Consider the following 41702-nt stretch of genomic DNA (forward strand, 5'->3'; position numbering starts at 1 on the left):
GCAGGCCACGGCGGGTTGCCCCTCGCACAGCGAGGGGTCGGCGAGGACTGTTTGAGCGCGCAGCGCGAGTTCCGCAGCCGCCCGCCGTGGCCGAGCACCGAGCGCAGTCCGCCGCAAAGCGGTGGACCGCCACCATAGGAGCCCCGCCCGCCTCCGACTCATCCCCGCACCGCGCTGCCAGGACAAAGCCCCAACCCATGCACGCCCCCAACAACGGCCCACGGACCTCCTGAACACTCCCGCTTGACGCCATCCTTTGCCCCGAATACATTACAAACAAAGTCATAATCATTGTTTGTTTGTAATATTCATGAGCGTCACCGCCAAAAACCTGATCCTCGACCTGCTGCTGGCCGCTGGCAGCGATCACCGGCCTGTTCGGCACCTGCTGGCCGCAGCCACGCTGTTCGGCATCCCCGCCAACAACCTTCGGGTGGCATTGGCCCGCCTGTCCGCCGACGGCATGATCGAATCGGTGGGCCGTGGCATCTACCAACTCAGCGCCAACGCCAACGAACTGGCGGCCGACGTGGCCACCTGGCGCAGCGCCAGCCAGCGCGTCAGGCCGTGGCAAGGTGGGCACATCGCCGTTCACTGCGGGGCCTTGGGCCGCAGCGACCGCGTCGCCCTGCGCCACCGCGACCGCGCCCTCCAGATGGTGGGCCTGCGCGAACTGGAGCGTGGCCTGTTCGTGCGCCCCGACAACCTGCAAGGCGGCATCGACACCGTGCGCAAGCGGCTGCACACCCTGGGCCTGGAGCGCGAAGCCTGCGTGTTCATCGCCACCGGATTTGATCAAGAGCGCGAAGCCCGCATCCCTCAGCTGTGGCACAGCCACGAGTTGAACGAAGCCTACAGCCACATCCAGGCGCAACTGTCGCAATGGACCGCGCGCGCCAAGCAGCTGCCCATTGAAGACGCCGCTCGCGAGTCCTACCTGCTGGGCCGCAAGGCGATCCGGCAAGTGGTGTTCGACCCTCTGCTGCCAACTCCGCTGGTGGACATCCAAAGCCGCCAGCGCTTCATGGACGCGGTGCAGGCCTTCGACCAGCTGGGGCACAGCATCTGGCGCCAATTCCATGCCCAGGTCGATGCCCCGGCGCCCATCGTCGGCAGGGCCGCCTCAGCGTCATTGCCCCACTGATCAAGCCAAACCCCACCACGACCGTGAGCACCACCAAGCCAACACGTCTGCGCCCCTCTGATGTCCTCAGCCGCGAAGAAATCGCGCAGTTCACCGCCCGCTCCGACCTGGCCGGCTGGTCGGCCCTGGCCTTCACCTGGGGCGTGATCGCCTTGTGCTTCGCCGCACTGATCTGCTTCCCGCATCCCCTGACTTACGTGCTGGTCGTGGTCGTGCTGGGTGGGCGCCAACTGGCGCTGGCCATCTTGTTGCACGAAGGCGCGCACGGCACTTTGTTCAAGACCCGCTGGCTCAACAATCACGCGGCGGACTGGCTGGCGGGCCGCTGGATCTGGGTCGATGTGGCCCGCTACCGCGAACACCACCTACAGCACCACGCGCGCACCAACCAGGGCGGCGATCCCGACTTGAGCCTGATCGAGCCATTTCCGACATCACGGTCGTCGGTGCAGCGCAAGTTCCTGCGCGACCTCAGTGGGCTGAGCGGCCTGCGTCGCATCGTGGGCCAGGTGCTGATGGACATCGGCGTGCTCAAGTGGACGGTGGCCGCCGAGATTGTCAAGCTGCCGCGCAACGGCCGGCGCTGGCACCACTACACGCGTGAAGGCGTGCGGCGCATGAGCGGCTTCATTGGACTGCACGCGCTGTTGGCCACTGGGTTGGCCCTGAGCGGGCACTTGTGGGTGTACTCGGCCTGGTGGGTGGCCTACCTGACCACCTTCGGCGCCTTCATGCGCCTGCGCTCCATGGCCGAGCACGCCTGCACCGAACGCAGCGGCAACATGCTGCGCAACACACGCAGCACGCGCGCCGGTTTTCTGGCCCGCATGACGGTGGCGCCCATCCGCGTCAACTTCCACATCGAGCACCACTTCATGGCCTCGGTGCCCCATTTCAAACTGCCGGCATTGCACCTGGTGCTGCGTGAAAGGGGGGTTGTTCCGCCCTCACCGTCCTACTGGGACGTGCTCAAAATGGTGTCCAGCCCCCGCTGAGAAACCGTCTGTCAGGCCCACCGACCGTTCGTCGAACTGGCTCTTTTTACTGCCAATAATTCCCGTACGTCCCAGAAGGCCCCTTCCTAGAATCGCTCACGTGAATGGTCCCATTCGTGTGTTCAAGGGGTTTCAAAATGGTTTCGTGCAGCATTGAGCAAACCAAGCAACGCCAACGCGGCTTCTCGATGGTCGAGGTGGCCGTGACTTTGGCCGTGCTCGGCATCCTGCTGGCTTCGGCCATGCCCAGCATGGGCGCCTGGATGGTCAATGCGCGCATCCGCAACACGGCCGAATCCATTCAGGAAGGCTTGCAAAAAGCCCGCGCGGAAGCGGTGCGCCGCAATCAGAGCGTCACCTTCTGGATGGTGACAACTACCGACCCCAAAGTGCTGAGCGACGACTGCACCACCAGCGCCACCGGCGGCTCATGGGTGGTCAGCCTGACCGACCCCACCAACAAGTGCGCGGTCGCCCCCTCCAACACCACTGCACCACAAACGGTGGCGGCCAGGCCCGTTGGCGAAGGCGGCGATGGCGTGACCGTCTCGGCCAAGCAGCGCGATGCCACCACCGATGCCACCAGCATCACCTTCAATGCCTTTGGCCAAGTGGCCAATGCCGGCCCGATTGGCCGGATCCTGGTCAACGACGGCACCGATGGCGCCGACCACCGGCGCTACCGGGTCATGATTTCAAGCGGTGGCCGCACCCTCGTCTGCGATGAAGCCGTGACCAGCACCACCGACCCCCGCCTCTGCCCAGCGAGCTGAACCATGCACCCCTCCACATTCCCAAGGATCCGCGCTCGCGCTGTCCGAGGCTTCATGCTGATCGAGGTGCTCGTGAGCGTGTTGCTGTTCAGCGTTGGCGTGCTGGCCTTGGTAGGCCTGCAAGCCAACATGAACCAAGCGCAAGGTGCCGCCAAAGTGCGCACCGACGCGTCTTACCTGGCCACCGAGTTGACCGGGCTGATGTGGTCCGACAAAGCCAATCTGAGCAACTACACCACCGGCAATTGCGACGGCTATGCGCGTTGCAAGGCTTGGAAGGCCAAGGTCACACAGGCCCTGCCCAATGGCGTGGCCACCGTGAGCGTGATCGCGGGCGACATCACCATCCTGATCACCTGGTCGCTGCCCGATGGCGCTTCTCACCAGTACCTGTCTGAAACCTCCATCAGTTGAGATGCCCATGCGCGCCGCCCCCCACCCTCATCGCCGCCAGCAGGGCTTCACCCTCATCGAGTTGATGGTGGGCGTGGTGCTGGGCATGCTCACCATCGTGGCCATTGCGCAGGTGCTGGTCGTGTCAGAGGGCCGCAAGCGCACGATCACCAGTGGCGCCGATGCGCAGATCAGCGGCGCACTGGGCCTGTACGCCATCCAGCGCGAAGTGCAGATGGCTGGCTATGGTGTCAGCGCCAACCCGGCTGCGCTGGGTTGCATGGTCAAGTACAAGGTCGATGCCAATCCCATCGCCAACTTCACGCTGACCCCCGTGGTCATTGACAACGGCACCAATGGCTCGAACATCATCACGGTACTCAAAAGCACCAAGAGCTCGTTCTCGGTGCCCATCAAGATCACCGAGAACCATGCCACCGACGGCAGTTACTTCGTGGTGCAATCGGCCGTGGGCGTGGTCGAAAATGACCTGCTGATCGCCGTGCCCCCCACCCCCAGCGCCACTGACTGGTGCAGCGTGGTCCAGGTCAAGCAAGGTGCCACCAACCTGCTGACCACCATCAACATCCCACATGCCGAAGCCAGTGATGCCGACTGGAACCAGCCTGCTTCCGCCAACCTGTTGCCAAGCGCTGGCTACCCCGCCGCCGGCAGCTACCTGCTCGATGTGGGCGCCCTGTCATTGCGCCGTTTCTCCGTCGACACCGCCACCCAGGCATTGCAAACCAGCACCCTCTCACGCGCCGGTGGCATGTGGACCACGGCCGAGGACGCACAGCCGCAAGTGGTCATGCTCAGGGCCATGTATGGCAAAGACACCAACGCCGATAAAGTCGTCGACACGTATGACAACAACTCGCCGTCCACCTCGGCAGGATGGCAACAGGTCTTGTCCATCCGAGTGATCCTGGTGGCCCGCAGCAGCCAGTTCGAGAAAGACAACGAAGGTGGTGGCAACGCGACGAGCAGCACCCTTGAATGGGACCTGGGCACCACCGGCGTGACGGTGACCGGCGCCACAACGTGCCACACCGACCACCAGTGCCTGTCCCTCTCATTGACCCACCTGGGCACCGACTGGAACAAGTACCGCTACAAGGTCTACGACACCGTGATCCCTTTGCGCAACATGCTCTGGAACTCGTGAAGCGACTTGCCATGCACCCGACCACGCACTCATCCACCAAAAACCGCGGCGTCTCCTTGCTGTTCGCCCTGCTGTCCTTGGCCGCCTTGTCGCTGGCCACGGTGGCCCTGGTCCGATCGGTGGACACCAGCTCCGTGGTGATGGGCAACCTGAGCTTCAAGCAGGATGCCACCGCCGTGGCCGACCGTGCCACCAAGCAGGCCATCACGAACCTCAACAATGCCCTCCCCGGCAGCCTCAACGCCAATGCCGATGGCTACTACGCCACGGCCTACGAAAACCTGGACGTCACCGGCCAGCAAATGACCGGCGTGCGCAAGCTGATTGATTGGGACGGCGACCATTGCCAATATGTGCCCGGCACCGCCGAGGCCGACTGCACCGTGCTGCCCGCCAGTGAGTTCACCATCAACCAGAACAAGGTCCGCTACGTGGTCTTTCGGCTGTGCGATGCCGTCGGCGATCCCAACGCCACAACCACCTCCTGCGCCCGGCCCCTGACGTCAAGCAGCAGCCAGGCCGCCAAACGCGGCAAGCTCGATTACTCCGACTACGAACGCTTCACCAATGTGTCGGGCGTCTATTACCGAATCGTGGTGCGGGTGATCGGTCCACGTAACACGACCAGCTTCGTCGAAACGATTGTGCACATCTGATGTGCCCTTGCCTCACGGCGCGGAAGGAAGCAAGCATGCAACACCAACATCGCACCCACTGCATGTTCTTCTCGATGAACCGGGCCATGGTGGCCATGCTGATCGGGCTGATCACACTCAACCCTGGCGTGCGCGCGGCACCCACCGACATCTCGAACACACCGCTGGCCACCACCTCAGACATCAGCGCCAAACCCAATGTGATGTTCATCCTGGATGATTCTGGCAGCATGTCCTCGGACTTCATGCCCGATGACATGAGCGACACCACCGCCTATGGATTCAAGTCCACTCAGTGCAACGGCATCGCCTACAACCCCAACTTTGACTACAGCGCCAACCGGCCACTCAACTCGGATGGCACGGCCTACCCACCGGCCACGTTCAGCGCGGCACCCACCGACGGGTTCCAGGTCTCGGTGAACTACTCCAAAAATCTGAGCACCCCGGTATCCATTGGCACAGGCGCCCGAACCTTCACCGTGATCAGTGGCACCTCGACCAGCTTTACAGCCGGCAACCGTGTCGGCATCGTCAACACCGCCAACGACACGCAGTGGATGGTGGGCACCGTCACCACTTGGAACAACCCCACCCTGGTGGTCAACGTGATCAGCATGGCTGGGGGCGGCAGTCCCACCGCCACCTGGAAGGTCGGCCTGCAAACCAACACCGCCGACCTTGAAGGCAGCACCTACTACCGCTACACCGGCAGCAAGCCCGCCATGGGCTGGAAATACACGACCGCAGGCCTCGACAAGGTCAATGATGGCGGGTTTGCCAACGAATGCCTGCTGCGGCCCAACGCTTCCACCGCCTTCACGAAGGTCACCGTCACCAGCACATCGACCGATGCGCAACGCTACGCCGACTGGTATGCCTACTACCGCAAGCGCGTTCTGATGATGCGCTCGGCCGCTGGTCTCGCCTTCAGCCCCATCGATGGCAAGTACCGCGTGGGCTTCACCACCATCAGCTCCACCAGCGCGGCACCGAGCACCAAGTTTCAGGCGACCTCGCCCTTTGAAGGCGACCAGAAGATCGCCTTCTACTCCAACCTCTACAGAGCCGACCCGGGCAACTCGACTCCCTTGCGCGGCGCCCTGTCCAAAGTGGGCCGTTACTTTGCCAACAAGGCACCGGGCCAAACGACTGACCCGATGGAATACGCCTGCCAGCGCAACTACACCATCCTGTCCACGGACGGCTATTGGAATACGGGCGATGAGACCACAACCTACGGTGCCCTTGGACTGGATGGCGCCACGGTTAATCAGCAAGACGGCACGGAGGTCAAGCCCTACTGGGACGGCACGGACATCGTCCTGACCACCGTCAAGCCTTACACCATCAGCAGGACACAGGACTCGGCCTACGACAAGACCACGGTCACCATCAGTGGAACCACACCGGTGAGCACCTTCGCAACCTGCGGTGGCTCCAAGCGCCAATACACCACCACGGCGACCCAGACCACCCGCACGCTGGTACAGACCCTCACCAGCCATCAGACCCTGACCGGCACCTACAGCACCACCCAGAAGCGGATCAACGGGGTGGACGGAGCGGTGACCACCACCACGACCGCCTGGGGCAGCACCACCACCACGGGCACGGACACCACGACCAAGAGCGATGCCACCGTGGGCCCCACATTGAAATCGGTCACGGGCACCTGCAAAAGCGCCACCTACGACATCCCGAGCTTGCCGGTGTCCTCCGTGAGCAATGGCAGCGCCAGCCTGTCCAACATTGCAGACACGGCTGTGGCCGGCACGCCCACCGAGACCCCCAGCACCTCTGGCGGCTCCATCAACAGCCTGGCCGACGTGGCCGAATATTTCTATAAAACCGACCTGCGCTCCAGTGCCTTGGGCAACTGTGTCGGCGCCCTGGGCACAGACGTCTGCAACAACGAGGTGACCCCCATCGGCCTGGACACCGCCCAGACCCAGCACATGACCACCTTCACGCTCGGCCTGGGCGTGAATGGCATCCTGCCTTACCGCAAGGACTACCTCAATGCCAGCCTGAGGACGGGCAGCTACTACGAGCTCTCCAGGACCGATGGCACGCTCAAATGGCCCGTCTCTGAAAGTAGCTCGAGCGAAGTCACCCACGTGGATGATTTGTGGCATGCCGCCGTCAATGGCCGTGGCCAGTACTGGTCGGCCTCCAACCCCAGCGCCGTGAGCGAAGCGATTGGCGCCGCCCTGTCCAACGTCGAGCGGACTGATGGCGCCTCTTCTTCCGCCGCCACCAGCTCACTCAAGCCGGTCAAGGGCACGGACAATCAAGTGTTTGTCGCCAAGTACACCACCGTGGCCTGGACCGGCGAACTGGTGGCCTATTCCCTGAACGGCGATACCGGCGAGATCAACACCTCGGTTGAAATCTGGAACGCCAAGAAAGAGATCGCCAAGCTCACCCCCGCCAACCGGAACATCTATTACGCGCAACCTGGTGCCGCCACGCCCACCCGCCGTGACTTCAACTACACCAACCTCAGCGCCGATGGATTGGGTGGCCTCTTCAGCAACTACTGTGGCAAAACGCTGACCCCCACCCAGTGCAACAACCTGGAAGCAGCCCCCACGACCCAGGCCAACCTGGGGACCAACCTGGTCAACTTCCTGCGGGGTGACAGCAGCATGGGCAGCTACAGCTACACGGTGGGAACCGAGGCCAAGACCGCCGTGGTCTACCGCCCCCGCGAGTCCATGCTGGGTGACGTGATCAACGCATCGCCCGTGTACATGAGCAAGCCCCCCTTCCACTACGTGGACACCGGCTACTCCGAGTTCGTGACCACGAACGCCAGCCGCCGCCCTGTGGTGTTCTCGGCCGCCAACGACGGCATGCTGCATGCCTTTGCCGCCAGCACCACCACAGGCACCGGAGGTGTTCTGGCCGGCACCGAGCTGTGGAGCTTCATCCCCAGCGCCGTGATGCCTGAGCTGTACCGGTTGGCCGACACCAACTACGCCGAGCGCCACCACTTCTTCGTGGATGGCACCCCCACCGTTGGCGACATCCGCGTCGGCACCACCTGGAAAACCATCCTGGTCGGCGGCCTGAACGCGGGCGGCAAGTCCTACTACGCCCTGGACGTCACCAACCCCCTCGATCCCAAGATCCTGTGGGAATTCACCAATGCCAACATGGGCCTGACCTATGGCACACCGATCATCACCAAGCGGGGCGATGGCACCTGGGTGGTCGTGCTGACCTCGGGCTACAACAACACCACGGGCGATGGCAACGGCCGACTCTACGTCCTCAATGCCAACACCGGCCGACCCGTGACCGACATCCCCAACGGCATCCCCACCCTGACCTCGGGCACCACGCCTGCGGGCACCAGCACCAACCCCAGCGGCCTGGGCAAACTGAACGCCTGGATCGACGCCAGCACCGACAACACCTCCACCCGTTTTTACGGGGGTGACATGCTGGGCAACCTCTGGCGCTTCGACATTGACAACCTGCTCGAACCCCACGGCAAGGCCATGTTGCTGGCCACGTTCCAGATCAACGCCACCACGCCCCAACCCATCACCGTCCGGCCCGAAACCGCGATCGTGACCTACAACACGGTGGATTACCCCGTCATCCTGGTGGCCACCGGCCGTTACCTGGGCCTGGGCGACATCGTCGACAAGACCACCCAGTCCATCTACGCGGTCAAGGACAGCCTGGCTGCCACGGGCCTGGGCGACGTGCGCCAGCGCACCGACATGGTGACCCAAACCCTGACGTCCGAGGCGACCGGAACGCGCACTGCCAGCAAGAACGCCGTCAACTGGGCCACCCAGAAAGGCTGGCGCGTGGACTTGCCCACCGCTGGCGAGCGGGTGTCGGTGGACATGCAGTTGCAGTACACCACCCTGGCCGCCATCTCCGCCATCCCGGGCAGCAGTGTGTGCAGCCCCTCGGGCGGCTCGGGCTGGAACTACACCTTTGACATCAGCAATGGCTCAGCACCGTCCAGCGCCACCGGCAACGTGGCGGGCACCAGCCTGGACAAGTTCCTGGGCGTGGGCCTGACCTGGATCGAGCTGACCAACGGCAAGTCCTTGTTGATCATCCCGGGCAGCAACGCCAAGATCACCACCAGCAGCCCGCCGACGACCAGCACCAGTGCTGCGACGGGCGCCAACCGCACCTCTTGGCGCGAACTGCTGAACTGATGAACTAATGAAGAACAAGACGCGCCAATCAGTGTGTGTCATCGCCGCCCACGTGGTGGTGATGCACGCCGCAGCGCTGGCCTTGATGGTGTCCTCATCACCGGCTCAACCCGTCCACCCAAACCCAAAGAGCGCAGGTGGCATCACGATGCAGGCTCGCCTGAGCCCACGCACGGCAGCACCAGCCGTGGCGCCGCCCACCATCCCCAACGCGGAGCCCCCCGCTCCTGCGGCCCAAGCCATTGTTGAAGCGCCTGAGCCGCCAACGGACACCCTCGAGCCGACGGCCCCTGCTGCCGATGAACCGACCGTCGTCAGCGCTGAAGGCGCGTTGCCAAGCACCGTGGACGACCAAGGCGACGACTACCTGCCCCGCCCCTTGTTGAGCACGCCGCCCCGGTCCAGCACGCCCGTGATCGTGCCCTTTCCCGAGCAGATCAAGGAACCCGGACGCTACACCACCATCCTGGCCTTGTTCATCGATGAAAACGGTGTGGTTCGCCGGGTGCGCATCGACGGCCCATCCCTGCCCAAAGCCCTGGAAGACGCCGCCAGGGACTCCTTCTTGCAAGCGCATTTTCGGCCCGGCGAAGTGCAGGGCCAGCAGGTCAAATCACTGATCCGCGTGGAAGTCGTGTTCGACAACACGCCCATCGAATCTCAGCCAGCGCTGCAGACCCTGTAGCAGCCCTGGCCTGGCATCGACTCACACTGCCTTTGGCTCTGCGGCCAACGCCATCATCAGGCGCTTGCGCAAGGCCCTGGCTGCCGTCACCAGCGCCACCAGGAACAGTGCCAGGCCCACGTAGGTGCCCACACCAGGATTGCGCCAGGCCGCCACCAGCCGGTCCATGAACAAGGACAGCATGATCGTGCCAGGCAGCACGCCCAGCACCGTGCCCAGCACATAGTCGCGAAAGCGCACCCGCAGCGCGCCCGCCGTCACGTTGATGACCAGGAAAGGCGCCACCGGAAAAGCGCGCAAAAAAATGATGGCCAGCAAGCTGCGATCTTTCAGGCGCCGCGCAAGATCTTGCACCTGAGGGTCGCCAAAACGGTCTAGCAGATAGGCCCCGCTCAAGCGCCCCACGCCATACGTGATGGCCGCGCCACTCAGCATGCCCACCAACGAATACACCATGCCCAACCAAGGCCCGAACACCAGCGTGCCCACCGAAATCATCAGCAAGATGGGCATGGCCAACACCACCGCCAGCACGTAGCCGCCCAGCACCGCCAGCGGCCCCAGGGGCGAGGCCAACAGGTCGCGGCCCAGCTGGCTGAGCACGGCCGGGTCCAGCCAATGGCTCATGGACGGGCTGCGCCACACCAGGGCCACGGCCGCGAACAATCCCAGGTACACCACCACCAGGATCCGGCGCACCAACTTGCTGCCCGACACCTTTGATGAAGCACCCACACTCATGACACCAACCTCATTGCACTGCCCACATTCCATTCAACGGAAAACATGCGCATCTTGAGGCCATTCAGGCGCGCCCGACGCAGGTGCTTTCCTGCGGATGCGCACCTCGTCCCCTTGCTTCGGGGGGCGGGCGTCAAACCTCGGGATGGACGCCGGCCAGGGGTTTTTGGGTGAGCATCCAGCGCCCCACCCTCACCGCCAAGGCCTCGGGCGACACGGGCCACGAGAACAGCTCCACCCAATCTGGCAAACCACCTCGCGCGGCAATCGCGTCCGCCGTCAGGGATGTCAAGGCCAGCACCGCGATGCCAGTGACCGTCTCACAACGCTCCAAAGTGCGCAGCATGGCAAAGCCGTCCATGCCGGGCAGCTCAAGGTGGGTGATCAACAGATCCGGCGACCGCTGGCCCATCTGCAGCAACGCCAGGTAACCGGTCTCGGCATAGCGCAAGCTCACCGCCGAGCCAAAAACCTCCAGGGCCGACGCGCATTGCGCCTGCCATGCGGGGTCGTCGGCCACCAGCAGGACATCATGGTGCGGCGCCTCCCGGCGGACCTTGTCCAGCGCGCCGACAGCCGGCAAGACCGCCGCCGGATTGCCCCGCCGACGCGCCTGATCCGCCAAAGGATCCCCGCCCAAGCCGGTGCTCAAGGCCAAGGCCTCGACTGCGTTGTAAGGGATGCGCCGATGCCCGCCGGGCGTGCGCGCCGCCGGCAGGATATTGGCCTCAACCCACAATTGGACCGTGCGCAGCGATACGCCCAAACGGACGGCCACCTCGCGGGTGGTGAGCATGCGGGCTCCAGGGCCCAGGTGGATGACTTGCGACATGGTTTCATTTTTGCAAGATCCACCCAGTCGCGGTAGGCCCTTCACCCGGCAAACAACGGCCCCGCGTGAAGCATTGGGCACAATCAGCCCCCATGAACAAGGCCTTCACCAAGGAAACCGACCGTGACGACGACGAGGACGAGCTCGCCCCGTCGCCCATCCCTCCCGGCACCAAAAACTACTTGACGCCGCAGGGCTACCAGTGCCTGCGCGACGAGTTGTTCGCGCTGATTGACGTGGAGCGCCCCAAGATCGTCGAGATCGTCCACTGGGCCGCCTCCAATGGCGACCGCTCCGAAAACGGCGACTACATCTATGGCAAAAAGCGCCTGCGCGAAATCGACCGCCGCATCCGCTTTCTCACCAAACGCCTGGACATCGCCGAAGTGGCCGATCCGTCGGTGCACCATGGCCACGACCAGGTATTCTTCGGCGCCACCGTCACCTATGTGAATCAAGACGATGTGCAGCGCACCATCACCATCAAAGGCATCGACGAAGTCGACAACCTGCAAGGCGAAGTCAGCTGGGTCTCGCCCATTGCGCGCGCCCTGCTCAAGTCACGGGTGGGCGACGAGATCCAGTTGATGACGCCAGGTGGGCTGGAACAAGTCGAGGTGCTGTCTGTCAGCTACCCCGCCCCTACGCCCCAGGAGTGATGCGACCGGCCTTGAGCACGACCGGGCAGCGCTTGAGCACGCGCAGCACATCGTTGAGGTGGTCCACATCGCGCACGGCCAGCGCCAGCTTCAACTCAGCCGTCTCGCCCAGCCGCTCATCGCCCATCTCGATGTGGGTGATGTCGGTCTCGGCGCTGCTGATGGACTGGGCCACCTGCGCCAGCACGCCCTTGCCATTGGCCACCAGCACTTCAATCGCGGTCTCAAAAGGCCGCGTGGGCTCGTCGGCCCAACTCACATCGATCCAGCGCTCGCTGTCACGATCGAACAAACGCCGCCCCACACCGCACATCTGCGTGTGCACCACCAGGCCTTCGCCCCGGCCCAGGTAGCCGGCGATCGGGTCACCCGGAATGGGCTTGCAGCACGGCGCCAATTGCATCGTGGCGCCTTCACTGCCATCGATCACCACGCCACCATGCGAAGGCGATTCGGAATCGGCAAAGCGCCCCAAGGTCAAGGTCAGGGCATCGGGCCGCTCGCCCGACTCGGCCATGAGGTGTGCCAGGCGCTTGGCCACCATGTTGCTGATCTTGCGGCCCAGGCCGATGTCCACGCACAGGTCATCCTTGCTGCGGTTGCCACCCCAACGGATCAAGGCCTGCCACGTGACACCGCTGGTGCCCTCGCTGGTCTCGTCGCCCGGCGGCATGGCCAGGCCTTCGGCGCGCAGCGCTTGCGTCAGCAGCTTCTCGCCCAGCTCCAGCGACTCTTCCGTCTCCATGTTCTTCAGGTAATGGCGGATCTTGGAGCGGGCGCGGCCCGTGCTCACGAAGTTCAGCCAGCCCGGGTTGGGCCGCGCGCTTGGCGCCGTGATGATCTCAACCACATCACCACTGCGCAGCTCGGTGCGCAAGGCCGCGGCCTCGCCATTGATCTTGACCGCCACGCAATGGTCGCCCACATCGCTGTGGATGGCATAGGCAAAGTCCACCGAGGTGGCCCCGCGTGGCAGCGCCAGGATGCGCGATTTTGGCGTGAACACGTAGACCGACTCGGGGAACAAGTCGATCTTCAGGTGCTCCAGGAACTCGGCCGAATCGCGCGTTTCATGCTGGATGTCGATCAGCGACTGCAGCCACACCGCCGCCTGTTGAGGCGACGCCTCAGCGCCAGCGCCCTCTTGCGTTTTGTACATCCAGTGCGCGGCAATGCCTTTTTCAGCCACGGAGTGCATGGCCTGTGAGCGCAGCTGGAACTCCACCGCCGTGCCCACCGGGTTCACCAAGGTCGTGTGCAGCGACTGGTAGCCATTGGCCTTGGGGATGGCGATGTAGTCTTTGAAACGGCCCGGCAGCGGCTTGTACAACTGGTGCAGCACGCCCAGGGCGCGGTAACAGTCCAGCAGCTCACGCGTGACGATCCGAAAGCCGAAGATGTCGCTGACCTGCGCGAAGGTCAGGTTCTTCTCGATCATCTTGTGGTAAATCGAAAAGATGGTTTTCTCGCGGCCATAGACCTCGACCACCATGTCGGCACCGCCAAAGGCCAGCTCTACTTCGCGCTGGATGCGATCGACCAGATCACGCCGGTTGCCACGCGTTTTTTTCACCGCCTTGGCCAGGATCGAATATCGCCAGGGGTTGATGTACTGGAAGGACAACTCCTGCAACTCGCGGTAGGTCTGGTTCAGGCCCAGCCGGTGCGCAATCGGCACATAGATGTCGAGCGTTTCCTTGGCGATGCGGGTGCGCTTGTGCACCACCATCGCGGCCATCGTGCGCATGTTGTGCAGGCGGTCGGCCAGCTTGATCAGGATGACGCGCACATCGCGCGCCATGGCCAGCAGCATCTTGCGGAAGGACTCGGCCTGCGACTCTTCCTTGGTCGAGAACTGCAACTTGTCGAGCTTGGTCAGGCCATCGACCAACTCGGCCGTGGGGGCGCCAAAACGCTCGATCAACTCGATCTTGGTGACGCCGCAGTCTTCCATCGCGTCGTGCATCAGCGCGGCCATGATGGCCTGCGCATCGAGCTTCCAGTCGGCGCACAGGCCGGCCACGGCGATTGGGTGGGTGATGTAGGGCTCGCCGCTGGCGCGGAACTGCCCCAGGTGGGCTTCGTCAGCGAAGCGGTAGGCATCGCGCACGCGGCGGGCGTCCGCCTCGTCCAGATAGTCGAGCTTGTGAGTCAGTGCCGCGAAAGAGGCTGCGGCAGCGTCGGAAGTGGCCTGGGTCATGCGAACTACTTTAGCGCGGAACAGGCGGGCCAGACACCAAGGATGTCAATCACTGAAATAGAAACGGCCCACCAGAGGGGGCCGTTGACACGCGGCTGGCAGGCGCCAGCGGGCGAATTCAATCAGGTCGGAACCTTGCGCAGCATTTCGATGCCGACTTGGCCAGCGGCAATTTCGCGCAGGGCGGTCACGCCAGGCTTGTTGCGCGATTCGATCTTGGGCGTGTGGCCCTGGCTCAGCATGCGCGCACGGTAGGTCGCGGCCAGCACCAACTGGAAGCGGTTGGGGATCTTGGTCAGGCAGTCTTCAACGGTGATGCGGGCCATGGTGGAACCTCTGAAAGTGGGTCTGAGCAGGATCAAACCAAGTTAAGCGCGCGAAACACAACAGACTTGTTGCGACGCTGGGCCGCGTATTTTAACCGCTGCGCGTGAACAATGGTTTTTAAATCGAACAAAGCCGTTTCAAACAGGCTGTTGACCACCACGTAATCAAAGAATTGGGCCTGTTCAACCTCTACCTTGGCGTTGCTCATGCGGATTTCGATCACGTCCGAGGTGTCTTCGCCACGGCGGTGCAGGCGCTGCAGCAGTTCTTCGTAGCTGGGCGGCAGGATGAAAATCAGCACGGCGTTGGGAAAAATCTTCTTGATCTGCAAGGCGCCCTGCCAATCGATCTCAAGCACGACGTCCTCGCCGCCCTTGATGCGCTCTTCGATCGCGTGGCGCGAGGTGCCGTACAGGTTGCCGTGAACCTCGGCCCACTCGAAGAAATCGCCATGCGAAATCATGCCGCGGAACTCGGGGTCCTCGATGAAAAGGTATTCGCGACCATGCTGTTCCTGGCCGCGCGGTGGCCGGGTGGTGTGCGAGATCGACACCAGCAGGCGCGAATCCAACTCCAGCAAGGCCTTGACCAGGCTGGATTTGCCGGTCCCACTGGGGGCCGACACCACGAAAAGATTGCCCGGGTAGTCCATTTCGTCACCTCCGGCGACAGCTGCTTCATTCGACACGTTATCGGCGCTCATGCAATGTTCTTAACCGGAACTGCAAAACAGCTCCCAAATCGTTGATTTTCATGGAGTTATGGAGTTTATCCCAGCAAATCACGCACAGAACTTGGCACGTTGACACCCGGGGGCAGAGCTCCATCGAACGCGTCTTAACGCAATCTTGATGCCGGCACCAGAAAACTTACCGTTGTCTTGACACGTTTGTTTTTACGATTGGTTCATCTCATCAAGGAGCGCTTTCATGGACATCGTTTACATCACGCTCACCGCCGCGTTCTGGCTATTGATGGCCGGCATGGCTGTGGGCTGCGCCAAGCTTGGAGGGCCTGCCCAATGACCTGGCTCTACGTCATGGGCAGCCTGGCATCGGTCGGCCTGCTGGTCTACCTGGTGGCCGCCTTGCTGCAACCGGAGAAGTTTTCATGAACACGCATGCCTGGCTACTTTTGGCCGCATTCAGCATTTCGCTTCTGCTGTTGGCGCCGCCCACAGGGCGCTACATCGCCAATGTGATGGAAGGCAAAGTGGGCTTCCTTGGCCGTATTGAGCGGGGCCTGTTTCGCCTGTGCGGCATCAAGGGCGACACCGAGATGGGCTGGTTGCAGTACGCGCTCGCCATCTTGCTGTTCAACGTGATTGGCGTGGTCGCGGTCTACGCCTTGCAGCGCCTGCAACTGTGGCTGCCGTTGAACCCACAAGCCATGGCGAATGTGTCGCCCGATTCGTCGTTCAACACGGCGGTGAGCTTCGTGGCCAACACCAACTGGCAGAGCTACAGCGGTGAGCAAACGATGAGCTACCTGACTCAGATGTTGGGGCTGGCGGTGCAGAACTTCCTGTCCGCGGCGACCGGCATCGCGGTCGTCATCGCGCTCATTCGCGGGTTTGCACGCCACTCCTCCAAAAGCATCGGCAACGCCTGGGTTGATCTGACCCGTGTCACGCTTTGGGTTCTGGTCCCCATGTCATTCTTGTACGGCGTGTTCCTGGTGCAGCAAGGCGTGGTGCAAAACTTCGATGCGTACAAGAATGTGCAGACCCTGGAAGTCGTCAAATTTCAGACGCCTGCGGCCGGGCCTGACGGCCGACCATTGAAGGATGCCCAGGGCGCACCGGTGATGCAGGACCAGCGCACCGACAAGCAAACGCTCGCCATGGGGCCGGTGGCTTCGCAAGAGGCCATCAAGCTGCTGGGCACCAACGGCGGCGGCTTCTTCAACGCCAACTCGGCCCATCCTTTTGAGAACCCGACTGCCTTGACGAACTTCGTCCAGATGTTGTCCATCTTCTTGATCCCGGCGGCCCTGTGCTTCACCTTTGGCCGCATGGTTCAGGACCGGCGTCAGGGTTGGGCTGTTTTGGTCTCCATGTCACTGTTGTTCGTGGCGGGCGCCATTGGGGCCATGAGCTTTGAGCAGCAAGGCAATCCGCGCATCGCAGCCTTGGGCGTTGACCAAAGTGTCAGCTTGACCCAATCGGGTGGCAACATGGAGGGCAAGGAAACACGCTTTGGCATCGCGGACTCGGCCCTGTTAGCCACCGTCACGACCGATGCCTCTTGCGGCGCGGTCAATGCCATGCACGACTCATTCACGCCGCTGGGCGGGATGGTGCCTTTGGTGAACATGCAGCTGGGCGAAGTGGTCTTCGGCGGCGTGGGCACAGGCCTCTACGGCATGCTGATCTTCGCCATCCTGGCCGTCTTCATTGCCGGCCTGATGATTGGGCGAACCCCTGAATACCTGGGCAAGAAAATCGAAGCCTACGAGATGAAGATGAGTTCCATCGCCATCCTCGTGACGCCATTGCTGGTCTTGCTGGGCACGGCCGTGGCCGTGATGAGTGAGGCCGGTCGGGCAGGCATCGCCAACCCGGGCGCCCATGGGTTCTCGGAAATCCTGTACGCGCTGACCTCGGCGGCCAACAACAACGGCAGCGCATTCGCGGGGCTGTCTGCCAACACGCCGTTCTACAACGTGCTCTTGGCGGTGGCGATGTGGTTCGGTCGCTTCGGGGTGATCGTGCCCGTCCTGGCCATCGCCGGTTCGCTGGCCGCCAAAAAACGCATCGCAGCCACCAGCGGCACGATGCCCACACATGGCCCGCTCTTCGTCGTGCTGCTGCTTGGCACGGTGTTGCTGGTCGGCCTGTTGAACTACGTTCCCGCCCTGGCCCTGGGCCCTGTGATTGAGCACCTCGTGCTCTGGAAGTGAGTGACCCATGACTCGCAAGACATTCAACCTCTTTGACCCTGCGCTGATCAAGCCAGCGGTCGCCGACGCCTTCAAGAAGCTGGACCCCCGTGTCCAGTGGCGCAACCCCGTGATGTTCGTCGTCTACGTCGGCAGCATCATTACCTCGGTGCTCTTTGTCCAGGCCCTTGGGGGCCAGGGCGAGGCGCCAGCGGGCTTCATCCTGACAGTGGCACTGTGGCTTTGGTTCACCGTGCTGTTCGCCAACTTCGCCGAGGCCTTGGCCGAGGGACGAAGCAAGGCGCAAGCCGCGTCGTTGCGCCGCCTCAAGAAGGAGACCTGGGCCAAGAAATTGGAGGATCCCCGCCAAGGCCACAAATGGCATCCGATCGAATCGCAAGATCTTCGCAAGGGCGACACCGTGATGGTGCTTGCCAACGATGTGATCCCTGCCGATGGTGAAGTGATCGAAGGCGTGGCCTCTGTGGACGAGAGCGCCATCACCGGCGAGTCCGCCCCCGTCATCCGCGAGTCCGGCGGCGACTTCTCGGCGGTCACGGGGGGCACGCGTGTGCTGTCGGACTGGATCGTCGTTCGGATCACCGCCAATCCCGGCGAGACCTTCGTGGACCGCATGATCGCGATGGTGGAAAGCGCCAAGCGCCAAAAAACCCCCAACGAAATCGCCCTGACGATCTTGCTGGTGGCGCTGACGATTGTCTTCCTGGCCGTGACCGCCACGCTCCTGCCTTACTCGCTGTTCAGCGTTCAGGTGGCGGCGGGCGGTTCGCCGATCTCCATCACCGTGTTGATCGCCTTGTTGGTTTGCCTCATCCCGACCACCATCGCAGGCTTGCTGTCGGCCATCGGCGTGGCAGGCATGAGCCGCATGATGCAGGCCAATGTGATCGCCACCTCCGGGCGTGCAGTGGAAGCTGCGGGCGACGTTGATGTGCTGCTGCTGGACAAGACCGGCACCATCACCTTGGGCAACCGCCACGCCTCGGCCTTCCTGCCTGCACCTGGGGTGAAAGACAGCGAACTGGCCGACGCTGCGCAACTGGCCTCCCTGGCCGACGAAACGCCCGAAGGCCGCAGCATCGTGGTGCTGGCCAAACAGAAATTTAATCTGCGCGAACGTGATATCCAGTCGCTGAATGCCACCTTTGTTCACTTCTCCGCGCAAACACGCATGAGCGGTGTCGATCTGCCATTCGGTGAGCACTTGGCGCCGAAGATCCGGCAAGTGCGCAAAGGCGCGGCCGGTTCCATTCGCAAGCATGTCGAGGCCCTGGGCGGCACCTTCCCAGCGCCGCTGAACGCGACCATCGACGAAGTCGCTCGTCGGGGCAGCACGCCCTTGGTGGTCTCAGATGGGCTGAAGGTCCTGGGCGTCATTGAGCTCAAGGACATCGTCAAGGGCGGCATCAAGGAGCGATTCGCTGAACTGCGCCGCATGGGCATCAAGACGGTGATGGTCACGGGCGACAACCGGCTGACGGCGGCCGCCATTGCTGCTGAGGCTGGCGTGGACGACTTCCTGGCTGAAGCCACGCCTGAGCAAAAGCTGGCCTTGATCCGCGAATACCAGGCAGGCGGCAAATTGGTGGCCATGACGGGAGACGGCACCAACGATGCGCCCGCCTTGGCCCAGGCCGACGTGGCCGTGGCGATGAACTCGGGCACGCAAGCCGCCAAAGAGGCGGGCAACATGGTGGACTTGGACAGCAACCCTACCAAGCTGATCGAGGTGGTGGAGACCGGCAAGCAGATGCTGATGACACGCGGCTCGCTCACCACGTTCAGCATTGCCAACGACATCGCTAAATACTTCGCCATCATCCCAGCGGCTTTCGTCACCACCTATCCGCAGCTGAGTGCGCTCAATGTGATGCAGTTGGGCAGTCCGTCGTCGGCCATCCTGTCGGCCGTGATTTTCAACGCGCTGATCATCATTTTCCTGATCCCGCTGGCGCTCAATGGCGTGCCCTACAAGGCCTTGGGTGCGGCCGTGTTGCTGCGCCGAAATTTGCTGATTTATGGCCTTGGTGGGGTGATCGTGCCCTTCATCGGCATCAAGGTGATCGACCTGATCATCACTGCCACCGGTTTGGTTTGATTTGGAGCACACCATGAACACCATGAACACCATGATTCGCCCCGCCGTGAGCCTGTTCGTCTTGCTGACCGTGGTCACCGGCGTCGTCTATCCGCTGGCGGTGACCGGCGTCGCCAAGGCGGCTTTCCCGCACCAGGCAGAAGGCAGTCTGATCGTGAAGCAGGGCAAGGTGATCGGCTCATCGCTGATTGGCCAGAACTTCATTGAACCCAAATATTTTTGGGGGCGTCCTTCGGCCACGGGCCCGATGCCGTACAACGCCAGCGGCTCAGGCGGCTCGAACCAGGGCCCCTTGAATCCCGCCTTGGTGGAGGCCGTCAAAGGCCGGATCGATGCCTTGAAGGCTGCTGACCCAGGCAACGCATTGCCCGTCCCGATTGATCTGGTCTCCACGTCGGCCAGTGGCCTGGATCCACACATCAGCATCGCCGCTGCGCAATACCAGGCCGCCCGCGTGGCGCGTGTTCGCGGGCTTTCAAACGAGGCCGTTCATGCCGCGATCACCCGTCACAGCGAAGGTCGCCTGTTTGGCCTGTTGGGTGAAGCCCGGGTGAACGTGCTCGAGCTCAACCTGGAACTCGACCAGACGCTTGCTCATTGAAGCGCAAAGGCGGCAGTGTGGGTATCCTTGGGTCATCGGCTTGATCACGCTGATGGTCGCCGTGAAAATAAATGCCAATGACTGACACACGCCCAAACCCAGACCACCTGCTGGCGCGCTTGAAGCAGGCGCAAGCGCGGGCGCAAAGGGGCAAGCTGAAGATATTCTTTGGCGCCTCTGCGGGCGTTGGCAAAACTTACGCCATGTTGTCGGCTGCGCGCAGTTTCAAGCAGCAAGGCGTGGGCGTCCTCATCGGCGTCATCGAGACCCATGGCCGGGCAGAAACCGAGGCCCTGGTAGAGGGCTTGGATCGGCTCCCCCTCAAAGAGGTTCTTCACAGAGACCGAACCCTCAAGGAGTTCGATCTGGATGGCGCATTGACGCGAAAGCCCCAGCTCATCCTGGTTGACGAGTTGGCACATTCCAATGCCCCCGGTTCGCGTCATCCCAAGCGTTGGCAGGATGTGGAAGAGCTGCTGAACGCTGGGATCGACGTGTGGTCGACCATGAACGTGCAGCATCTGGAAAGCCTGAACGATGTCGTCACCGGCATCACGGGCATCCGGGTCTGGGAAACGGTGCCCGACCGCGTCTTTGACGAAACAGACGAGGTCGTCATCGTCGACTTGCCGCCCGAGGAACTGCTCAAACGCCTGAAGGAAGGCAAGGTATACCTGCCACAGCAGGCCGAGCGCGCAGTGCGCAACTTCTTTCGCAAAGGCAACCTCATCGCGTTGCGGGAGCTGGCACTTCGCCGCACCGCCGACAGGGTGGATGACGACATGCTGCAGTACCGCAGCACCTTGTCAGTGGCACCTGTATGGCAAACACGCGAGTCTTTGCTGGTGTGCATCGGCCCCGACGAGCGATCAGAAAAACTGGTGAGAGGAGCCGCCCGCATGGCGGCGCAATTGGGTGTGCCCTGGCACTGCATCTATGTTGAAACGCCCAAGCTTCAGCGGCTTCCCGATGCCACCCGGCACCGAATCCTTCGGGCACTGAAGCTTGCCGAGGATGCCGGTGCGACCACGGCCACGCTGGCAGGCCATGCATTGGCCAAAACCATTGCCAAGTACGCGCACGATCACAATTTGTCCCGGGTCGTGTTGGGGCGCGACACCGCCCGAAAAGCGCAGCATTGGCGCCCCATCCTTGCCGACGCGGTAGGTGCGCTGGCCGTTGACTTAGACTTGATTCAAATCGCGCTGCCAGCCAATGAGCGAGGCAGCAATGAGCGGGGCAGCCGAAAGCCAAACCTGGCAGAGGGCAACAAAGACGAGGCGGCCATGCTCCCCAAGCGTTGGCGCCCTTACCTGTGGAGCGCGGCCGCCTGTGCGCTCGTGACACTGCTGATGGCGCCCCTCCATTTTTTGCTTGACACGGCCAACATCGTCATGCTTTTCTTGCTGGCGGTCGTCTTTGTTGCTGTCAGATTCGGACGGGGCCCCGCCGTGATGGCCGCCTTCATGAGCGTCGGGGCCTTCGACTTCTTCTATGTGGCGCCTCGCTATGCTTTCAGCGTCAGTGATGCGCAGTATTTGTTGACTTTCGCGGTCATGCTGATCGTGGCCCTGGTGATCGGACAACTGACCGCGGGCCTGAAGTTTCAGGCCCGCGTGGCCACGCTCCGTGAAGAGCGGGTGAGCGCTTTGTACAAAATGTCCAGGGATCTGTCCGGCGCCTTGATGGCAGAGCAGATTGCCGAGATTGCTGGCCGGTTTCTGCGCTCTGAGTTTGAGTCCAGGTCAGCGCTCATGGTCAGCGATCTGAACGACCGGGTGATGCCCGCTTTGCCGCAACCCGACCTGCCAAACGGCATCGACCTGGGCATCGCGCAATGGGCTTTCGACCATGCCGAAACCGCGGGCTATGGCACTGACACCCTGCCTGGCTCCCCTTTGCTTTACGTCCCACTCAAGGCGCCCATGCGCGTTCGGGGGATCGTGGTCCTGGAGCCCAAAAATCCTGAACGCCTGCTGGGCCCAGAGCAACGCCGCTTGCTCGATACCTGCGCCTCGCTGTTGGCGATTTCACTTGAGCGGGTGCACTATGTCAATGTGGCTCAAAGCACCACCGTGCAGATGGAATCAGAACGGCTTCGACACTCCTTGCTGGCGGCCATTTCGCATGACCTGCGTACACCGCTGGCGGCACTGGTGGGCATGGCCGACACCTTGGCTTTGAGCCGCGCGCCGGGCGATCCGCAGGGCGAGATGCTGGTCTCGATCCGCGAGTCGGCTTTGCGGATGAACGCGCAGGTCAACAATCTGCTCGACATGGCGCGCCTTCAATCCGGCCAAGTCCATCTGAACTTGCAATGGCAGCCTCTGGAAGAAGTCGTCGGCAGCGCGCTGCGATCAATGATGGGCGCGCTTGAACCTCGGCGCGTCCGGGTGGATTTGCCCGACGACCTGCCATTGCTGAACATTGACGCTGTGTTGTTTGAGCGGGTGCTGTGCAATTTGCTGGAAAACGCGGTCAAGTACACCCCGCCTGGCAGCCCGATTGCGATCAGCGCGTCGTCATCCAGCGACAGCGTTCAACTCACGGTGTCCGATGAAGGCCCTGGCTTGCCCAAGGGGCGCGAAGCCACCATTTTTGAGATGTTCGAGCGTGGCAACAAAGAAGGTGCGACGCCAGGGGTGGGCCTTGGATTGGCCATCTGCCGCGCCATCGTCGAAGCCCACGGCGGCGCCATCCATGGCGAAACGCGAGCCCAAGGAGGCGCTCGATTCACCATCGAGCTGCAACGTGGCACACCGCCATCCATCGACGACATTGAAGGCATCAATGATGTTTGAGAGGGCTATTCCATGAGCGAGCCGACACCCAAGGTTCTGTTGATCGAGGACGAAGAGAAGATCCGGCGCTTCGTGCGCCTTGCATTGGAGCGAGAAGGGTTCGAGGTGCACGAGGCGGGCACCGTTGAGCGCGGATTGATTGAGGCTGGAACCCGCAGGCCGGATTTGGTGGTGCTGGATCTGGGCCTGCCTGATGGCGATGGCCTGGACCTGATTCGCGATCTGCGGGCCTGGTCGGATGTCCCGGTCCTGGTGCTTTCCGCGCGCACCGCCGAGCTTGACAAGGTCGGTGCCTTGGATGCGGGCGCGGATGACTATCTGGTCAAGCCGTTCAGCGCCGTTGAATTGGTGGCCCGTGTGCGCGCGCACTTGCGGCGTCGGACAAGCGGCATGACCGATGGCAGCACCGTGATCGAATTCTCAGATGTCAAAATTGACCTGGTGCGCCGAACGGTGGAACGTGCGGGTCAATCAGTGCATCTGACCCCGAACGAATACAGATTGCTCACGCACCTCACGAGTCATCCCCACTGTGTGCTGACGCATCGCCAGGTATTGACGGCGGTATGGGGCGCCAACCACAGCCAGGACACCCACTACCTTCGCGTTTACATGGTCCAGTTGCGCAAGAAAATTGAAATCGACCCGTCCCGGCCCCGATACCTGATCACCGAGACCGGCGTTGGGTACAGGTTCGTACCTTGAGATTGAATCAGGATGCCCCAATGGTGAACAGCATGACGAAAGTTAAGAACTGGTTGCAGCCCCAGAAAATTTTGCTTGATGTCGATGTGCGAGACCAAGCCGACGCGCTCAAGTTCATCGCGGAGTCGGTCGGTCAAGCGCACGGACTTGATACTGGGGCCATTTTCAGAGCCCTGTCACGGCGCGAGCAAGCCGCATCGACAGCACTCGGCGATGGCTTCGCCATCCCCCACGCCAGGATAGGCGGGATCGAACGCCCTTTGACGCTGTTCATCCGCACGAAGCGAGGCCTCGACTTTCTGGCGCCAGACGGCAGACCCGTGTCCGACCTGCTGGCCATCATCGTGCCGCTGGATGGTGACAAAGACGATCACCTTCGTTTGCTTTCCCTGGTCGTCAGGCTCTTTTCTGACCGCGACTTCCGCCGTGGGTTGGACACCGCGCCGAGTGCCGCCGCAGCGCAAGCGTTGTTCCAGGTCGCGATCGCACACATGGCGACCGACGATCTTTAGCGAAGGTCAAGCCTTACTCAATGTCCAGGCTGACGCTCAGACCCGCAACAATCTATTTACATACATTATATTTATTGATATATTGACTCATGCTTGCAATCGCCACAGCCATCGACCCCAACCTGCTGCGCGGCGCGGCCAGTCGAGCTGTCAGCGCACTGAAGGTGTTGGCCAACGAAGACCGTCTGCTCCTGCTGTGCCAACTCTCGCAAGGCGAGCGCTGTGTCAGTGAGCTTGAAGCGCAACTCGACATCCGCCAGCCCACCTTGTCGCAGCAACTCCGTGTTCTGCGGACCCAAGGCGTGGTTGCCACACGCCGAGACGGCAAGCAAATCTTTTACAGCGTCGCAGACCCTGCCTTGCTCGACATCCTCGCGCTGTTGTACCGCCTCTATTGCCCACAGGAGTAAGCCATGTCTGTTGACTGGAACGCCTTCACGCCGTGGACCTCCTTGACCGGAGGCGTGCTCATCGGCCTGGCCGTGGCCATGTTTGCGCTGTTGAACGGACGCATCGCTGGCATCAGCGGTGTGCTCGGGGGCCTGCTCGCGCCGACACCAGGTGATGTGCTTTGGCGAATCGCCTTTGTGCTCGGGCTGGTCGGCTCTCCGCTGGTCTATGCCTGGTTCGCCGAACTGCCCAAGCCCAACATTGACACGGGATACGGCTGGTTGACCATCGCAGGCCTGCTCGTCGGGATCGGCACGCGCTATGGCTCGGGCTGCACCAGCGGGCATGGCGTCTGCGGGCTGTCAAGGCTGTCGCCTCGGTCCATCGTGGCGACGGGCTGCTTCATGGGTGCCGGCTTTGCGACCGTGTTTGTGCTTCGCCACCTGCTGAGGCTTTGAGAGGATTTCCATGACCACCTTGACTTCGCTGCTTGCCGGCCTTTTGTTCGGGCTGGGCCTCCTTGTTTCCGGGATGGCCAACCCCACCAAAGTCCTCGGCTTCCTCGATCTGGCCGGGGCCTGGGACCCTTCACTCGGATTGGTGATGGCAGGCGCCGTATCCGTTGCGGCCATGGCGTTCGTCCTGGCAAGCAAGCGCACGCTGTCGCTCCTGGGCGCCACGATGCGGCTGCCCACGGCGCGCCACATAGACCGTCGGCTCGTTGGCGGCAGCCTGCTTTTTGGCATCGGGTGGGGCTTGGCAGGTTTTTGCCCTGGTCCAGCGCTGGTGGCCGTTGGCATGGGGATGATCAAAGCGTTTGTGTTTGTCGCCGCCATGCTGGTTGGAATGGGCGCATTCGAACTGTTTGAGCGTCGCAAGAGTCGGCCTTCGCGGCGAGAAGAAACGAGTGGGGTATCGTCATGAACGGCCTGCAAACTTGGTGGCTGGCCGCCGCGACATTGGCCCTCCTGGCCATTTACGAACTGGTCGGTGTGATGGCCCAACGGCAGCAGCCCGAGCGTCTGGCCCGAAGCGCCCACGCCACCTTGCGTGAGGCCTGGTTTGACGCAGTCTCGCTGCAAAGCGGCAGCGAAATCCTGGCTGTTCAAACCTTGCGCAACTCGGTGATGTCGGCGACGATGACCGCATCGACCGCCGCGTTGGCCTTGATGGGCATGGTCTCGCTGACAGCACCCTCGCTTCAAGACAGGTTCATCGCGTCTGAGGCGGCCCGGCCTGTGTTTTCAGTTCAACTCGCGCTGGAGCTTGTTCTATTGGCCCTGCTCTTTGCGTCGTTGGTCGCTTGCGTGTCGGCCGTGCGTTACTACAACCATGTTGGCTTCATCGTGGGCATGCCAGTCGAATCAGACGCCCGAAAACGTTGGGCTGAAGCGGGCCGGCGCTATGTGCGGCGCGCAGGACTGCTTTACAGCTGGGGGCTGCGTTACCTCATCATGACCGGACCGATCCTCGCATCCATGCTCAGCCCCTTGGCCGGTCCAGTGGCCGCCGTCATCGTCGTCAGTCTGTTGTTGTGGTTTGACCGAGCGGGGCCGCAAGAGTACGAGCCGCTTTTGCATCGAAAAAATTCGGACAAGCCATGAACGGCAGCTTGCAACTAGGGCCTCTGGCCATGCCGATTGGCCCACTGCTGCTGGCCTTGGCCGCAGGCTTGGGCCTTTGGGCGGGCAAGTTGACAAGCCGCCGCAGCGGGCTCGATCCCGAGCCCGCGCTCCTGCGCATGCTGCTGCTGGGATTGCTGGTCGCACGGCTGGCGTTCGTGTGGACATGGCGTCATGCCTATTGGCAGGAACCGTTGACCATCCTCGACATTCGCGACGGTGGCTGGAACCCGGCGGTCGGACTGGCAGCGAGTTGCTTGTATGCCCTGGCACTCGCCAAGCGACAACCCGCCTTGCGAAGGTCACTGGCCGCCGGTCTGGCCACCACATTCGTGATCGGGACGGCCGGTGCCATCTGGCTTTGGAGCAGCGCCTCCAACCCGGCACGACTGCCTGCGCTCGACCTGCCTGCGCTGGGCGGCGGCAATACCGCATTGCGCAGCTTCACAGGCAAGCCCATCGTCATCAACCTGTGGGCCACCTGGTGTCCACCGTGTCGGCGCGAGATGCCGCTGTTGCACCAGGCCCAGACCGAGCACCCTGGGGTGAACTTTGTGTTCATCAACCAAGGCGAGGACGAGCAAGCCGTCACGCTCTTTTTGCAGGCGCAACATTTGCCGCTCAGAAACGTGCTGCTGGACAAGGCAACGCAAGTCGGCGCCGCATTTGACTCAATGGGCCTTCCCACGACGCTGTTCATCGATGCTCAAGGCAAGTTGGTGTCGACTCACCTGGGGGCGCTTTCGAAAGCCACGCTCGCCCGCGGTATCGACGGTGCGCGCTTTGCCCCTGCCGCACCTTCACCATCCTCGCCGCCCTCGGTATCTGCCACCACCCCATGAGGTTGGTGTTAAAGGAGATCACATGATATTTCGCCAGCTGTTTGAACCCCTGTCGAGCACCTACACGTACTTGCTCGGCTGCGAAACCACAGGCCAGGCCATCCTGGTTGATCCGGTCGTCAACGCCATCGACCGGGACCTGGCGGAGCTGCAGAAACTGGGTTTATCGCTGGCCTACACGGTTGACACCCACATCCATGCCGACCACATCACGGCGGCGCTGCACCTGAAACAGCGCGTGGGCAGCAAGATTGCGGCGCCAGCCATGGATCGGCTGCCATGTGTGGACCTCGGCATCACGGAGGGCACGCCCTTGCAGGTCGGCGCCCTCGTGCTCCAGCCATTGCACACGCCGGGTCATACCGACGGCCATTTTTCCTATGTGATCGCAGACAGGGTGCTGACCGGCGATGCCCTGTTGATCGAAGGATGCGGGCGCACTGATTTTCAAAATGGCGATGCCAAAGCCTTGTATCGCAGCGTCAGGGAAAAGCTCTTCGCCCTGCCGGATGACCACCTGGTCTACCCCGCCCATGACTACCAACATCGCTGCGTGTCCTCCATCGGCCAGGAGAAGCAACGCAACCCCCGGTTGGGCGAAACAAAGACGTTGGCTGAATTCGAGGCGCTCATGGGCAGTTTGAATTTGCCCTATCCCAAGTTCATCGACCATGCGGTCCCCGGCAACCGCTTGTGCGGTGTCTGCCCCCAAGATCTTCCTGAGCAGATGGCGGCGTACTGCCACAGCATGACCGAGAGCCGACAAGGATGAAAAACCCAAGGCGCTGCTGCGACGCGGGTCATCCGCGCCACCTCTTGGATCGCGTCGCCCAGTTCGTCGGCGTGGCCTCGGTGGCTTCGATCTGAACGCGGTGCGACGGAAAATCGATTTGCACGCCAGCCTGTGGGTCGATGACGATGAATGGTGCTCCTCATGGCGTAGAGCACCATTGCCAAAGAGTGGAAATAATCCATGCATTGGTAGCCTAAAAAGCTAAAATAATGGCGACATGGCCAAAAAAATCGCCCCCTTGCTGCCGTCCACTGAAGAGCTGCTGCGCCAGTTCGGTGATCGACTGCGCCTCGCGCGGCAACGGCGGCGCCTGTCGGCCAAACAGGTGGCCGAGCGGGCTGGCATGTCGCCGATGACCCTGCGCAGCCTGGAGCGCGGCAGCTCAGGCGTGACGATGGGGGCTTACCTGTCCGTCATGCAAGTGCTTGGCATCGAGGACGATCTTGGCCAGTTGGGCAAAGCAGATCCACAGGGACGCGAATTGCAAGATGCCCGGTTGCCCGCCCGCTCCTCGCAGGCGAAACGCACGCACCCCATCCGTGATGACGCGTTGCCATCGGCGCAACGCAATGCGGCAGCGGACAAGCCGCAAGCACCAAGCAAGGCCATCAAGAAGCCATTGAAGCCCACCGAAAACGTGCCAAGCTGGCGGGAACAAAACGGTTTCACTGACTCTGAAACGCTCGCCGGGTTGATCCATCCCCCGGCACCCCTGCCGACGAGGCGACGCTGACCGATGGCCACCATCGCCGTCTATGCCGATTGGGACGGGCTGCCCACGCCGCTTCGTCTGGGCGTGCTGCATGCCCAACGCGGCGCTGGCCGTGAACTCTTTGAGTTCGCATTCGACAAGGCGGCACTTGCGCATCCGGGTGTGCTGAGCTTGCAACTGGATCCCCGCCTTGGCCTCTTCGAGGGGCGGCAGCACCCCCCCCAAGGCCATGAAACCTTCGGTGTTTTTGCCGATGCCAGCCCCGACCGCTGGGGGCGTGTGCTCATGCGCCGCCGACTGGAACGAGAGCAGCGGGCGGGGCGAATCGGCAAGACGGTCAGGCTCCACGAATCAGACTACCTGCTGGGCGTGCACGACGCCTTTCGTGCCGGCGCGCTGCGCTTGAGGCTCGATGATGCGGGCGACTTCCTCGACAACCAACACGGTGTGGCTGCGCCACCGTTCCTCCAGTTGCGAGAGCTGGAAGCGGCCAGCCTTGCGCTGGAGCGCGATGAAACCAACACAGCCGCAGGCGGTGACGACTGGCTGCGCATGCTGCTTGCGCCGGGCGGCTCGCTCGGCGGAGCGCGTCCCAAAGCCAGCGTGGCCGATCCGAACGGCCACTTGTGGATCGCCAAGTTCCCCAGCGTGCGCGACGAACATGATGTGGGCGCATGGGAGTTGGTGGTGCACACGCTGGCGCGTGCGTGCCAATTGCGGGTGCCTGACAGTTTGGCTCGCCGTTTCGCAAACTCGCACCACACATTTTTGGTGAAGCGGTTCGACCGCACAGCAAGCGGACGACGGCTGCACTTCGCCTCTGCGATGACACTCACCGGCCATCAGGATGGCGATGACGGATCGACGGGCGCCAGCTACCTGGAAATCGCCCGCGTGCTGATCAACCAGGGTGCGCAGACCAATGCTGATTTGCAAGAACTGTGGTCGCGCATCGTCTTCAACCTCCTGGTCTCCAACACGGACGATCACCTGCGTAACCACGGCTTCATCCTGATGCCTGGCAAAGGTTGGCGCTTGTCCGAGGCCTACGACATGAATCCCGTGCCTGGCTCATGCGGATTGAAACTCAACATCAGCGAAGCAGACAACGCCATGGACCTCGACCTGGCCGACTCCGTGGCGCCCTACTTCCGCGTCAATGCGAGGACTGCCAAGGTGATCATCGAGCGCAGCCAAGCGGTCGTGAAACAGTGGCCGACGATTGCCGACCGTTTGGGCATCCCCGCCCGGGAGCAAGCGCGCATGGCCTCCGCATTCAGGCTTGCAGGTTAGCCTGCCCAGGCCCACGTTGATACCTCACTCAATGTTCTGCACCTGCTCTCGCATTTGCTCGATCAGCACCTTCATCTCAACCGAGATCTGGGTCAACTCCAGCGCCGCAGCCTTGGAACCCAAAGTGTTGGCCTCGCGGTGCAGCTCCTGGATCAGGAAATCCAGGCGCTTGCCCACCTCGCCGCCCTTTTTAAGCAGGCGCGCAATCTCGTCCAGGTGAGCCTTCAGGCGCGTCAGCTCCTCATCGACATCAATGCGCAGGGCATAAGCCGCCGCCTCACCCAAGGCGCGCTCCTGCGCCGCCTCTTCGGTGATGCTGCCACCCACGGCCTCCAGCGCCTCTTTGTAGCGCTGCACGAAACGTTCCTGCTGGCGCTGCACGGCTTGGGGCACCAGGGGCGTCGCCTGCTCGGCCAGGGCCTTCAGGCCATTGAGCCGCTCCACCAGGATGGCCACCAGGCGCTTGCCCTCGCGCTGGCGCGCCTCCAGCAGGCCCTCGATGCTCTGGCGGGCCGCCTCCAGGGCCACCTCTTCCAGCTTGGCGATCGGCCCAGCGGTGCGGCACCAGTTCATGATTTCGTTGACCGACAGCGGTGTGGCCTTGGGCAGCCAGTTCTGCACCATGCCCTCCAGGCGAGCCAGGCTGTGCAACTGGTCGGCCTGCGGTTGCGGCCAAGCCGTTTCGACCGGCCTTTGCGGTTGCATCTTCAGTTCGATCTTGCCGCGCCGAAATGAAGCTGTCAGCAAATCGCGCAAGGCCGGCTCAAGGGCGCGGAACTCGTCAGACAGCTTGAAGCTCAAGTCGAGGAACCGGCTGTTGACCGAGCGCAACTCGGCCCCGACCCCACCGGTTGGAGGCTTGGTCGCCGTGTTCGCCGCCGAGCGCGTTGTGCTGGACGAATCCGCATCATCAGAGGCTTCGCCGCTGTGTTCCGGAACCGACGCGACCGCGCTGGCAAAGCCGGTCATGGAGTAGACTGACATAGATACTTGACACCAGAGCCAAAACCCGATTATGTCAAAGCAAAAACCTGCCCCGTTGCCGTCAGGCACCGTCGTGGGGGGTTACCAGGTCGTCAAGAAACTGGCTGCCGGCGGTTTCGGTGTGGTTTACCTCGCCGAAGACCCCGAACACCGGCTCGTGGCGCTCAAGGAATACCTGCCCTCGTCCCTGGCCGACCGCGCTCTGGGAGAGCTGATCCCACGCGTCAAACCCGACAAGCAGCCGCTGTACCGTTTGGGCCTGAAAAGCTTTTTTGAAGAAGGTCGCTCGCTCGCGCAGATTTCGCACCCCAGTGTGGTGTCGGTGTTGAATTTCTTCCGCGAAAACGAAACCGTTTACATGGTGATGAATTACTTGCAAGGAGATACCTTGCAGGATTTCATCGTCACCGCGCGCGATTTGAAGCGCGACAAGGTCTTCCGCGAGTCGACCATCCGTTCGCTGTTTGACGAAATGCTGCGCGGGTTGCGCATCGTCCACCAGCACAAGATGCTGCACCTGGACATCAAGCCGGCCAACGTCTTCGTCACCAATGAAAACAAGGCGGTTTTGCTCGATTTCGGGGCCGCGCGCGAGGTGTTGTCCAAAGAGGGCAATTTCATCCGCCCCATGTACACGCCCGGCTTTGCCGCGCCCGAGATGTACCGCCGCGATGGTTCGCTGGGCCCCTGGACCGACATCTACGCCATCGGCGCGTGCATTTATGCCTGCATGCAGGGGTACCCCCCCAACGATGCGCCCCAACGCCTCGAAAAAGACCGTTTGAACCTATCGCTGTCGAGGCTGCGGAACGTGTATTCAGATAATCTGCTGGAAGTGACCGAGTGGTGCATGTCGCTCGACCCGCTGGCGCGCCCGCAAAGCGTGTTCGCGCTACAGAAGGAGCTGGCCCGTGAAACTGAACGACGCTACTCCAAGCTGACATTCTCCGAACGCGTCAAGCTCCAGCTTGAAAACCTCAAATCAGGTGCGAAAGCATGAGACCGGCATGAGATTCTCCGTCTACCAGATCAGCCGCAAGGGCGGCCGCGAGAAAAATGAAGACCGCATGGGCTATTGCTACACGCGGGATTCCGGCCTGTTTGCCTTGGCAGATGGCATGGGCGGCCACCCCGAAGGCGAAGTCGCCTCGCAACTGGCCCTGCAAACCATGGCCGCGCTTTACCAGCGCGATGCCCGCCCCACGCTGACTGATCCGCTGCGCTTTTTGCAAGATGCCGTCATGGCCGGCCACCACCAGTTGCTGCGCTACGCCAGTGAAAAGGGCCTGATCGACACGCCCCGCACCACCATCGTCGCCTGCATCATGCAGGGCAACGCGGCCTACTGGGCCCACTGCGGCGACTCGCGCCTGTACTTCGTGCGCGGCGACAAACTCATCGCCCGCACGCGCGACCATTCTTATTCCGAGTTGCAGCAAACCCTGAACTCGGTGGTGCCGCTGAACGACCGCTACAACCGCAACGTGCTGTTCACTTGCCTGGGCAGCCCCGGCAAACCGGTGGTCGACACCGCCGGCCCGCTGCTGCTGCAAGAGGGCGACCGCATCCTGTTGTGCTCCGACGGCCTGTGGGGCACGGTCGATGATGAAGTCATCACCCGCCACCTCACCACACGCTCCATTTCCGACGCCGTCCCCGAGCTGGTCGAAGAAGCGCTGCGCAATGGGGGGCCCAAGTGCGACAATGTCACCATCATCGCCATGGAGTGGGAATCGGCCAGCAACGACGAAGTCACGGGCGGCAACTCCACCTCGACCGACAACCTCGGTGACCAGGTTTTTGCGTCCACCATCCAGGCGAGTGTGGGCAGTGGCATGGGTCCCGGCGACAATGTCGATGCCGACGACCTGGACGAGGCTGAAATCGAACGTTCGATCCGCGAGATCAACGAGGCGATCAAGCGCTCGGCCCGGGGCGGCCACAAGCCTTAATCGGCGCGTTATCCACGCCAGTTTCCCGAGGAGCCTGCCATGGCTTATCTACGCACGCAAGACCGTGTGGCGGACGCTTTGCGTCCCGTCACCATCACCCGCCGCTACACCAAGCACGCCGAAGGCTCCGTCCTGATCGCCTTTGGTGACACGCACGTGCTGTGCACCGCCTCGGTCGAAGAACGCGTGCCGCCCCACAAGCGCGGCAGCGGCGAAGGCTGGGTCACGGCCGAATACGGCATGCTGCCCCGCGCCACCCACACTCGCAATGACCGCGAGGCCGCACGCGGCAAACAGAACGGCCGCACCCAAGAGATCCAGCGCCTGATCGGCCGCTCGCTGCGCGCCGTGTTCGACCTCAAGCTGCTGGGCGAGCGCACCATCCACCTCGATTGCGATGTGCTCCAGGCCGACGGCGGCACCCGCACGGCCGCCATCACTGGCGCCTACGTGGCCGCGCACGATGCCGTCACCTGGCTGCTGGCACAAGGCAAGATCAGCGCCAGCCCCATCCGCGAACCCGTGGCCGCCATCAGCGTCGGCATCGTGCAAGGCACGCCCCTGCTTGATCTGGAATACGTGGAAGACGTGGACTGCGACACCGACATGAACGTCGTCATGACGGGCGCCGGCCACTTCATCGAAGTGCAAGGCACGGCCGAAGGCGTGGCCTTCACGCGCGCCGAGATGGACAGCCTGCTGGCCCTGGCCGACCAAGGCATCCAACGCCTGGTCACCTTGCAATCCGAAGCACTGGCCCGCCCATGAAACTGATCCTGGCTTCCAACAACGGCAAGAAGCTGCGCGAGCTGCAGGCCCTGATTGGCCCGCTGGGGCTGGAGTTGGTCACGCAGGGCAGCCTGGGCATCGCTGAGGCCGAAGAGCCGCACGTGACCTTCGTGGAGAACGCGCTGGCCAAGGCTCGGCACGCGGCACAACTGGGCCAAGGCCCCGCCATCGCCGATGACTCGGGCCTGTGCGTGCAGGCGCTGCAAGGCGCACCCGGTGTGCGCTCGGCGCGCTACGCCTGCGACCATGGCCAGATCGAAGACACCGCAGGCCGCGAGCTGATCGACCCGGCCAACAACGCTTGCTTGCTCAAGCAGATGCAGGGCCAGGCAGACCGCCGCGCGCACTTCACCTGCTTGCTGGTCGCGGTGCGCCACGCCGAAGATCCTGAACCGCTGATCGCCGAAGGCCACTGGCAAGGCATCCTGCTGGAAGCGCCCCAAGGTGAACACGGCTTTGGCTACGACCCACTGCTGTGGCTGCCGCAGTACAACCAGTCGGCCGCGCAATTGGCCCCCGAGGTCAAGAACACCGTCAGCCACCGCGCCCTGGCCTGCGAGCGCCTGCGCGAGCTCATGACCGCCCGCTGGGGTCTGCTGAAGTGATCACCTTGCATCGCCCCGGCGCGCTGCAAGCCTTGCCGCCGCTGTCTTTGTACGTGCACCTGCCCTGGTGCTTGAAGAAGTGCCCCTATTGCGATTTCAATTCGCATGAGGTCGCGGCACCCAAGATCCCCTTGGTGCCTTTGTCCTTGCTTCAAAGCGGAACCGGCAACACGGGCAGCGCCAAAGCAGGCTTGTCCCCGGCCCTGGAGTCCCAATACCTGGATGCCCTGTGCGCCGACCTCGAATCCGCCTTGCCCCAAATCTGGGGCCGCCGCATCCACAGCATCTTCATCGGCGGTGGCACGCCCAGCCTGTTCTCGCCCGAAGGGATCGACCGCCTACTGGCCGACATCCGCGCCCGCCTGGCCTACGACCCCGACTGCGAAGTCACGTTGGAAGCCAACCCCGGCACGTTTGAAAAGGACCGCTTCAAGGCCTTCCGCCAGGCTGGCGTGAACCGCCTGTCCATTGGAGTGCAGAGCTTCGACGATGCCAAGCTCAAGGCCTTGGGCCGCGTGCACAACCGCGCCCAAGCCATCGCCGCCGTCGAAGAAGCGCAAGCCTGCTTCGACACCTTCAACCTCGACCTGATGTACGCCCTGCCCGGCCAGAGTCAGGCCGACCTGGACGCCGATCTGCAGCAGGCATTGGCCTTCACGCCCCCGCACCTGTCGCTGTACCACCTGACGATGGAGCCCAACACGCGCTTCGCCACGCAGCCCCCCAAGGACCTGCCGGACGAAGACACCGCCTTCGACATGCTGGACCGCCTCATCGAGGCCACTGGCCTGGCGGGTCTGGAGCGTTACGAGATCTCGGCCTATGCGCGCAAAGGTCACCGCGCCGTGCACAACCTGAACTATTGGCAGTTCGGCGACTACCTTGGCATCGGAGCCGGTGCGCATTCCAAGATCAGCTTCCCCGACCGCATGGTGCGCCAGGTTCGATGGCGCGAACCGCAGGCCTACATGACGCAGGCGCTGCAAGGCAAAGCTTGGTCCAACGAGACCGAGATCACCCTGAAGGCGCGCCCTTTCGAATACATGCTCAACGCGCTGCGCCTGAAAGAAGGCTTCGAGCTGGCGCGCTTCACCGAGCGCACCGGCCTGCCGATCACCTCGATCCAGCAGGCGATGCAGGAGGCCGAGGCCAAGGGCCTGCTGGCGCGCGATCTTCAACGCGCCTGGCCCACCGAAAAGGGCTTCGACTTCCTGAGCGATTTGCAGGCCCTCTTCCTCCAGGAAGAGTGACCCGCTTCATCGCCCCAAGGCTCAGGAGACCTTCTTCTCGTCGCGCAATTCTCGGCGCAGGATCTTGCCCACATTGGTCTTGGGCAAGTCATTGCGGAACTCGATGTACTTGGGCCGCTTGTAGCCGGTGAGCTGTTCCTTGCAGAACTCGGCCACCGATGCTTCGGTCAAGGTCGGGTCCTTGCGCACGATGAACACCTTCACCGCCTCGCCAGCCTTCTCATCGGGCACGCCCACGGCCGCGCATTCCAGCACGCCAGGGTGCAGGCTCACCACCTGCTCCACCTCGGTCGGGTACACGTTGAAGCCCGACACCAAAATCATGTCCTTCTTGCGGTCCACGATCTTGGTCTGTCCATTGGCATCCATCACGCCGATGTCGCCGGTGCGGAAGAAGCCATCGGCCGTCATGACCTTGACAGTTTCATCGGGGCGCTGCCAGTAACCGGCCATCACCTGCGGACCACGAATGCAGATCTCGCCCGGCTCGCCAAAGGCCAAGTGCTTGCCGTCGTCATCCAGGATCGCCACCTCGGTGGATGGCAGCGGATAGCCGATGGAGCCGTTGAAGTCCGTGTTGTCCAGGCGATTGGCCGTGGCCACTGGGGAGGTCTCGGACAAGCCGTAGCCTTCAACGATGGCACAACCCGTCACCTTGCGCCACTTCTCGGCCGTGGCTTGCTGCACGGCCATGCCGCCGCCCATCGACACCTTCAGGCCAGAGAAGTCAAGCTTGGCGAAGTCGGGGTGGTTGGCCAGCGCATTGAACAGCGTGTTGACGGCGGGGAACTGGTTGACACGGTAGTTGCCCAGCGTCTTGATGACACCGGGAAGATCGCGCGGATTGGGGATCAAGACGTTCATGCTGCCCATCCGTGCGCCCATGAAGTAGCACACCGTCAGCGAGAAGATGTGATACAGCGGCAAAGCGCAAACGGCCACCAGCGGCTGATTGCCCAGCTTGGCCAGCTCGGGTTTGAACCAGGCTTCGTTCTGAAGGATGTTGGCCACCACATTGCTGTGCAGGAGCGTCGCGCCCTTGGACACACCAGTGGTTCCGCCTGTGTACTGCAGGAAGGCCACGTCGTTGGGTGTCAAGGTGGGGCGGGTGTACTTGCCTGAGGCACCTTGCGACAGCGCCTTTTTGAAGGTCGTGACCTTGATGGGGCCGCCATTGGGCAGGCTGAAAGCCGGCACCATTTTCTTGACATGGCGCACCACGAAGTTGACCAGCGGGCCTTTCAGGCCAGGCAGCATGTCGCCCATCGAGGCCAGCACCACGTGCTTGACCGATGTGCGCGCAATCACGTCCTGCAAGGTCACCGCGAAGTTTTCCAAAATGATGATGGCCTCGGCGCCCGAGTCCTTCAACTGGTGCTCCAGCTCGCGCGGCGTGTACAACGGATTCACGTTGACCACCACATAACCGGCGCGCAACACGGCGGCAATCGCCACCACGTACTGCGGTACGTTGGGCATCATCAAGGCCACGCGTGCGCCCTTGGACAAACCCTGCGCCTGCAACCAGGCGGCCAAGGCACGCGACATCTCATCGACCTGCGCAAACGTCCAGCGCACCTCCATGAATGCGGCGATGTCGCGGCGAGCATGTTCTCGGAATGCCTGATCCAGCAAATCAACCAGTGAGTTGTATTCACCTGGATTGATCTCGGCAGGGACACCGGCTTCGTACTGCGCCAACCACGGTTTAGACATTTCCATTTGCGAGCCTCTCACTTGATAAACAGGACCATTTCATCCGCTGGACATCACCCAAGACGCCAGCTTGAAACGCTGCATTCATTTTGCAACATAGTCAGTTAAGGGTATTCCCTTGAGGCGCGGCAATTTTGCACACACTGGCTGTCAGATTCGGCGCAATGCGGGGAAACGCCGGTGAACCACGGGGCTGACCTGGCAAGCCCACAAGGCACAATCATCGGATGACCCAGAACGACACCACTCAACCCAGCTCGCCCAAACGGCGCTGGCTGCTCAAATCAGCCCTCGCCCTGGGCGCCGTTGGCGCTGCCCTGGGCGGCGCTGTTTTCTGGAAGCGCGGCATCACCGATGGCACCTTGACCGACTCCGGCAAAGAAGTGCTCAAAGCCGTGGCCAGCGCGGTCCTGGCCGACATGCTGCCCACCGATCCCGCCGCCCGCGAGGCCAAGCTTGAAGGCCAGTTGCTGCGGCTGAACCAGGTCATCCAGACCATGCCTTCCAGTGCCCAAGGCGAACTGGCTGCCCTGCTTGGCCTGCTGGCCAACGCCCCCACCCGGCTGATGGTGACCGGCTTGAGCAGCGCCTGGGCCAAAGCCAGCACCGAGGAAATCTCGGCGGCCCTGGAGAGCATGCGCATCCACAAGCTGCCCACCACGATGCTGAGCTACCACGCCGTGCGCGACCTCACCTGCATCGCCTTTTTCACGAACCCCGACAACTGGGCACTGACCGGCTACCCCGGTCCTCTCGACATATGAGCAAATTGCCTGACCCGTTCCGCGCCGGCATCGAGCGCGGCTGGAAGACCACCGATGGCGCTTTGGGCCTGCCCGAAAAGATCACCTGCGATGTCGTCATCGTCGGCACAGGCGCTGGCGCCGGCATCACCGCCGAGCTGCTGACCAAGGCCGGCCTGGACGTCGTGCTGATCGAAGAAGGTCCGCTCAAGACCAGCTCCGACTTCAATCAAAAAGAGTCCGAAGCCTACGCCCAGCTCTACCAGGAAGGCGGCACGCGCGCTACGTTGGACAAGGGCATCACCCTGCTGCAGGGGCGCTGCGTTGGTGGCACCACGGTGGTCAACTGGACCAGCTCTTTCCGCACCCCACCCACCACGCTCAAATACTGGCAAGAACACTTCGGCCTGAAGGACTTCAACGTTGAAGCCCTGGCGCCGTGGTTCACGCAGGCCGAGCAACGGCTGAACATGACCGACTGGGAAACCGCGCCCAACGCCAACAACGAAATCCTGCGCACCGGTGCCACCAAGCTGGGCATCGCGGCCCACGTCATTCCCCGCAATGTCAAGGGATGCTGGAACCTGGGCTCCTGCGGCATGGGCTGCCCCACCAACGCCAAGCAATCCATGCTGGTGACCACCATCCCGGCCGCACTTGAAGCGGGCGCCCGCCTGTTCCACCAAACCCGTGCCGAGAAGTTCGAAATCGACAACGGCGAGGTCAAGTCCCTGCAGTGCGTCGGCGTGACCATCAATGGCGATCGCGTGAACGACAAGGTCATGCACATCACCGCCAAGCACTATGTGGTGTCGGGCGGCGCGATCAACTCGCCCGCACTGCTCAAGCGCTCCAAGGCCCCCGATCCCCATGACCTGCTGGGCAAGCGCACCTTCGTGCACCCAGTGGCGTTTTCATCGGCCGTGTTCGAACAGAAAATCGAAGGCTGGGCAGGCGCGCCGCAGTCCATTTACTCTGATCATTTCCTGTACACGCAGGCCATTGACGGCCCCATCGGCTACAAACTGGAAGCCACACCCATCCACCCCGGGCTGACCTCCAAGCTCCTGGGCGGCATGGGTGCCGCCCTGGCCGAGCGCTTCAAGCACTACCCCAACACCCAGATGATGCTGGCCCTGGTGCGCGACGGCTTCCACGCCGACGCCGCAGGCGGCGAAGTGTTCCTGAAGCTGGATGGCTCGCCCGTGCTGCACTACCCCCTGACCGACTATGTGCTGGACGGCTTCCGCAGGGCTTTCCTGTCGATGGCCGAAATACAGTTCGCGGCCGGCGCCAAATCAGTCCTGCCTCTGCACGAACAGGCCGCGCACTACACCAGCTGGGCCGAGGCCAAGGCCGGCATCGAGAAGCTCGACATGAAGTCGCAACTGACCGGCGCTGGCAGCGCGCACATCATGGGCGGATGCCAAATGGGCGGGACGGCGGAACAAGGCGTGGTCAAGCCCGATGGCGTGCATTGGCAACTCAAGAACCTGTCGGTGCATGACGGTTCGATCTTCCCGACCAGCATCGGTGCCAACCCGCAGTTGTCGATCTACGGCATCGTCAACCGCATGGCCACGCAACTGGCCAAGCGCCTCAGCGGCAAGGACGTGGTACTGGCGTGATGATCAGCCAGCGCCGCGGTTGATCAGACGATCACGCGGCTTCCAGTGTGCTGGGTTCAACGACCGCCTTCGAGGCGGTCGTTTTGTTGGGGCGCACGGTTTCCTGACCCAGCCGATAGGCCACCCAGCCCACGCAGGCGGCCAGCGCCAGGTGGCGCACGGAATGGCCGCCAATCGCATGGTGGGTCAGGTCGAACACGGTGCCATCGGTCCAGTCCACCGTTTGCGCCACCACGAAGCTGATCTGCGAACGCATCCAGTCCTGCCGGGATAGGAGGTGCCCGCTCAGCGTCCAGGCGCCAGTGGCCACCAACAGCACGGGCAGCATCTCCAGCCAGATCAAGGGGCGCAGATCACCCACGCCGTCATGGTGCAGGCTGTACAGCCACCAGATACCGCCCAGCAAAGAGGCGATCAGCGCGGTAGCAATGGCCGGAGACTCGCCGCAGCGGCGGTCAATCCGCTCGGCCAGGAACGCAAAAGCGAACAGGGAACAAGCAGCCGACTTGGGCAACTGATCCCAAATGAAGGCCGAATCGCTGGGCGCCAGGTGGTAGAACATGCCCCCCAGGGTAGCCAGCATCTGGCACAAGAAAAACCACCCCCAAATCCAGCGCAGCGGCTCGTTTAAAGGCAAACGGCTGACCCGCCAGATGCCCCAAAGACCGACCGGGATCAGCGGCACATGGCTCAGGACATTGATGCCATTGGGCACCCCCATCCACGTGCCTTCATCCACAAAATGGTGCATGTGCGGCACCAAACCTACCGGTCCCCACGCCACCAAACCCACCATGGCAGCCAAGGCCATGGCCACCATCAAAGCAACGGTGGCGCGCCGAGACAAAGTGGAGGAAACGGGGTCAACGTGAACGTGATCCATCGGAACCATTCCATTCAATGACACTCCCTGTGCCGCGCAGTTTGCGGCGTTTTACCCCGCAAGGCAATCACACCAATGGGCTCCCCTGATGGGGTGTATCGAGCAGCGCCCAATGAAAAAAAACCCCGCACAAGCGGGGTTTTAAGCATGACATCGGGTGTCAGGGCAGCACCAATTACTTGGTGCGGGTGCCCACGACTTCGATTTCAACGCGGCGATTCTTGGCACGGCCGGCGTCGGTCTTGTTGTCGGCCACAGGCTGGGCTTCGCCCTTGCCTTCGGTGTAGACGCGGCTGGCTTCGAAACCCTTGGATGTCAGGTATTCCTTGACGGCATCAGCGCGGCGAACCGACAGCTTCTGGTTGTAGGCATCAGTGCCCTTGGAGTCAGTGTGACCCACGGCGATGATGACTTCCAGGTTCAGACCCTTGACCTTGTCGGTCAGGTCGTCCAGCTTGGCCTTGCCTTCGGGCTTGAGCACAGCCTTGTCGAAGTCGAAGAAGGCATCAGCAGCGAAGCTGACCTTTTCAGTCACGGGAACCGGCACAGGCACGACAGCCGGCGCGGAAACTGCTGCAGGTGCAGGAGCGGCAGCAGCCACCGGAGCGGCAGGAGGAGGAGGCACGCCGTCACAACCCTGGATGCCGGTCTCAGGCGTCCAGAAGTTGTCGCGCCAGCACAGTTCGCTGGTACCGTTCTTCACGGCCTTGCCGTCAGACGAAACCCAGTTGTTGACATTTTGAGCGGAAGCGCCCATCGAGGCCGACATGGCGACCAAGGCGAACAGAGCCGCAACGTTATTGAGTTTGTTCATGCAGATCCTCAAAAAATAGACGCAGCACAACGCCGCGGAATGCCCATTCGGGCAGAAATGGCTGAACTCTTACCAGGGCCTTGGTGGTCAATCGCTTGACAAGCATTCACAAGCATTGACAAGCAAAAAACAAGGGATATCCCTAGTTAATGGAGGACGGATTTGATTGTGCCATAGCCAATATTTCACTCAAGCCATCCGCTCAAAGACATCGAAACACGTTGCGACATGTTGCTCGGGAACGACAAGATCGGCCAATTACAATCCCGAAGTTACCTTCCGCCTGGATAAACGCCTCGCATGAC

40 protein-coding genes are annotated in these 41702 nt (G+C 62.5%); 31 read left to right on the forward strand and 9 right to left on the reverse strand.

Going from position 1 to position 41702, the window contains the following annotated elements; genetic code table 11:
* Nucleotides 1-310 precede the first annotated feature (310 nt).
* The 8 genes from H7225_RS01520 to H7225_RS01555 all read left to right on the forward strand — a co-directional run bounded on the left by H7225_RS01520 (nucleotide 311) and on the right by H7225_RS01555 (nucleotide 10004).
* Entirely contained in the window at nucleotides 311-1144 is an 834-nt protein-coding gene (locus H7225_RS01520) for a PaaX family transcriptional regulator C-terminal domain-containing protein (protein WP_290658883.1), read from the forward strand.
* A gap of 23 nt (nucleotides 1145-1167) precedes the next feature.
* Complete coding sequence (locus H7225_RS01525; RefSeq protein WP_290658885.1) at nucleotides 1168-2139, forward strand: fatty acid desaturase family protein; 972 nt, start codon at nucleotides 1168-1170, stop codon at nucleotides 2137-2139.
* Between the two features lie 137 nt (nucleotides 2140-2276).
* A complete protein-coding gene (locus H7225_RS01530) occupies nucleotides 2277-2912 on the forward strand; it encodes a GspH/FimT family pseudopilin (RefSeq protein WP_290658887.1) in 636 nt (211 codons plus the stop codon).
* A gap of 3 nt (nucleotides 2913-2915) precedes the next feature.
* Nucleotides 2916-3326, forward strand: a complete 411-nt coding sequence (locus tag H7225_RS01535; RefSeq protein ID WP_290658889.1) for a pilus assembly protein PilV — start codon at nucleotides 2916-2918, stop codon at nucleotides 3324-3326.
* Nucleotides 3327-3333: 7 nt separating this feature from the next.
* The gene (locus H7225_RS01540) at nucleotides 3334-4473 is read left to right on the forward strand and encodes a PilW family protein (protein WP_290658890.1); all 1140 of its coding nucleotides are present in this window, start codon (nucleotides 3334-3336) and stop codon (nucleotides 4471-4473) included.
* On the forward strand, nucleotides 4470-5129 hold the full coding sequence (locus tag H7225_RS01545) for a pilus assembly protein PilX (RefSeq protein ID WP_290658891.1): 660 nt from the start codon (nucleotides 4470-4472) through the stop codon (nucleotides 5127-5129). Before H7225_RS01540 ends, H7225_RS01545 begins: the two co-directional genes overlap by 4 nt.
* A gap of 35 nt (nucleotides 5130-5164) precedes the next feature.
* Nucleotides 5165-9319 carry a PilC/PilY family type IV pilus protein gene (locus tag H7225_RS01550; protein WP_290658893.1) on the forward strand — a complete coding sequence of 1385 codons (4155 nt, stop codon included), beginning with the start codon at nucleotides 5165-5167 and terminating at the stop codon, nucleotides 9317-9319.
* Between the two features lie 7 nt (nucleotides 9320-9326).
* On the forward strand, nucleotides 9327-10004 hold the full coding sequence (locus tag H7225_RS01555; protein WP_290658895.1) for an energy transducer TonB: 678 nt from the start codon (nucleotides 9327-9329) through the stop codon (nucleotides 10002-10004).
* 21 nt (nucleotides 10005-10025) lie between these two features.
* On the opposite strand, the gene H7225_RS01560 is transcribed toward H7225_RS01555, so the two are convergent.
* Nucleotides 10026-10745 (reverse strand): VTT domain-containing protein, encoded by a 720-nt coding sequence (locus tag H7225_RS01560; protein WP_290658896.1) that lies wholly within the window; start codon nucleotides 10743-10745, stop codon nucleotides 10026-10028.
* Between the two features lie 133 nt (nucleotides 10746-10878).
* Nucleotides 10879-11577: an excisionase family DNA-binding protein gene (locus H7225_RS01565; protein ID WP_290658897.1), complete on the reverse strand. Its 699-nt coding sequence runs from the start codon at nucleotides 11575-11577 to the stop codon at nucleotides 10879-10881.
* A gap of 92 nt (nucleotides 11578-11669) precedes the next feature.
* Here H7225_RS01565 and greB point away from each other — a divergent pair, with 92 nt between their 5' ends.
* A complete protein-coding gene (gene greB, locus H7225_RS01570; RefSeq protein ID WP_290658899.1) occupies nucleotides 11670-12236 on the forward strand; it encodes a transcription elongation factor GreB in 567 nt (188 codons plus the stop codon).
* Here the strand turns inward: greB and H7225_RS01575 are convergent.
* The 3 genes from H7225_RS01575 to gmk all read right to left on the reverse strand — a co-directional run bounded on the left by H7225_RS01575 (nucleotide 12220) and on the right by gmk (nucleotide 15415).
* The gene (locus H7225_RS01575) at nucleotides 12220-14436 is read right to left on the reverse strand and encodes a bifunctional (p)ppGpp synthetase/guanosine-3',5'-bis(diphosphate) 3'-pyrophosphohydrolase (protein ID WP_290658900.1); all 2217 of its coding nucleotides are present in this window, start codon (nucleotides 14434-14436) and stop codon (nucleotides 12220-12222) included. The genes greB and H7225_RS01575 overlap by 17 nt on opposite strands.
* 122 nt (nucleotides 14437-14558) lie before the next feature.
* Entirely contained in the window at nucleotides 14559-14762 is a 204-nt protein-coding gene (rpoZ, locus tag H7225_RS01580; protein ID WP_230181745.1) for a DNA-directed RNA polymerase subunit omega, read from the reverse strand.
* A 32-nt stretch (nucleotides 14763-14794) separates the two neighbouring features.
* The gene (gene gmk, locus H7225_RS01585; protein ID WP_290658940.1) at nucleotides 14795-15415 is read right to left on the reverse strand and encodes a guanylate kinase; all 621 of its coding nucleotides are present in this window, start codon (nucleotides 15413-15415) and stop codon (nucleotides 14795-14797) included.
* A 369-nt stretch (nucleotides 15416-15784) separates the two neighbouring features.
* Between gmk and kdpF the strand changes: the two genes are divergently transcribed.
* The 15 genes from kdpF (at nucleotide 15785) to H7225_RS01660 (ending at nucleotide 30033) form a co-directional block, all read left to right on the forward strand.
* A complete protein-coding gene (gene kdpF / locus H7225_RS01590) occupies nucleotides 15785-15877 on the forward strand; it encodes a K(+)-transporting ATPase subunit F (protein ID WP_290658905.1) in 93 nt (30 codons plus the stop codon).
* On the forward strand, nucleotides 15874-17664 hold the full coding sequence (kdpA, locus tag H7225_RS01595) for a potassium-transporting ATPase subunit KdpA (protein ID WP_290658907.1): 1791 nt from the start codon (nucleotides 15874-15876) through the stop codon (nucleotides 17662-17664). Before kdpF ends, kdpA begins: the two co-directional genes overlap by 4 nt.
* A 7-nt stretch (nucleotides 17665-17671) precedes the next feature.
* Nucleotides 17672-19762: a potassium-transporting ATPase subunit KdpB gene (gene kdpB / locus H7225_RS01600; protein ID WP_290658908.1), complete on the forward strand. Its 2091-nt coding sequence runs from the start codon at nucleotides 17672-17674 to the stop codon at nucleotides 19760-19762.
* Between the two features lie 22 nt (nucleotides 19763-19784).
* Nucleotides 19785-20363 (forward strand): potassium-transporting ATPase subunit KdpC, encoded by a 579-nt coding sequence (kdpC, locus tag H7225_RS01605; protein ID WP_290658941.1) that lies wholly within the window; start codon nucleotides 19785-19787, stop codon nucleotides 20361-20363.
* Between the two features lie 77 nt (nucleotides 20364-20440).
* Nucleotides 20441-23164: a two-component system sensor histidine kinase KdpD gene (gene kdpD / locus H7225_RS01610; RefSeq protein WP_290658909.1), complete on the forward strand. Its 2724-nt coding sequence runs from the start codon at nucleotides 20441-20443 to the stop codon at nucleotides 23162-23164.
* 12 nt (nucleotides 23165-23176) lie between these two features.
* Nucleotides 23177-23869, forward strand: a complete 693-nt coding sequence (locus H7225_RS01615) for a response regulator (RefSeq protein WP_290658911.1) — start codon at nucleotides 23177-23179, stop codon at nucleotides 23867-23869.
* A 20-nt stretch (nucleotides 23870-23889) separates the two neighbouring features.
* Entirely contained in the window at nucleotides 23890-24381 is a 492-nt protein-coding gene (locus H7225_RS01620) for a PTS sugar transporter subunit IIA (RefSeq protein WP_290658913.1), read from the forward strand.
* A gap of 89 nt (nucleotides 24382-24470) precedes the next feature.
* Nucleotides 24471-24791 (forward strand): metalloregulator ArsR/SmtB family transcription factor, encoded by a 321-nt coding sequence (locus H7225_RS01625; protein WP_290658914.1) that lies wholly within the window; start codon nucleotides 24471-24473, stop codon nucleotides 24789-24791.
* Nucleotides 24792-24794: 3 nt separating this feature from the next.
* Nucleotides 24795-25229, forward strand: a complete 435-nt coding sequence (locus H7225_RS01630) for a YeeE/YedE family protein (RefSeq protein ID WP_290658915.1) — start codon at nucleotides 24795-24797, stop codon at nucleotides 25227-25229.
* A 10-nt stretch (nucleotides 25230-25239) separates the two neighbouring features.
* On the forward strand, nucleotides 25240-25695 hold the full coding sequence (locus H7225_RS01635; protein ID WP_290658917.1) for a YeeE/YedE family protein: 456 nt from the start codon (nucleotides 25240-25242) through the stop codon (nucleotides 25693-25695).
* The gene (locus H7225_RS01640) at nucleotides 25692-26375 is read left to right on the forward strand and encodes a DUF599 domain-containing protein (protein WP_290658919.1); all 684 of its coding nucleotides are present in this window, start codon (nucleotides 25692-25694) and stop codon (nucleotides 26373-26375) included. Before H7225_RS01635 ends, H7225_RS01640 begins: the two co-directional genes overlap by 4 nt.
* A complete protein-coding gene (locus H7225_RS01645; RefSeq protein ID WP_290658921.1) occupies nucleotides 26372-27235 on the forward strand; it encodes a TlpA disulfide reductase family protein in 864 nt (287 codons plus the stop codon). The genes H7225_RS01640 and H7225_RS01645 overlap by 4 nt, the downstream gene beginning before the upstream one ends.
* 22 nt (nucleotides 27236-27257) lie before the next feature.
* Nucleotides 27258-28007 (forward strand): MBL fold metallo-hydrolase, encoded by a 750-nt coding sequence (locus tag H7225_RS01650; protein WP_290658942.1) that lies wholly within the window; start codon nucleotides 27258-27260, stop codon nucleotides 28005-28007.
* A 259-nt stretch (nucleotides 28008-28266) separates the two neighbouring features.
* Nucleotides 28267-28761, forward strand: coding sequence for a helix-turn-helix transcriptional regulator (locus tag H7225_RS01655; protein ID WP_290658923.1), 495 nt, complete (start codon nucleotides 28267-28269; stop codon nucleotides 28759-28761).
* Between the two features lie 3 nt (nucleotides 28762-28764).
* Nucleotides 28765-30033 (forward strand): type II toxin-antitoxin system HipA family toxin, encoded by a 1269-nt coding sequence (locus tag H7225_RS01660; protein ID WP_290658925.1) that lies wholly within the window; start codon nucleotides 28765-28767, stop codon nucleotides 30031-30033.
* Nucleotides 30034-30057: 24 nt separating this feature from the next.
* Here H7225_RS01660 and H7225_RS01665 read toward each other — a convergent pair whose 3' ends face one another.
* Nucleotides 30058-31017: a YicC/YloC family endoribonuclease gene (locus H7225_RS01665; protein WP_290658926.1), complete on the reverse strand. Its 960-nt coding sequence runs from the start codon at nucleotides 31015-31017 to the stop codon at nucleotides 30058-30060.
* Between the two features lie 31 nt (nucleotides 31018-31048).
* Here H7225_RS01665 and H7225_RS01670 point away from each other — a divergent pair, with 31 nt between their 5' ends.
* From H7225_RS01670 to hemW, 5 genes are read left to right on the forward strand one after another with little or no spacing between them, the layout of a single operon-like run.
* Entirely contained in the window at nucleotides 31049-32017 is a 969-nt protein-coding gene (locus H7225_RS01670) for a serine/threonine-protein kinase (protein WP_290658927.1), read from the forward strand.
* 7 nt (nucleotides 32018-32024) lie between these two features.
* Complete coding sequence (locus H7225_RS01675) at nucleotides 32025-32969, forward strand: PP2C family serine/threonine-protein phosphatase (RefSeq protein ID WP_290658929.1); 945 nt, start codon at nucleotides 32025-32027, stop codon at nucleotides 32967-32969.
* Nucleotides 32970-33008: 39 nt separating this feature from the next.
* A complete protein-coding gene (gene rph, locus H7225_RS01680) occupies nucleotides 33009-33737 on the forward strand; it encodes a ribonuclease PH (protein ID WP_290658931.1) in 729 nt (242 codons plus the stop codon).
* Nucleotides 33734-34363, forward strand: a complete 630-nt coding sequence (rdgB, locus tag H7225_RS01685; RefSeq protein ID WP_290658933.1) for an RdgB/HAM1 family non-canonical purine NTP pyrophosphatase — start codon at nucleotides 33734-33736, stop codon at nucleotides 34361-34363. Before rph ends, rdgB begins: the two co-directional genes overlap by 4 nt.
* A gap of 5 nt (nucleotides 34364-34368) precedes the next feature.
* Nucleotides 34369-35613, forward strand: coding sequence for a radical SAM family heme chaperone HemW (hemW, locus tag H7225_RS01690; RefSeq protein WP_366481275.1), 1245 nt, complete (start codon nucleotides 34369-34371; stop codon nucleotides 35611-35613).
* A gap of 21 nt (nucleotides 35614-35634) precedes the next feature.
* Here hemW and H7225_RS01695 read toward each other — a convergent pair whose 3' ends face one another.
* Nucleotides 35635-37329 (reverse strand): long-chain-fatty-acid--CoA ligase, encoded by a 1695-nt coding sequence (locus H7225_RS01695; protein ID WP_290658944.1) that lies wholly within the window; start codon nucleotides 37327-37329, stop codon nucleotides 35635-35637.
* A gap of 227 nt (nucleotides 37330-37556) precedes the next feature.
* Here H7225_RS01695 and H7225_RS01700 point away from each other — a divergent pair, with 227 nt between their 5' ends.
* Together H7225_RS01700 and H7225_RS01705 are read left to right on the forward strand one after the other, a co-directional pair.
* The gene (locus H7225_RS01700) at nucleotides 37557-38093 is read left to right on the forward strand and encodes a hypothetical protein (RefSeq protein WP_290658934.1); all 537 of its coding nucleotides are present in this window, start codon (nucleotides 37557-37559) and stop codon (nucleotides 38091-38093) included.
* Nucleotides 38090-39700 (forward strand): GMC family oxidoreductase, encoded by a 1611-nt coding sequence (locus tag H7225_RS01705; protein ID WP_290658936.1) that lies wholly within the window; start codon nucleotides 38090-38092, stop codon nucleotides 39698-39700. The genes H7225_RS01700 and H7225_RS01705 overlap by 4 nt, the downstream gene beginning before the upstream one ends.
* A gap of 31 nt (nucleotides 39701-39731) precedes the next feature.
* Here the strand turns inward: H7225_RS01705 and H7225_RS01710 are convergent, their stop codons facing one another.
* Together H7225_RS01710 and ompA are read right to left on the reverse strand one after the other, a co-directional pair.
* Complete coding sequence (locus H7225_RS01710; RefSeq protein WP_290658937.1) at nucleotides 39732-40583, reverse strand: hypothetical protein; 852 nt, start codon at nucleotides 40581-40583, stop codon at nucleotides 39732-39734.
* Nucleotides 40584-40758: 175 nt separating this feature from the next.
* Complete coding sequence (gene ompA / locus H7225_RS01715) at nucleotides 40759-41397, reverse strand: outer membrane protein OmpA (protein WP_290658939.1); 639 nt, start codon at nucleotides 41395-41397, stop codon at nucleotides 40759-40761.
* Nucleotides 41398-41702: the final 305 nt, after the last annotated feature.

Source organism: Aquabacterium sp. (assembly GCF_014378415.1).
GTDB lineage: Bacteria > Pseudomonadota > Gammaproteobacteria > Burkholderiales > Burkholderiaceae_C > Aquabacterium.

Excerpts from the sequence above, each read along its gene's own strand:
- H7225_RS01540 (WP_290658890.1), top strand. The coding sequence starts at position 3,334 with ATGCGCGCCGCCCCCCACCCTCATCGCCGCCAGCAGGGCTTCACCCTC.
- ompA (WP_290658939.1), bottom strand. The coding sequence starts at position 41,397 with ATGAACAAACTCAATAACGTTGCGGCTCTGTTCGCCTTGGTCGCCATG.
- H7225_RS01615 (WP_290658911.1), top strand. The coding sequence starts at position 23,177 with ATGAGCGAGCCGACACCCAAGGTTCTGTTGATCGAGGACGAAGAGAAG.
- kdpD (WP_290658909.1), top strand. The coding sequence starts at position 20,441 with ATGACTGACACACGCCCAAACCCAGACCACCTGCTGGCGCGCTTGAAG.
- H7225_RS01625 (WP_290658914.1), top strand. The coding sequence starts at position 24,471 with ATGCTTGCAATCGCCACAGCCATCGACCCCAACCTGCTGCGCGGCGCG.
- H7225_RS01530 (WP_290658887.1), top strand. The coding sequence starts at position 2,277 with ATGGTTTCGTGCAGCATTGAGCAAACCAAGCAACGCCAACGCGGCTTC.
- H7225_RS01575 (WP_290658900.1), bottom strand. The coding sequence starts at position 14,436 with ATGACCCAGGCCACTTCCGACGCTGCCGCAGCCTCTTTCGCGGCACTG.
- H7225_RS01630 (WP_290658915.1), top strand. The coding sequence starts at position 24,795 with ATGTCTGTTGACTGGAACGCCTTCACGCCGTGGACCTCCTTGACCGGA.
- H7225_RS01650 (WP_290658942.1), top strand. The coding sequence starts at position 27,258 with ATGATATTTCGCCAGCTGTTTGAACCCCTGTCGAGCACCTACACGTAC.
- kdpF (WP_290658905.1), top strand. The coding sequence starts at position 15,785 with ATGACCTGGCTCTACGTCATGGGCAGCCTGGCATCGGTCGGCCTGCTG.
- rdgB (WP_290658933.1), top strand. The coding sequence starts at position 33,734 with ATGAAACTGATCCTGGCTTCCAACAACGGCAAGAAGCTGCGCGAGCTG.
- H7225_RS01700 (WP_290658934.1), top strand. The coding sequence starts at position 37,557 with ATGACCCAGAACGACACCACTCAACCCAGCTCGCCCAAACGGCGCTGG.
- kdpC (WP_290658941.1), top strand. The coding sequence starts at position 19,785 with ATGAACACCATGATTCGCCCCGCCGTGAGCCTGTTCGTCTTGCTGACC.
- H7225_RS01520 (WP_290658883.1), top strand. The coding sequence starts at position 311 with ATGAGCGTCACCGCCAAAAACCTGATCCTCGACCTGCTGCTGGCCGCT.
- kdpB (WP_290658908.1), top strand. The coding sequence starts at position 17,672 with ATGACTCGCAAGACATTCAACCTCTTTGACCCTGCGCTGATCAAGCCA.
- H7225_RS01635 (WP_290658917.1), top strand. The coding sequence starts at position 25,240 with ATGACCACCTTGACTTCGCTGCTTGCCGGCCTTTTGTTCGGGCTGGGC.
- H7225_RS01660 (WP_290658925.1), top strand. The coding sequence starts at position 28,765 with ATGGCCACCATCGCCGTCTATGCCGATTGGGACGGGCTGCCCACGCCG.
- H7225_RS01675 (WP_290658929.1), top strand. The coding sequence starts at position 32,025 with ATGAGATTCTCCGTCTACCAGATCAGCCGCAAGGGCGGCCGCGAGAAA.
- rpoZ (WP_230181745.1), bottom strand. The coding sequence starts at position 14,762 with ATGGCCCGCATCACCGTTGAAGACTGCCTGACCAAGATCCCCAACCGC.
- H7225_RS01640 (WP_290658919.1), top strand. The coding sequence starts at position 25,692 with ATGAACGGCCTGCAAACTTGGTGGCTGGCCGCCGCGACATTGGCCCTC.
- H7225_RS01620 (WP_290658913.1), top strand. The coding sequence starts at position 23,890 with ATGGTGAACAGCATGACGAAAGTTAAGAACTGGTTGCAGCCCCAGAAA.
- H7225_RS01695 (WP_290658944.1), bottom strand. The coding sequence starts at position 37,329 with ATGTCTAAACCGTGGTTGGCGCAGTACGAAGCCGGTGTCCCTGCCGAG.
- H7225_RS01710 (WP_290658937.1), bottom strand. The coding sequence starts at position 40,583 with ATGGATCACGTTCACGTTGACCCCGTTTCCTCCACTTTGTCTCGGCGC.
- H7225_RS01550 (WP_290658893.1), top strand. The coding sequence starts at position 5,165 with ATGCAACACCAACATCGCACCCACTGCATGTTCTTCTCGATGAACCGG.
- kdpA (WP_290658907.1), top strand. The coding sequence starts at position 15,874 with ATGAACACGCATGCCTGGCTACTTTTGGCCGCATTCAGCATTTCGCTT.
- H7225_RS01665 (WP_290658926.1), bottom strand. The coding sequence starts at position 31,017 with ATGTCAGTCTACTCCATGACCGGCTTTGCCAGCGCGGTCGCGTCGGTT.
- H7225_RS01705 (WP_290658936.1), top strand. The coding sequence starts at position 38,090 with ATGAGCAAATTGCCTGACCCGTTCCGCGCCGGCATCGAGCGCGGCTGG.
- H7225_RS01555 (WP_290658895.1), top strand. The coding sequence starts at position 9,327 with ATGAAGAACAAGACGCGCCAATCAGTGTGTGTCATCGCCGCCCACGTG.
- H7225_RS01670 (WP_290658927.1), top strand. The coding sequence starts at position 31,049 with ATGTCAAAGCAAAAACCTGCCCCGTTGCCGTCAGGCACCGTCGTGGGG.
- gmk (WP_290658940.1), bottom strand. The coding sequence starts at position 15,415 with ATGGACTACCCGGGCAATCTTTTCGTGGTGTCGGCCCCCAGTGGGACC.
- H7225_RS01535 (WP_290658889.1), top strand. The coding sequence starts at position 2,916 with ATGCACCCCTCCACATTCCCAAGGATCCGCGCTCGCGCTGTCCGAGGC.
- H7225_RS01645 (WP_290658921.1), top strand. The coding sequence starts at position 26,372 with ATGAACGGCAGCTTGCAACTAGGGCCTCTGGCCATGCCGATTGGCCCA.
- greB (WP_290658899.1), top strand. The coding sequence starts at position 11,670 with ATGAACAAGGCCTTCACCAAGGAAACCGACCGTGACGACGACGAGGAC.
- H7225_RS01560 (WP_290658896.1), bottom strand. The coding sequence starts at position 10,745 with ATGAGTGTGGGTGCTTCATCAAAGGTGTCGGGCAGCAAGTTGGTGCGC.
- H7225_RS01565 (WP_290658897.1), bottom strand. The coding sequence starts at position 11,577 with ATGTCGCAAGTCATCCACCTGGGCCCTGGAGCCCGCATGCTCACCACC.
- rph (WP_290658931.1), top strand. The coding sequence starts at position 33,009 with ATGGCTTATCTACGCACGCAAGACCGTGTGGCGGACGCTTTGCGTCCC.